Consider the following 53671-nt stretch of genomic DNA (forward strand, 5'->3'; position numbering starts at 1 on the left):
GCCCACCCGGAGGTTTCGAGCGTTTTCCTCGAAATCGAATCTCTGCGCGGCACGCAGCCCGAAAACGCGGCGGCCTGAGGCCGCGCGCGTCGCCCCTGACGCGATGCCGCTTTTCACCGCAACGCCGTCGCTTTCTCCCGCGCCCTTCCCCGGACTCGGGGTGATTGTGTCCCCACCCCCGGCGCGCTAGGAAACCGGGCGAAAGATTAAAAGGGATGCGACATGACCCAGACTGCCGACGCTTACGTTCTCACCGTTGCCTGCCCCTCGACGCGGGGGATCGTCGCGGGGATCGCGAACGTGTTGGCCGATCAGGGCTGCAACATCACCGACTCGCATCAGTATGACGACCCGAAGACGGGCCAGTTCTTCATGCGCGTCAGCTTCGTCTCCGAGAAAGGCAAGGATGCCGAGGCGATCCGCGCCGCCTTCGAGCCGGTCGCCAAGGATTTCGAGATGGACTGGGCGGTCCGCGACTCCCGCGAGAAGATGAAGGTTCTGGTGATGGTGTCGAACTTCGGCCACTGCCTGAACGACCTTCTCTACCGCTGGCGCATCGGTGCGCTGCCGATCGAGATCGTGGGCGTGGTGTCGAACCACATGACCTATCAGAAGGTCGTCGTGAACCATGACCTGCCCTTCCACCACATCAAGGTGACGAAAGAGAACAAGCCCGAGGCAGAGAAGCGTCTTCTGGACGTGGTCGATGAATCGGGCGCGGAACTGATCGTGCTGGCGCGCTACATGCAAATCCTGTCGGACGCGCTGTGCCAGAAGATGTCGGGCCGGATCATCAACATCCACCACTCCTTCCTGCCGAGCTTCAAGGGTGCGAACCCCTACAAGCAGGCCTATGAGCGTGGTGTGAAGCTGATCGGGGCGACCTCGCATTACGTGACCGCCGATCTCGACGAAGGCCCGATCATCGAGCAGGACACCGTGCGCGTCACCCATGCGCAAAGCCCGTCGGATTACGTCTCGCTGGGCCGCGATGTCGAGGCGCAGGTGCTGTCGCGCGCAATCCACGCCCATGTGCAGCACCGGGTCTTCCTGAACGACAGCAAGACGGTGGTCTTCCCGGCTTCGCCCGGTGCCTACGCCTCCGAGCGGATGGGCTGATCAAAGATGTAGGATGCCCGCCTCGGTCACGATCGTGTCGAGAGGCTGATCGGTCGGCTCGGTGGGCACTTCCGGCACTTCCTGCGCCGCGAAAGCAAAGCCGATCGCCGTGACGGGGCCGCGTGCGCGCAGCCCCTCCAGCGTGCGGTCGTAAAAGCCGCCACCATAGCCCAGCCGATAGCCCTGCGCGTCGAAAGCCAGCAGCGGCACAATCAGCACCTCGGGCGTGACCTCCTCGCCCTCCGCCGGGATATGCGCCCCGAAAGCGCCCGCGACCATCTCGGTCTCGGGCGTCCAGCGGTGAAAGACCAGAGGCTGCGCCTCCGCGACCACCACCGGCAGACAGAGCGGCCCGCCATGCGCGACCATCGCCGGGCGCGGATCGGGCTCGGTCCGGATCGGCCAATAGCCCGCCAGCACCTTGCCCGCGAAGGGCTCCAGCGCCGCCGTCAGCGCCCGCGTCGCAGATCCGTCATCGGCCGCATGGGCCGCCTTACGCGCAGCGAAAGCGTCCTTGCGCGCGAGATCCTTGCTCATAGCAGCACGACGGAGGCGAGCCCGAGGAAGGCGAAGAAGCCCACCACATCGGTCATCGTCGTCACGAACGTGCCCGAGGCCAGCGCTGGGTCCGCGCCGAGCTTCTCCAGCGCCAGCGGGATCAGGATGCCCGACAAGGCAGCCACCACGAGGTTGATCACCATCGCCAGCCCGATCACGATGCCAAGCTGTGCGCCCGAGAACCAGAAGGCGGCCACCGCGCCCATCACGACTGCGAAGGCGAGACCGTTCAGCAGCCCCACGATGGCTTCCCGTCGCACGACCCGCCAGACGTTGCTGTCCGTCAGATCGCGGGTCGCCAGCGCACGCACCGCAACTGTCAGCGTCTGCGTGCCCGCATTGCCGCCCATCGAGGCCACGATGGGCATCAGCACGGCGAGCGCCACGAGCTGCTGGATCGTTCCCTCGAAGATCGAGATAACCGCCGAGGCGAGGATCGCCGTCAGCAGGTTCACGAAGAGCCACGGCAGGCGCTGACGCACGGTTTCCAGAACGGTATCCGAGATCGCGGATTCGTCACCCACACCGGCGAGGCGAAGGATGTCTTCCTCGTGTTCCTCGTCGAGGACCGACATCGCGTCGTCGATGGTGATGACGCCGACCAAGCGGTCGTCTTCATCCACGACCGGGGCCGAGATCAGGTGATACTGGTTGAACGCATAGGCCACGTCGCCCTCGTCCTGATAGGCCGAGATCTTGCGGAACTCTTCCTCACAAATCTCGATCAGCTTCGAGGCGCGCGGGGCGGACAGGATGCGTCCCAGAGTGACATTGCCGACCGGGTGATGGCCCGGATCGACGAGAGTCACGTGATAGAACTGGTCGGGCAGCCATTTGGCTTTCCGCAGAAAGTCGATCGTCTCGCCCACCGTCCAATGCTCGGGCGCGGTCACGACCTCGCGCTGCATCAAACGACCGGCGGAATATTCGGGATAGCCCAGCGATTTCTCGACCGCGGCCCGATCGGTCTCGTCGAGCGCGCCGAGGATCGCTTCCTGCTGCGGCTCCTCGAGGTCTTCGATCAGGTCGACGACGTCATCGGAATCGAGCTCGCGGACCGCATCGGCCAGAACTTCCGGCGGCAGGCTCGCGAGAACCTCCTCGCGGATACCCTCATCGATCTCGGTCAGGATCTCGCCGTCGATCTGGCGGCCCCAGAGGCGCAGAATCTCGCGCCGCTCATGGCCGGAGACCTGTTCGATAAGGTCGGCGATATCGGCGGCGTGCAAGGGCTCGAGCAGCTCGCTCAGGCGATCTGCATCTTCCTGCTCGACGGCATCGAGAATTTCCTCGACCAGCTCTCCGCTCAGCCGATAATCCTCTTCCTCGCGCTCTGTCTCTTCGGCAAGTGCTTCGGCCATGTCGCCCCCATTCCGATCGCGCGTGAAACATAGCTGTTTTCTCGCAGATGGACAGGGGGGCGAGGGCGAAAAAGAAGCGCCGCGACGGCAGAGATTTACCTTCGCCGCGCCCCGCCCTAGCATGGCGCGTCGGACAGGAGAGAATGATGGCTGAGCTGCACCTTGGGCAGGTTCTGGAATACCGCGGCGACGCGCTTGTCGAAGGGCCGGAGGCGGTCACGCACCGGCGCCGCGGCGGTATGCTGATCGACGGCGGTATGATCGCCGCCGTGGGCGAGGCCGACGATCTGCGCGAGGCCCATCCGCAGGCCGAGATCGTCGATCATGGCGACCACCTCCTGTCGCCCGGGTTCGTCGATGCGCATGTGCATTACCCGCAGACCGCGATCGTCGCGAGCTGGGGCAAGCGGCTGATCGACTGGCTCAACACCTATACTTTCCCCGAAGAGATTTCCTTCGCCGATCCCGCCCATGCGGAAGAGATCGCGACCCGCTATCTCGATCTGGCGCTGATGAACGGCACGACGTCGATGTGCAGCTATTGCACGATCCATCCCGCCAGCGTCGAAGCCTTCTTCACCGCCGCCAAGGCCCGCGGGATGCGCGCCGCGGCGGGCAAGACCTGCATGGATCGCCACGCCCCCGAGGCTTTGCGCGACACCCCGCAATCGGCCTATGACGACAGCCGCATCCTCTTGCAGAAGTGGCACGGGACTGGCCGGCTGAGCTATGTCATCACGCCGCGCTTCTCGCCCACCTCGTCGGCGGATCAGCTTTGCGCTCTGGGCGCGCTCTGGGCGGAGCATCCCGATTGCCTGATGCAGACCCATCTGAGCGAGCAGGTGGACGAGATCGCATGGGTGCGCGAGCTATATCCCACCGCACGCGACTATCTCGACACTTACGAGACTTATGGCCTGCTGGGCGAGAACGCGCTTTACGGCCACGCGATCCATCTGGAGCCGCGCGAGGCAGACCGGATCAAGGAGGTCGGCGCGGCGCTGATTCATTGCCCGACCTCGAACACGTTCATCGGGTCGGGGCTCTTCGACTGGCCGACGCGTCTGGCCGAGGGGCAGCAAATCGGTCTGGCCACCGATACCGGCGGCGGGTCGAGCTTTTCGATGCTGCGCACGATGGCCGCCGCCTATGAGATCGGGCAGCTCACGCATAAGCCGCTGCACCCCGCGCAGCTTTGGTGGCTGGCCACGCAAGGCTCGGCCAAGTCGATGCGGATGGGTGACAAGATCGGCGCGCTGGCCCCGGGGATGGAGGCGGATTTCATCGCGGTCGACCTCGCCTCGACGCTTGCCATTACGCAGCGTGCCGACCGTGCGGAGGATATCTGGGAGGCGATCTTCCCGACGATCATGATGGGCGACGACCGCGCGATCGCGGGCACCTGGGTCGCGGGCAAGCGGCTGCATTGAGCGATCCGGCCTTCGAGAGGATTTACGCCCGCGCGCCTTTCACCATTGATTTTCTCGACGGCGGCGGCGGCGATCTGGTGATCTCCTTCGCCTCGATCGGCCATGACCCAAGCCGCCCGCCCGCACCGGAATTCGTCGCCACCGCCACGGGGCGTGGCACGCCCGGTTTCCCGCGCCGGGCGCTGTTCATCAGCGACGAAAGCCGCAGCTGGGCGAATGACCCGGGCTTCGCCCCTGCCCTGCGCGCCGCCTTGGCAGAGGTGACGCGCCGCCGCCCCGTCACCCGCATCGCCGCCATTGGACTTTCGATGGGCGCGGTCTCGGCGCTGGTCGCGGCTGAGGTGATCCCGGTCGATGTGGTGCTCGCGCTGTCGCCGCAGGCTTCAGTCAAACCCGGCGTCGTGCCGGGCGAGACGCGCTGGAGCGAGTGGACCTCTCGGATCGACCATTTCGCCCGCGAGACCACGCCGCTCCCGCCCGCGCCTTGCTGGGCGATCCTGTTCCACGGCGCGCATGACGATCTGGACCAGGCGATGCCCTTCCCGCCCGCGCCAAATGTCGACCACCTGATCTTCCCCGATCTCGGCCATTCCGACCTCGGGCCGCATCTGAAGGCGCGCGGTGGGCTATCGGGGCTGATGGAGGCCGCCCTTGCAGGCGACCGACGCCGCCTGCTGCGGATCGCCAGCGCCGCCGGTGCCGTGCGGCGCGAGAAATTCAGCCCATAAGCCGTGCCGCGAGACGGTTTTGCGTCTCGATCACCCGCGGCAGGTCGATCGTCACCACCTGCCCATCGCGCACCACCTGACGACCCTCGACGAAGAGATGCTTCACCTTGGGCGGCCCGCACAGCACCAGCGCCGCGACCGGATCCCATGCGCCTGCCGCCTCCAGCCCCGAGACATCCCAGATCGCCACATCCGCGCGTTTTCCCGGTGCGAGCACCCCGCAATCGGGACGGCCCAGAACCTGCGCCCCGCCCAAAGTCGCGATCTCCAGCGCCTCGCGCGCGGCCATCGCGTCGGCACCGTTTTGCACCCGCTGCAGCAGCATCGCCATGCGCGCCTCGCCGATGAGGCTCCCTGCATCGTTCGAGGCCGAGCCATCGACGCCAAGCGCGACCTTCACCCCCGCATCGCGCATCTGCCGCATCGGCGCGATGCCCGAGCCCAGACGGCAATTCGAGCACGGACAATGCGCAACCCCCGTCTTCGTGCGCGCGAACAGGTCGATCTCGCCCGCATCCAGCTTCACGCAATGCGCGTGCCAGACATCCTCGCCGGTCCAGCCCAGATCTTCCGCATACTGCCCCGGCCGACAGCCGAACTGCTCCAAGCTGTAGGAAATATCCTCGTCATTCTCCGCCAGATGGGTGTGCAGCATCACGCCCTTGTCGCGCGCCAGCAGCGCGGCGTCGCGCATCAGTTCGCGCGACACTGAAAACGGCGAGCACGGCGCGATCCCCACCCGGCACATCGAGCCCTCGCCCGCATCGTGGAACACGTCGACGACCCGGATGCAGTCGTTCAGGATCGCGGCCTCGCGCTCCACCAGACTATCGGGCGGCAGCCCCCCATCGCTCTCACCGATGCTCATCGCGCCGCGCGTGGGATGGAAGCGCAGGCCCAGCTCGGCGGCGGCGTGGATCGTGTCCTCCAGCCGCGCGCCATTCGGATACATATACAGATGATCGGAACTGGTGGTGCAGCCGGTCAGCGCCAGCTCCGCGAGCCCCACCTGCGCCGAGACGCGGATTTCCTCGGGCCCCATCTTCGCCCAGATCGGATAGAGCGTCTGCAGCCAGCCAAATAGCAGCGCATCTTGGCCCCCCGGCACCGCGCGCGTCAGCGTCTGGTAAAGATGGTGATGGGTATTCACGAGCCCCGGCGTGACGACACAGCCCTTGGCCTCGACCACCTCGCCCGTGCTTTCCAGCCCCGGCCCGACGGCGGCGATCTGCCCGTCGCGCAGCAGCAGATCCGCGCCCTTCAGCTCGCGCCGGGTGCCGTCCATCGTGACGATCACCTCGGCGCCCCGGATCAAGATCTCGCCCATCGCGCGCTCCCACTGGCTGGTTTCGCCAGAGCCTAGACCGCGCGGATGGGCGAAGACCAGAGGCGCTCAGCGCCCCATCGCGTAGAACTCGGGGTTCGGCGGGATCGCGGCCATGTTCACCAAGCGGTTCGACAGGCCGAAAAACGCGGTGATCGCGCCGATATCCCAGATATCGTCATCGGTGAAGCCATGGGCGCGCAGCGCTTCGTAGTCGGCCTCCTCGACCTCCTGCGCGCGCAGGCTCACCTTCATCGCGAAGTCGAGCATCGCGCGCTGGCGCGGCGTGATCTCGGACTTGCGGTAATTCACCGCGACCTGATCGGCGATCAGCGGGTTCTTGGCGCGGATGCGCAGAATCGCCCCATGGGCGATCACGCAATACTGGCACTCATTGGCCGCCGAGGTCGCTACCACGATCATCTCGCGCTCGGCAATGGTCAGGTTGCCGGGCTTCTCCATCAGCGCGTCATGATAGGCGAAGAAGGCGCGGCACTCGTCGGGGCGGTGCGCCAGCGCGAGGAAGATGTTCGGGATGAACCCGGCCTTCTCGTGAACCGCCTCGATCCGCGTGCGGATATCCTCGGGCATGTCGGCGAGTTTCGGCACAGGATGCCGGCTGATCTTGTCTTGCATGTGGGGTCTCCTCTCTTCCGCCGCCACTATGCACAGCTGCGACGGGGCCGAGGAAATGACGTTGCGGCAATCGCGCTCAGAGGTCGAGCGTGATCCAGACCGGCACGTGATCCGAGGGTTTGTCGCGACCACGGATTTCCTTGTCGATCCCGACATCGCGCAGCAGATCCGCCGCCTGCGGCGACAGCAGCAGATGGTCGATCCGGATGCCGTTATTCTTCTGCCAGGCGCCCGCCTGATAGTCCCAGAACGAGTAATGCCCCGGCCCTTGCACGCGGGCGCGGAACGCCTCGGTGAAGCCGAGATTGAGGATACGGCGGAAGGCTTCGCGGCTTTGCGGCAACGCCAGCGCATCACCGCGCCACGCCTCGGGTTTCGCGGCATCCTCGTCCTGGGGAATGATGTTGTAATCGCCCGCCATCACGAAGGGCTCTTCCAGCGCGAGCAGTTCTTCCGCCCGCGCCTTCATCCGCGCCATCCATGACAGCTTGTAGGCGTATTTGCCGCCCTCGACGGGCTGGCCTGCGTCGTCCATCTCCACCGGGTTGCCATTGGGCAGATAGAGGCCACAGAGCCGCACCGCGCCCTTGTCGCCGACCACCGTGGCCTCGATCCAGCGCGCCTGTTCGTCGCTCTCATCGCCGGGCAGGCCGCGCGTTACATCCTCCAGAGGCAGCTTCGAGAGGATCGCGACGCCGTTGAAGCTTTTCTGACCGTGCGTCTCGACGGAATAGCCCAACTCCTCGAATATCTCGCGCGGGAAACCCTCGTCGACCGACTTGATCTCCTGCAGCAAAGCCACGTCGGGCTCGGCTTCCTTCAGCCAATCGACCAGCGCCTGATGGCGCGCCTTGATGCCGTTGATATTGAAGGTGGCGATTTTCATGAGCGGCTCCGGGTTTGGCAGTCGCGAAAGGTGTAACGGATCGCGGCGGGCGCGGACAGGGCGGAGTTAGCCCTCTTCGCTTTCCTCCGTATCGATCCCGTGACGCTCGAACAGCTTCGCCTGCGACATGATGAAGGCGATCATGATGATCGGCAGACCGAAAGTCTTGAAATCGACCCAATGCGCGTCCGACATCGTGCGCCAGACGATCTCATTGGCGACGGCAAGGCCCAGAAACAGCCAGACGAAGCGCTTGGTCAGGATCATCCAGCCCTCATGCGCCATCGGCATCGCCTCGTTCATCACCAGTTGCAGCCACGCCTTACCGCGCAGCAATCCGGCCCCGAGAATGCCCGCGAACAGCAGGTAGATGATCGTGGGCTTCATCTTGAAGAAGGTCGGATCGTTCAGCCAGACCGACAGCCCGCCGAAGATCGCCACCAGCACGAGCGTCGCGATCTGCATCGCCGAGAGCTTGCCGGTCAACAGCCACAGAATCAGCGTCGTCGCCGCGATCAGCGGGATGAAAAGCGCGGTGGCCACGACGAAGCCCGAATAATCGGTGCCGAGAATCGTGTAGGTGCCGTCCTTCAGCCGGTTGAAGGCGACGAAGAACACGATGAGCGGCCCCCAGTCGAGCGCCGCTTTCACCCAGGGGGAAATCTTTTTCTCTGCCATCTGCCTTTACCTGCCTGCTATCTCAACGATCACGGCCCCTGCCGCGATCAGCGCCATCAGGGCCGTGCGCCGCGGCCCCACTTTCTCGCCCAGCACGAGCCAGCCGATGAGCGCTGCGAAGACCGTGGACGTCTCGCGCAGCACCGCCGCCTCGCCCACCTTGTCGAGCCGTGTCGCCAACATGATCGAGCCAAAGGAGAAATAAGCAACAATCGCGCCGATAACACCCCTCTTGATGAGCGGCACCATTTCCGAACTCGGCAGTTTCGTCCAGCGCCGCGCGGTGAAGATCGGCATGAACCAGCCGTCGATGAAGAAGAACCACGCAAGGAAGGTGAACGGATCGGCGGTCGCGCGGATGCCATAGGCGTCATAGGTCGTGTAGAGCGCGACGAAGGCGCCGGTCGCAACGGCCAGCATCAGGGCGGGCACCATCGTCTCGCGATCGACCGTCACGTTGCGCAGGTTGTAGAGCGCAAGCCCGTAGATGCCCGCCAGAAGCGTGCCGACCCCGGCCCATTGGCCGATCGTGAAATGCTCGCCGAAGATGAACCCCGCCCCGATGACCGCGAAAAGCGGTCCAGTGCCGCGCACGACCGGATAGACCACCGTATAGGCCCCGCGCTGGTAGCAGGCCGCCTGCAGCAGCTTGTAGGCGACATGGATGAAGAACACGCCCACGAAGATCGGCCACATGAAGGGCTCGGGCCACGGCACCACGAAAAGCGCGAAGGGGGCTGCGATGATCCCGTAGCTCGCATCGATCGCGGCGCGGCTGAGCCAAGGATCGTGCCGCCCCTTCTGCAACGCCCCGAACAGCGCGTGAAGAAAGGCCGCGAGCAGAGCTAGGCTCAGCGCGAGGTGCTTGCCGGTCTCGGTGCCCGAGACGGAGATGATCCAGTCGCTCAAGGGGAAGTCCTTCGTGATGTCGGCGGCAAGGGGGCGCTGCCCCCTCTGGCCTCAGGGGCCATTCACCCCCGGGATATTTCGACCAAGGGGAAGAGGAAAGGCGCATCCCTCTCTTCGCTCTTGCACAAATATCCAGGGGGGGGCGCGCAAGCGCTGGGGGCGGCGCCCCCCTTCGCCAGCTCAGTCTTCGAGACCGACGAGGGCCTGCGCGAATTCTTCCGGATCGAACGGCGCCAGATCGTCGAGTTGCTCGCCCACCCCGATCGCGTGGATCGGCAGGCCGAACTTGTCGGCCAGCGCCACCAGAACGCCGCCCTTCGCGGTGCCGTCGAGCTTGGTCATCACCAGCCCCGACACGTTCGAGATCTTGCGGAAGACATCGACCTGCTGCAGCGCGTTCTGGCCCGTCGTCGCATCGAGCACGAGAAGCGTATTATGCGGCGCGGTCTCGTCGACCTTGCGGATCACGCGGACGATCTTGGCGAGTTCTTCCATTAGGTCGGCGCGGTTCTGCAGCCGGCCTGCCGTGTCAATCATCAGAAGGTCCGCGCCCTCGGCCTCGGCCTTCTTCATCGCATCATAGGCGAGCGAGGCCGGGTCCGAGCCTTCGGGCGCGGTCAGGACCGGCACGCCGGCGCGATCGCCCCAGACCTGAAGCTGCTCGACCGCAGCCGCGCGGAACGTGTCGCCCGCCGCGATCACGACCTGCTTGCCGGCGGCGCGGAATTGCGAGGCGAGCTTGCCGATCGTCGTGGTCTTGCCCGAGCCGTTGACGCCAACCACCAGAACGACCTGCGGTTTTTTCGGATAGAGCGGCAGCGGTTTCGCGACCGGTTCCATGATCCGGGCGACCTCTTGGGCCAGCAGCCCCTTGATCTCGGAGACCGAGAGCTTGCGGCCCATCCGCCCCTCCGCGAGGTTCGCCGAGACGCGCAGCGCGGTATCGACGCCCATGTCGGAGGCGATCAGCAGCTCTTCGAGGCTCTCTAACATCTCGTCATCGAGGACGCGGCGCGGCTCGGCGGGTTTCGCCTCGCCACCGCCAAAGATGCGGCCCAGAAGGCCGGGCTTCTTCGGCTCGGGGCTGGGACGCTCGGGCGCGGGCTCGACGTCGAGCGGTGCCTTGGCGATCTGCGCGTGTTCCTCCTCGACCGGTTCGGTCACCGGCGCGGGCACGTAGCCGGGCGCGGGCGGTGTCGGATCGGGGAGGTTGATCGTCTCGCTGTGCCGCGGTTCGGGCTCAGGCTCTGCCTCGGGCTCCGGTTCCGGCGCGGGTTCAGCGCGGGTCTGCGGCGCCGCCTCGGGGGAGGTCTCTGCGGGCGTCGCGGGCGCGGAAGGTTCCGGCGTCTCCGCGACCTCGTCTTCACGGGCCGCATTCTCGGCGACGATATCCTCGAGGCCCTGCTCGAGCTTCGAGGAGGAACGCGTCAGACGCGATTTGAGCTTTTTGAAAAACGACATGGATCAGGCCTTTCCTTACGCTCCACCTAGTTCATCGCAGGCCCGGATGGAAGGCTTATCCCCCGGCAAAACCCGATCCCGCGCCCCAGCCTATCAAGGCCTGACCGCCCCAGTAGAGCACCCAGAGCGCGCGCGCCGCCAGCTGTTTGCGGCCCGCGTCGCGCAGCACGAACATCTCCAGCGCGAGGATCAGGTCGGAGAGGACGAAGGCAAGGCTGCCCGCGATCACCATCAGATAGCCCGCGGGCAGGCCCATCGCCACCGCCGCCATCGCCACGATGATCCAGATATAGATCCGCACCGGCCAGCACAGCCCGCCCGTGCGCGGCAGCAGCCAGAACTCCGCCGACAGTCCCAAGGCGATGAGCGGGATGGTCCAGGCGGAGGGCTGCGCGCCCATATCGAGGAACCCCAGAAGATAGGCCAGATGCCCCGCCGCAAAGGCCGCCATGCCGATCAGGAAGGCCCGTTGACCGGGGCGTGACAGGGCGAAATCGCCCGCCGCCCCGAGCGCGAGACCTGCGAGTATCGCAACCGGCGCGCCCATAGCCGCCGCCATCGGAATCAGCGCCACGACGGAGGCGGTCTTCACAAGGGTTTTCGCACCGCTTTCCCCTGCGCCTGCATGGCGCGCGAGGTAAATCAGCGCGAAGACGGCGGCGATAAGGAGACTGATCGGGGCTGCGGACATCATCGCCACATCTCGCGCAGAAAAGCCCGGCCGCCGCAAGCGGGGTCATAAAAGGGTCGAAATTGGCGAAAGAATAGCGCAAAACCATTGCACTATTGAGAGTGAGCGAAGCGGACCCGCAGCACGTGACCCAAGGCAACGACCCTTCACGCAAGCGCCGCCTGAGCGGAGCAATTGCAAATCTGCTGCGGCGGTCGCGCGAGATCCCCGGGGTCGACAGTTTCGCGGTCGTGACGCTTCTGCCGGTGCCGCTTCTGCTGGTGGCGGGCGTCTTCGGCGGGGTCGCGGCCTGGGCGGCGCTGGTCTGGATCGGGCTGTGCATGTTCATCCTGGATGAGGCGCTGAAGCATCCCTCCCCCGATGCGCCGGAAGGCTCGGAATTCCCGGCAGCGGACGCGCTGTCGAGGACGCTGGCGGTGGTGCATTTCGTGCTGCTCGTGCTCGGCGTGGCGGCGATGTCGGGGCATACGCTGCTGGAGGGGCCAAGCTGGATCGCGGTCTGGCTGGCCTTCGGGCTGTTCTTCGGGCAGGTGTCGAATTCGAACGCGCATGAGCTGATCCACCGCTCGGACAAACGGCTGTTTCTGCTGGGGAAATGGGTCTATATCTCGCTGCTCTTCGGGCATCACACCTCGGCGCATCGGCTCGTCCATCACCGTTTCGTCGCGACGCCGGACGATCCGAATTCCGCGCAGCTTGGCGAGGGGTTCTGGTCCTTTGCGCCGCGCGCCTGGATCGGCAGCTTCATCGGCGGCTACGAGATGGAGCGCAACCGCTTCGCCCGTCTGCCCGCGATCGACCCGAAAGCGCCGCTGAGCGCGCGGATCAAGGCGAGGATCGCGCGGCTCGGCCCCTACCCGTCCTATCTGCTGGGCGGGCTGTGGTTCGCGGTGCTGTTCGGGATGCTCTTCGGGGCCGAGGGCGTGGTGGCTTACCTGATGCTCTGCGCCTATGCGCAGGTGCAGATCCTGCTCGCCGATTACGTCCAGCACTACGGATTGTCACGCAAGCGTCGAGGCGATGGCAGTTTCGATCCGGTGGATGCGCATCACAGCTGGGACGCGCCCGCGCCGATCACCTCGCTGTGGATGCTCAACGCGCCGCGCCATTCGGATCACCACGCACATCCGGCCCGAGAATATCCGGCGCTGCGGCTTGGCGATCTGACCGAGACGCAGCGGCCCGTCCTGCCGCGCAGCCTGCCCGCGATGGCGGCGCTGGCGCTGTTCCCGCCGCTGTGGCGCCGGGTCATGGACAAGCGCGTGAAGGCCTTGGGCAAAGCGCAGCCAGTCGGCTCCGACGCGCCCAGCGCGCGCTAGGCAAGCGGGCCGCGATCTGGCAGGTTGGGTGAAAGACCTTGCCGGAGCCTTCCCCCCATGCGCCCGAACCCGATCCTGACATTGTCCCTCGCGGCCTTGGCCCTGATACCGACGCTTGCGCGTGCCGCCGACCCGCTCGGCCCACCGCTCAATGCGGAGCAATTCGATCAGCGCACCGTCGGGCGCACCATCACCTATTCGGTCTTCGGCCAACCCTACGGCTCCGAGCAATACAAGCCCGGCCACAAGGTGATCTGGGCCTTCACCGAAAGCGAGTGCAAGGAAGGCGACTGGTATCAGGACGGGCAGTATATCTGCTTCGATTACGGCGAATACGCGCCGCTGCAATGCTGGACCTTCTACGACACGGCGCAGGGGCTGCTCGCACAGTTCAAGGGTGATCCCTCGCAGGAACCGCTGGTGAGCCTGTCCGAAAGTCAGGATCCGCTGGTCTGTCAGGGCCCGGATGTGGGCGTGTAAGCCTCAGAACAGGCTACCCTGAGACGGACCGGGATCGGGCTTTTTCTTCTTCGCCTTCGGCGGGGCCACGCTGCCGCCCCCGCCCGGGATGACCGCAAGCTTGCCATCGGCGAACTCGATCTCGAGACCGGGCTGCTTCTCTGCCACCGCTTGCGAGGTCACCACGCCATCGGGGCCGCGCACCACCGCATAGCCGCGCTTGAGCGTTTCGGTATAGCCCAGCGTCTGGCGCATCCGGTCGAGCCGCTCAAGCCGTTCGCGCTGCGCCTCGAGCCGCGCGGGCAAGGAGCGCTCCAGCCGGGCTTCCAGCCCCGCCAGCCGCTCGGCGCCGTCGCGGTTGCGCCGTTGCGCATCGCCGATCATCCGCACCCGCGCTGCATCCAGCCGCCGCGCAAGCTGCGTATGATCCTGGGTCGCGCGCCGCATCCGCGCCGCCGGTGCCGGCGCCAACCGCGCCGACAAGCCGTCGATCTCACGCGAGCGGTCCCGGATGAAGCGCCGCAGCAGGTTCGGCGAGATTTGCGCAGCCAGCGGCGCGAAACGGGTATTCTTGCGCAGGACCAGCGTGCGCAGCGCAGGGCCCAGCCGCTCGGCCCAGAGATCGAAGCTTTGCCGCGCCGGTTGCGTCAGCGCCTCGGGACGGCCCAGCCCACGCGCCAGATCGCGCAGCCGCTGGCCGCGCTGATCGAGCCGCCCGCGCGCCGCCCGCATCATCCGCGTCTGTGCCTCCGACAGCCAAGCGGCCAGTTCGGCGCGCACCGGCACCGCCATTTCCGCCGCCGCCGTGGGCGTGGGGGCACGCCGGTCGGCGGCGTGATCGACCAACGTCGTGTCCGTCTCGTGGCCCACCGCCGAGATCACCGGGATGTCGCTTTCGGCCACGGCGCGGACCACGGCTTCTTCGTTGAACCCCCAAAGGTCTTCGATCGAGCCGCCGCCGCGCGCGACGATGATCAGATCGGGACGCGGAATATCCCCGCCCGGCGCCAGCGCGTTGAAGCCCCGCACCGCGCGCGCCACTTCCGGCGCACAGGCCTGCCCCTGCACCGCCACCGGCCAGATCAGCACATGGCGCGGGAAACGGTCGGCGAGCCTGTGCAGGATGTCGCGGATCACCGCGCCCGAGGGCGAGGTCACCACGCCGATCACCTGCGGCAGCCACGGAATCGGCTTCTTGCGGCCCGCGTCGAACAGCCCCTCGGCGGCCAGCGCCTTGCGCCGCGCCTCCAGCATCGCCATCAGCGCACCCGCGCCCGCCGGTTCGACATTGTCGACGATCAGCTGGTATTTCGACTGGCCCGCGAAAGTCGTCATCCGACCCGTGGCGATGACCTCCATCCCCTCCTCGGGGCGGACCTGCATCTTCGCCACCTGCCCCTTCCAGCTGACAGCGGCGATCACCGAGCGGTCGTCCTTGAGGTCGAAATACATATGCCCCGAGCGCGGCATAGACACACGGCCCACTTCGCCGCGCACCCGGACGCGGCCGAATTCTCCCTCGATCACGCGTTTCACCGCCCCCGAAATCTCGGAGACCGTGTAATCATGCGCGTTCGAGCCGCTTTCGTCGTCGAGAAGGTCCATATGCCTGCCTGCTTGAGCGTTGGTCCGGGGCGCCTTGCCTCAGGGTTTCGCGCAGCTTAGAAGGCGGGAAAGCGAAGGCCAAGGGGGCGAGCGATGAACATTCTGGTTCTGGGCGGCGGCGGGCGCGAACATGCGCTGGCTTGGGCGATCAAGCAAAATCCGAAATGCGACCGGCTGATCGTGGCCCCGGGCAATGCCGGGATCGCGCAGATCGCCGATTGCGCGGCGATCGATCCGAACGATGCGGCGGCGGTGCTGGAACTCTGCGAAGCCAATGCGGTCGATTTCGTGGTTATCGGGCCGGAAGCCCCGCTCGCCGCGGGCGTGGCCGATGCGCTGCGCGCGCAGAACATCCTCACCTTCGGCCCTTCGGCGGAGGCCGCGAAGCTCGAGGCCTCCAAAGCCTTCACCAAAGAGATTTGCGACGCCTGTGGCGCGCCCACCGCCGCCTATGCCCGCTTCACCAGCGCGGAAGGCGCGAAGGGCTATGTCCGCGAACAGGGCGCCCCGATCGTGGTCAAGGCAGACGGTCTCGCCGCCGGCAAGGGCGTGATCGTCGCGATGACGCTGGACGAGGCGTTCAATGGCATCGACGAGATTTTCGGCGGCGCATTCGGAAGCGCGGGTGCGGAAGTCGTGATCGAGGAATTCATGGAGGGCGAGGAAGCCTCGCTCTTCGTCCTGTGCGATGGCGAGAACGTGCTCGCCGTGGGCGGTGCGCAGGATCACAAGCGCGTCGGCGAAGGCGATACCGGCCCGAACACCGGCGGCATGGGCGCCTATTCCCCCGCCCCGATCCTGAGCCCCGAGATCGAGGCGAAGGCGATGGACGAGATCGTCCGCCCCACCGTGGCCGAGATGGCCAAGCGCGGCACCCCCTTCCAGGGCGTGCTCTATGCCGGGCTGATGATCAAGGATGGCCAGCCGCGGCTCGTGGAATACAACGTGCGCTTCGGCGACCCCGAATGTCAGGTGCTGATGCTGCGGCTGGGCGCGCAGGCGCTCGACTTGCTGCTGGCCTGCGCCGAAGGGCGGCTGGGCGAGGTGCAGGCGCAATGGGCCCCCGATCACGCTATGACGGTGGTCATGGCCGCGCAGGGCTATCCCGGCGCTTATGAGAAAGGCTCGGTGATCGGCGGGCTCGACGCGCTACCCGAAGACGGCTCGCGCATGGTCTTCCACGCGGGCACCTCTGAGAAAGACGGACACGTCGTCGCGACGGGCGGCCGCGTGCTCAACGTCACCGCCCGCGGCGAGAGCCTGCAGGAAGCGCGCGATCGGGCCTATGAAATGGTCGATGCGATCGACTGGCCCGAGGGCTTCTGTCGCCGCGATATCGGCTGGCGCGCGCTGAGCTGAGGCGTGACAGGGGGCGCTGCCCCCGCTCGCGTTCCGCGCGCCCCCCGGGATATTTCCACCAAGCCGAACGGGCGTAACGGAACATTAACTACGCTCACGCTATCAAGGATTCGCGGAACAGGCGGGGACGCCGATGACCGCCCAAGACGAACGTGCCCGGCTCGCCCGCCCTTCTGCGGATCGAGTCGGGCATTTTTCGGTTTCGGCTTGGCTCAAATATCCCGGGGGGCTGGCGCAGCCAGCGGGGGCAGAGCCCCCTCGCGTGGCGCAGGAAAACTCCTTCATGGTGAAGATGTGCCAGCCCCGGCTTGCAGCATTTGCCGCTCCCACTGAGGCAAAGCACCACCTGCCGAAACGTCAGGCAGGAATTTTCCCCTTCGCGCAAAATTTCCTCTTGCAGCCTACGCCGCTATCCCCTAAATCCGCCTCCACCGAACCGGCGCGGGCGTAGCTCAGGGGTAGAGCATAACCTTGCCAAGGTTAGGGTCGGGCGTTCGAATCGCCTCGCCCGCTCCAGTTCGGTCAAATACCCAAGGATGCGGGCGTAGCTCAGGGGTAGAGCATAACCTTGCCAAGGTTAGGGTCGGGCGTTCGAATCGCCTCGCCCGCTCCAATACAAAAAAGCCTCCCTTCGGGGAGGCTTTTGTTTTTCCGCCCCACTGCCCGTCAATCGACATGCCCCCGCTTGAGCGCGCCCCCTGCCCCGGCCTATAAGGCGGTGAGTTTCAAGGAGGCGCCCCATGCGCAAAGCCACGATCAGCCGCAAGACCGTCGAGACCGAGATCAACGTCGAGATCAATCTCGATGGCACCGGTCAATTCGATAACAAGACGGGCGTGGGCTTCTTCGACCACATGCTCGACCAGCTCGCGCGGCATTCGCTGATCGACATGACCGTGCGCGCGAAGGGCGATCTGCATATCGACGATCACCACACGGTCGAAGATACCGGGATCGCACTGGGTCAGGCGCTGGTGCAGGCGCTTGGCGACAAGCGGGGCATCCGCCGCTACGGCCATTTCGCACTGGCAATGGACGACACGCAGGTGCAATGCGCGCTGGATCTCTCTGCGCGCCCCTTCTTCGTGTGGAATTGCGACATGCCCTCCCCGAAGATCGGCACGTTCGACACCGAACTGGTGCGCGAGTTCTTCCAGGCGCTCTCGACCCATGGCGGGATCACGCTGCATATCGACCGCGTGCATGGCTTCAACAGCCACCACATCGCCGAGGCCGCATTCAAATCGGTCGCCCGGGCCCTGCGCATGGCGGTCGAGCCCGACCCGCGCATGGACGGCGTGCTGCCTTCGACCAAAGGGGCGCTTTGATGCTCACGGCACTGGTCGATTACGATTCGGGCAACCTGCACTCGGCCGAGAAGGCGTTTCAGCGCATGGCGAATGAGACGGGTCACGGCACGATCGTCGTGACTTCCGAGCCCGACGTCGTCGCGCGCGCCGATCGGATCGTGCTGCCGGGAGACGGAGCGTTTCCGTCCTGCAGCGCGGCGCTCTATCGCTTCGAGGGGCTGGCGCAGGCGATCGAAGAGGCGGTGACCGTGAAGGGCCGCCCCTTCCTCGGGATCTGCATCGGCATGCAGATGCTGGCGACGCGCGGCCTCGAGTTCCGCGAGACCGAGGGTTTCGGCTGGATCCCCGGAGAAGTGGTGAAGATCGAGCCTTCCGATCCGTCGATGAAGGTCCCGCATATGGGCTGGAACGATCTGGTGATCGACAACGATCACGCCGTGCTCGACGGGATTTCGACCGGCGATCACGCCTATTTCGTGCATAGCTACCACTTCAAGGTGGCCGAGCCGCAGCACCGTCTGGCTTACGCCGAATATGGGACGGAGATCACCGCGATTGTGGGCCGCGACAATATCGTGGGCACGCAGTTCCACCCCGAGAAATCTCAGGCCACCGGTCTGCGACTGATCGCGAATTTCCTCGGCTGGAAACCCTGATGGCGCCCAAGGCGGTTCTCTCGTGGTCCTCGGGCAAGGATTGCGCGATGGCGCTTCATGCCTGCCGGACCGAAGGTCACGCGGATGTCGTGGCGCTGCTGTCCACGACCAACGAGGCTTTCGACCGGGTCGCGATGCACGGCACGCGCAATGAGTTGCTGCGCCGTCAGGCGGAGGCTGCGGGCCTGCCGCTGATCGAGGTGCCGCTGCCCTGGCCCTGCTCGAACGAGGATTACGAGGCGCGGATGGCCTCTGCCATGGATCAGGTGAAGGCGCTTGGCGTCGAGACGATGGTCTTCGGCGATCTCTTCCTCGAAGACGTGCGCGATTACCGGATCGAGAAGCTGAAACCGCTCGGTGTCGAGGCGCTCTTCCCGCTCTGGCAGCGCCCCACGGATCAGCTGGCGCGCGAGATGATCGCGGCGGGGTTCGTCACGCATCTGGTGACGGTGGATCCGAACAAGCTCGATCCCAGCTTCGCGGGGCGGCGTTTCGATGAAAGCCTGCTGGCCGATCTGCCCGAAGGCGTCGATCCCTGCGGCGAGAATGGCGAGTTTCACACCGCCGTCAGCGCGGGCCCGATCTTCGACGCGCCGATCCCGGTGCGTGTGGGCGAAACGGTGATGCGCGACGGCTTCGCCTATGCCGATCTGATCCCGGAGTAAGTCCGGCGAGAAATCCCGGCCCACCGCGTCCTCGCAGGGGCCGGGGAATACATCATTTCACGCGCTGCCAGTCCTGCGACTTGCAGAACAGACCGCCCGCCACGCAACCAGCCAGCGCCATCGCGTTGCCGTTCACGGTGACCTTGCCGAGGTAGATCTTGTTGTTGGACGGACGCCAGACCTTGCCCTGGTATTTGTTGTTGCCCTTCGGCTCCATCCCGATCACGAGCTGCTTGCCGAGGTTTTCCGACTTGTACTCGCTGCCGCCCTTGAAGGTCCGCACAATGGTGCCGCAGAACTTCGACCCGCAGGGTGCGATGTCCACATAGGCATAGGCGCCGTCATCGGGCTGCGTCTTCCAGGTGCCCTCGATCGGGTCGGCAAGCGCCGCGCCTGCGCCCAGTGCCAGGGTCGCTGCGGCGATCATCAAAGTCTTCATGGCAAATCTCCTCCCTTTTGCCTGCTGGCCGCATCAGGCCATGCAGAAGCGATTCCCGGCAAGACTGACGTGACGTCCGCGTCAGGCTTGGAAAATCCGCGAACCCGTGGCAAGAGGCATCGCGACAGTTCAGGAGTGCCCACAGATGATCCTCTACCCCGCAATCGACCTCAAGGATGGCCAATGCGTGCGTCTGCTGCATGGCGAGATGGACAAGGCCACGGTCTTCGGTGACGACCCGGCGGCGCAGGCGGCCAAGTTCGAGGCGGCAGGCTGCGAATGGGTGCATCTGGTGGACCTCAACGGCGCCTTCGCGGGCGAGCCGGTGAACGCCGCCGCCGTCGAGGCGATCCTGTCGCGCATCAAGGTCCCCGCGCAGCTGGGCGGCGGCATCCGCGACATGGCGACGATCGAGCGGTGGCTGGATAAAGGGCTGGCGCGGGTCATCCTCGGCACCGTCGCGGTCGAGAACCCCGATCTGGTGCGCGAGGCAGCGAAAGCCTTCCCCGGTCAGGTGGCTGTCGGGATCGACGCGCGTAACGGCAAAGTGGCGACCAAGGGCTGGGCGGAAGAGACCGATGTGATGGTCACCGATCTGGCGAAGTCCTTCGAGGACGCGGGCGTCGCCGCGATCATCTACACCGATATCATGCGCGACGGCGCGATGGGCGGGCCGAATATCGCCGCGACCGAGGCATTGGCCCGCGCGGTCGAAATCCCGGTGATCGCGAGCGGTGGCGTGTCGTCCCTGCCCGACCTGATCGCCCTGCGCGACACGGGCGTGATCGCGGGCGCGATCTCGGGGCGCGCGATCTATGACGGGGCGCTCGATCTGACCGAGGCGTTGGCCGCGCTGCGCGCCTGACACAGCGCTGAGGAAATCCACCGCAAGTGACACAAATCATTGCGCCATGTGAATTTCCGCGTGAGGGTTAACCCAGCGTTAACACCAAGTGTGGAGGGTGCCATGAAACGCATGATGACGATTGCCGCGGTGACCGCTTGCCTCGCAAGCGCGGCCATGGCGAATGATACCAAAGGCTTTGTGGGTCTGAACTGGACCTTCGGCCCGGGCGCGAGCGGCCTTGAAGGGGTGTTCGGCGCGATGAATTACGACCTCGATCCGGATGGCGACATCAACGGGGCGAAGCTGTCATTGCATCTCGGCATCGGTCCGGGGCCGGTGCAGGGCAAGATCAAGCTGACGGGGGTCGCGGGTCAAGACAACGCCATGGCGGAACTGGGCATGGGCTATGGCAGCCGCGGCTGGTTCGGCACGGGCGGGCTGATGGGCGAGCATTGGAACGTCGGCGGCGATCTCTTCTTCCAGGGCGGCTGGGAAGGCTTCGGCGGCATTCACAGCCTGCAATTCGATCGGCCGAAAGCGCCCACAGCACCGGTTCTGGAGCCGCCGCCGCAGGAGGCTCAGCCCGGCTAAGTCGTGTTAAGCAATTCATCACAGAGGTACAGGGCGGCTCAAGCCGCCCTTTTCCTTAGCTCAAGCGCCCACCGATTTGCGCACCATATCCCAGTAGATATCGGCGACGGTAGCACGGCTCAGACGTCCGCCTTCGCGGAACCACGTATTGACGCCGGTCAGCATCGCGATGATCGCCATGGTCGCGAGCTTGGTATCTGGGATCAGGAACACGCCCTCGTCCTGCCCCGCCTTCAGGATCGCTTCCAGCTCGGTCTCGTAGGTCTTGCGCAGCCCTTCGATCACCGCGAAATTCTCCGGGCTGAGGTTGCGCAGCTCCATGTAGCTGAGGAACACCGCCTCCGCCCGCTCGAGGTTGAAGCGAATGTGGAAGCGCACGAAACGCTCCAGCCGCGCATGGGCATCGCCGCCGCCGGGCTCGGCGTGCCACGCGGCGATCAGCTCGTCCATGTGGGTCTTGAGCAGATCGAACAGCAGCGCCTCTTTGTCGGGCGTATAGAGGTAGAGCGCGCCCGCCTGGACCCCCACCGCACCGGCGATCTGGCGCATCGAGACAGCGGCAAAGCCGTGCCGCGCAAAGAGCCTTTGCGCCTCGGCGCGGATCTTCGGGCCGGTAATCTCGGAATGGGAGCCAGTCTTGCGTGCCATGATACCGACGCTAACTGAACGGGCGTTCATTATCAAACCCGATTTGCGGCGCAATCGGCACTGGCAATGGGGCCGCGCGCGCAATAGTTTGCCCCTGTCCCGAGAGGAGAAACCATGCGCGCCCCTGCCCTGATCGCCCTGTTTGCCTTGCTGGCCTCGCTCGCCGCCTGTTCGAAACAGTCGATGGAGGGCTATCCGACGCTGCTGCCGATGGACGAGATCCTGACCGATCAGCCCCTCACCCCCGATCCGGCCCCCGAGCTGGAGGCCCGCGCCGATGCGTTGCGCACCCGCGCAGACGCGATGCGCAGCCAATAAAATCTCGCCATAGAGCGGTTGAAGCCGCACGCCGCGTTGCCCTGCCTGCGCTTTCCCGCTAACAGGGCGCAAACCACCCAGTTTCTCTCATGAGGTCCCTATGTCCGCCGTCTCAGATACCGCACCCTTGCGTCTTGGCATCGCGGGTCTCGGCACCGTGGGCATCGGTGTGGTGAAGATCGTGCAACGCCATGCCGATCTGCTGGCAGCCCGCGCGGGCCGTCCGGTCGAAATCACCGCCATCACCGCTCGCGATCGCACGAAGAACCGCGATGCGGACCTGTCGAGCTACGCATGGGCAGACGATGCGGTGACGCTCGCACAGCGCGACGATATCGACGTCTTCGTCGAACTGATGGGCGGCCATGAAGGCCCCGCGAAAGACGCCACCGAAGCCGCGCTGAAAGCGGGCAAGGACGTGGTGACCGCGAACAAGGCGCTGCTCGCACATCACGGTCAGGCGCTTGCGGAACTCGCCGAGAGCCTCGGTCGCACGATCCGCTACGAGGCTGCCGTCGCGGGCGGCATCCCGGTGATCAAGACGCTGACCGAAGGGCTCGCGGGCAACGGCATCCGCCGCGTGATGGGCGTGATGAACGGCACCTGCAACTACATCCTGACGCGGATGGAAGATGCGGGCCTGCCCTATGACACGGTGTTCGAAGAGGCGCGCGCGCTTGGCTATCTCGAGGCCGATCCGAACCTCGACGTGGGCGGGATCGACGCGGGCCACAAGCTCGCCATCCTCGCCGCAATCGCTTTCGGCACGCAGGTTGCTTTCGACGACGTGACGCTGGAAGGGATCGGGCGCATCTCGATCGACGATATCCGCCGCGCGGGCGATATGGGCTACAAGATCAAGCTTCTGGGCGTCGCGCAGATGACTGGTCGTGGGCTAGAGCAGCGGATGACGCCCTGCCTTGTGCCCGCCACCTCGCCGCTGGGGCAACTGACCGGCGGGACCAACATGACCGTGCTGGAAGGCGACTCGGTCGGCCAGATCGTGCTGCGTGGCGCAGGCGCGGGCGAAGGCCCGACCGCGAGCGCTGTGATGGGCGATGTGATGGACCTCGCACGCGGGTTGCGGCTGCCGGTCTTCGGCCAGCCCGCAGACAAGCTCGAGGCCCCCACCCCCGCCGTCACCGCGATCCCCGCGCCCTATTACCTGCGCCTGCAGCTGTCGGACAAACCCGGCGCGCTGGCGAAGGTCGCGACCGTTCTGGGCGAGGCGGGCGTCTCGATCAGCCGGATGCGCCAATACGGCCATGCCGACACCTCAGCCCCGGTGCTGATCGTCACTCACAAGACCACGCGCGACGCGGTCGACGCCGCGATCGACGCCCTGCCCGCGACCCGCGTGGTCGAGGGCGAGCCGATCGCGATCCGCATCGAAGAGGTCTGATAGGGCCGCAAGTCTCGGCCCTTTCCCGCCGGACGCCGTCAACCCGACCGCGAGGTTCCGCCGGGCGGCCTGACGACGCGCGCCCGGCCCACTCACACCGGTTATTCGGTCGCCTATTTTCGCGACCGCAGGCTGCCCAAACCCCGCATTGCGTGCCATTTTTCACCGCAATAGCGGCTGGCCTCTCCTGTTAGCGTTCACGGGGTTGCCCTTCGCGCCCCCACAGGCTTTACCTATGCCCGGCCCACAACGCCTAGGCAGACAGGAAGACCCAAATGACCCCTCCGAGTGATTTCAACGACCGCATGCTTTCGCTGGGCCTCGCCCGCGTGTCGGAAGCGGCTGCTCATGCCTCCGCCGACCTGATCGGTCGCGGCGACGAGAAGGCTGCCGATCAGGCGGCGGTGAACGCGATGCGCGATCAGCTCAACAAGCTGGAAATCCGCGGCACCGTGGTCATCGGGGAAGGCGAGCGCGACGAGGCTCCGATGCTCTTTATCGGCGAGGAAGTCGGTCAGGGCGTCGGCCCGGAAGTGGATATCGCGCTCGACCCGCTGGAAGGCACCACGCTGACCGCGAAGGACATGCCCAACGCGCTGACCGTGATCGCGATGGCGCCGCGCGGCACGATGCTGCACGCGCCCGACGTCTACATGGACAAGCTGGCCATCGGCCCGGGCTACGAGAAAGACGTGGTCTCGCTCGACATGACCCCGACCGAGCGCGTTCAGGCGCTGGCCAAGGCCCAAGGCGTGGAGACCAAGGACATCGCGGTCTGCATCCTCGACCGTCCGCGCCACGAGGACATGATCGCCGAGGTCCGCGAGACCGGTGCGAAGATCCGCCTGATCACCGATGGCGACGTGGCGGGCGTCATTCACTGCGCCGAGCCCGATTTCACCGGCATCGACATGTATATGGGCTCGGGTGGCGCACCTGAGGGTGTGCTGGCGGCCTCGGCACTGAAATGCATGGGCGGTCAGATGTGGGGCAAGCTGTTGTTCCGCAACGACGACGAGCGTGGCCGTGCGAAGAAGGCCGGGATCACCGATCTCGACAAGGTCTATACGCGCGACGAGATGGTGCGTTCGGACGTGATCTTCGCCGCGACCGGTGTGACCAACGGGTCCATCGTGAAGGGCGTGAAGCGCGAGCCGACCTATATCGAATCCGAGACGATGCTGATGCGGTCGAAAACCGGCTCGCTGCGCCGCGTGATCTACCGCAACCCGGTGAAGTAACCGGCGCGTCTGGATATTTTTTTCGAGAAGAAGAGAAAGGCCGGAGCGCGATGCTCCGGCCTTTCTTCATTCTGGCTGGCGGTTACTCCGCCGCGTCGGCATAGCTCTCGACCGGCGGACAGGTGCAGATCAGGTTGCGGTCGCCGAAGACGTTGTCGACCCGGCCCACGGGCGGCCAGTATTTGTCGACGCGGAAGGCGCCTGCCGGGAAACAGCCCTGTTCGCGGGTGTATTTCCGGTCCCAATCGGCCACGAGGTCTTCCACCGTATGCGGCGCATGGCGCAGCGGGCTGTCCTCGGGGGTGATCTCGCCCGCCTCGATCTCACGGATCTCGTCACGGATCGAAAGCATCGCGGTGATGAAGCGGTCGATCTCGGCCTTGGTCTCGGATTCCGTGGGCTCCACCATCAGCGTGCCGGCGACCGGCCAGCTCATCGTGGGCGCATGGAAGCCGTTATCCATCAGGCGCTTGGCGATGTCGTCCACCGTCACGCCCACCTCCGCGAAGGGCCGCGTGTCGATGATACATTCATGCGCGACACGTCCGCGGTTGCCCATGAAGAGGATCGGGTAGCCCTCTTTCAGCTTCGCGGCGATGTAGTTCGCAGCGAGGATCGCGACGCGGGTCGCCTGCGTCAGACCCGGCCCGCCCATCATCAGGATATAAGCCCAAGAGATCAGCAGGATCGAGGCCGAGCCGTAGGGCGCGGCACTCACCGGCCCCTCCTCGCCGCCCGTCTCCGGGTGGCCCGGAAGGAAGGGCGCGAGGTGCGACTTCACCCCGATCGGCCCCATGCCGGGACCGCCGCCGCCATGCGGGATCGCGAAGGTCTTGTGCAGGTTGAGGTGGCTGACGTCCGAGCCGATCTCGCCCGGCTTCACCAGCCCCACCAGCGCGTTGAGGTTGGCGCCGTCGAGATAGACCTGACCGCCATATTCGTGCGTGATGTCGCAGATGCGCTTCACGGTCTCCTCGAACACGCCGTGGGTCGAGGGATAGGTGATCATGCAGGCCGCGAGCTTGTCGCCCGCCTCTGCCGCTTTCGCCTCGAAATCTTCCAGATCCACATCGCCATTGGGCGCGGAATTCACGACGACGACCTTCATCCCCGCCATATGCGCCGAGGCCGGGTTCGTGCCATGCGCCGACATCGGGATCAGGCAGACATCGCGCTGATCGTCGCCATTGGCGCGGTGATAGGCAGCGATTGTCAACAGCCCCGCATATTCCCCCTGCGCGCCCGAATTGGGTTGCATCGAGAACGCGTCATAGCCGGTGATCTCGCACAGCTTCGCAGTCAGATCGTCGATCATCTCCGCATAGCCCTGCGCCTGATCGAGCGGCACGAACGGGTGCAGCGAGCCGAATTCCGGCCAGGTCAGCGGCATCATTTCGGCGGCTGCGTTGAGCTTCATCGTGCAGGACCCGAGCGGGATCATCGCGCGATCCAGCGCGAGGTCACGATCCGAGAGACGACGCATGTAGCGCATCATCTCGGATTCGGCGCGGTTCATGTGGAAAACCGGATGGGTGAGGTAATCGCTCTCGCGCAGCAGCGCATCCGGCACCGCCGGTTGCGTGGCCTTGGGCGCCGCTTCGGTGATCCCGAAGGCGTCGAGCACCTTGGCCACCACGCCCGGATCGCTGGTCTCGTCGAGCGAAATCCCGACCCGGTCGCGGCCCACCTTGCGCAGGTTGATCCCGCGATGACGGGCGGCGGCGAGGATGCCCTGCTGGCCCACGCCCACCTCAACGGTGATCGTATCGTAGAAATTCGCGGGCTCCACCAAGGCGCCTGCCGCTTTCAACGCATCGGCCAGCTGCACGGTCAGAAGGTGCACGCGTTCCGAGATCGCACGCAGCCCGACGGGGCCGTGGAAGACCGCGTAGAAGCTGGCCATCACAGCGAGAAGCGCCTGTGCGGTACAGACATTCGACGTCGCCTTCTCGCGGCGGATATGCTGCTCGCGGGTCTGCAGACTCAGGCGATAGGCGCGGTTGCCGTGGCTGTCGATGGAGACACCGACGATCCGGCCGGGCATCGCGCGCTTCATCTTGTCGGTGGAGGACATGAAGGCCGCATGCGGGCCGCCATAGCCCATCGGCACGCCAAATCGCTGCGCGGAGCCCACGGCGATATCAGCGCCCATCGCGCCCGGCTCTTTGAGCAGGCACAGCGCCAGAAGATCGGTCGCGACCACGGCCACGGCTTTCGCGGCATGGAGCGCCTCGCATTCGGCGGTGAAGTCGCGCACGTGGCCATAGGTGCCCGGATATTGGAAGATCGCGCCGAAGACCTTCTCGGCCTCCAGCGTCTCGGGCGCGCCCACGATCACTTCGATCCCGAGCGGCTCGGCGCGGGTCTGAATCACGCCGATCGTCTGCGGGTGGCAGTTCTCGTCGACGAAGAAGGCGGTGGCCTTCGATTTCGACACGCGCTGCGCCATCGCCATGGCTTCCGCCGCTGCCGTCGCCTCGTCCAGCAGCGACGCATTGGCGACCGGCAGGCCGGTCAGGTCCGACACCATCGTCTGGAAGTTCAGAAGCGCCTCAAGACGCCCCTGCGCAATCTCGGGCTGGTAGGGCGTGTAGGCGGTATACCAGGCCGGGTTCTCGAGGATATTGCGCTGGATCGCGGGCGGCGTGACCGTGCCGTAATAGCCCTGCCCGATCAGGCTGGTCATCACGCGGTTCTTCTTCGCGACGCCTTCCATCTTCTGCAGGAGGCCATATTCGGTCAGCGGCGCCCAGCCCAGCGGCTCGCCCTGACGGATGCTTTTCGGCACCGTCTCGGCGATAAGCGCGTCGAGGTCCGGCGCCCCCACGGCTTTGAGCATCTCCTCCATCTCGGCCGGTGAGGGGCCGATATGGCGGCGATTGGCGAAATCGTAACTGTCGTAAGTCGTGGGGGTGAAGGTCATGGATATTACCCGATGAAGTCTTTGTAAGCGGCCTCGTCCATGAAGCCGTCGAGCGCGGAGGCGTCGGTGAGTTTCATCTTGAAGAACCACGCCTTGCCCAGCGGGTCTTCGTTCACGAGGCCCGGATTGTCTGCCAGATCCTCGTTGATCTCGACGATCTCGCCACCCAGCGGCGCTAAGATGTCGGAGGCGGCCTTGACCGACTCGATCACGCAGATCTCGTCGCCCTTCTCGACCGTGTCGCCGACATCGGGCAGCTCGACGAAAACGACATCGCCCAGTTGCTCGGAAGCGTGCTCGGTGATGCCGACGATCACAACGTCGCCTTCAGTTTTGAGCCATTCGTGGTCTTCGGTGAATTTCATGTAACGTCTCCCGATTGGTTATTCAGCGTTTGTAAGTGGCAGGGCGGAAGGGCATCGGCACGACCTTGGCGGGCAGACGCTTGCCGCGCACTTCGCCATAGACGGTGGTGCCTTCCTCGGTGCCTGCGGGCAGATAGGCCATCGCCATCGGCGCTTCGATCGAGGGGCCGAAACCGCCCGAGGTCACGCGGCCGATCGGTTCGCCACCCTCGGCCTCGGCGAAAATCTCGACGTCTTCGCGCATCGGCGCGCGGCCTTCGGGGCGCAGGCCGAGGCGCAGGCGGCTCGGGCCGTTTTCCAGTTCGCTCAGGATGCGATCCGCGCCGGGGAAGCCGCCTTCGCGCTCCCCGCCCTTGCGGCGCACCTTCTGGATCGCCCAGGCGATGTTGCCCTCGACCGGGGTCGTGGTGGTGTCGATATCGTGGCCGTAGAGGCAAAGCCCCGCTTCGAGCCGAAGGCTGTCGCGCGCGCCCAGACCGATCGGCTCCACCGCCTCATCGGCAAGCAGCTTGCGGGCAAATTCCACCGCGCGGTCTGCGGGCACGGAAATCTCGTAGCCATCCTCGCCGGTATAGCCCGAGCGCGAAATCCAAAGCTCCGCCCCGTTCCAGTGATAGACGCCCACATCCATGAAGCGCATCTTGGCCGTGCCGGGCACCAGAGCCTCGAGCACGCCCTCCGCGGCGGGCCCTTGCAGCGCCAAGAGCGCGCGGTCGGTGAGTTCCTCGACCGATTCCAGATGCGCCCGCATATGGGCGATGTCGTCTTCCTTGCAGGCCGCGTTCACCACGACGAAGAGATGATCGCCACGGTTCGCCACCATCAGGTCATCGAGAATGCCGCCATTCTCATCGGTAAACATCGCATAGCGCTGGCGACCCTCTTTCAGGCCCATCAGGCTCACCGGCACCAGCGCCTCGAACGCCTCGGCAGCGCCTTCGCCCGGCACGATCACCTGCCCCATGTGGCTGACATCGAACAGCCCCGCCTTGGCGCGGGTGTGCAGGTGTTCCTTCATCACGCCCAGCGGGAATTGCACGGGCATCTCGTAGCCCGCGAAAGGCACCATCTTGGCGCCCAGCTCCACATGCAGATCGTATAGCGGTGTGCGTTTCAACTCGCTCATCGCGGCCTCCCCTTCAGCCGGATGATCCGGCATCGATTCATGAGCCTTCCGGCTCGCCCGATGCCCCCTCTGTCCGTGCCTGCCATGCAGACGCCTGAGATCGTTATCCCTTCGGCGGATGCCGCGATTGCACGCCGCATCACTCTCCAGAGTCCTTCGTCGGGCACGGTCCTTTTGCCTGAGAGTTTACCGGGGCGGTTGCTCCTTCGGCACCGAGGTTTCCCCCGGATTCTCCCGTATCCGACTTCTCCCGATTACCTGAGGCCCCGCGCGACTGACAAGCCCCAATCGCCAAAAGCGCCGCTTTACCGCCGAAAACGACCTCACGAGGTCGCGAATTGCCCAAACAAAAAGCGCGAGGGGCTCTCCCCTCGCGCTTTTGGAATTGGTTTTGCGAGCCTGCGGCGGAGCCGTCAGCCGCGCGCCGGAACCTTGTGCAGAAGCGGCATCAGCTCGCCCATATCGGGCCCGTGCGCCATGCCGGTCACGGCCTTGCGCAGCGGCATGAACAGCCCCTTACCCTTGCGCCCGGTCGCCTCTTTCACCTCCGAGGTCCAGTCCTTCCACGTGGTGTCGGAATAGGGCGGCGCGGGCAGCATCGTCATGGCCTGCGCGATGAAGTCGCGATCTTCCTCGTCGATCGAAGGCTCCGCGCCGTTCAGACACAGATCGGCCCAGCCCTTCAGATCGTCGAGCTTGTCGATATTTTGCGAGGCGACCTTCCAGAAGCGCTCGCGCTGATCCTCGGGGATGCCGAGTTCCGCGATACGATCCGCCACGGCCTCGAACGGCAGGTGCTGGTTGCGCGCACGGGTCAGCGGGATCAGGTCCGCCGGGTCGAATTTCGTCGGCGCCGAGCCGAAATGGTTCAGCTCGAACCCGTCGGCCAGCTCGTCGATCGACATTTTCAGCTCGATCGGCTGGCTCGAGCCCAGACGCGCCATCATCGACAAGAGCGCCTCGGGGGCGATCCCTTCGGCGCGCAGATCGCGGATCGAGAGCGCGCCAAGACGCTTCGACAGTTCCTCGCCCTGCGGGCCGGTCAGCAGCGAATGGTGCGCGAAGCTCGGAACCTTGCCGCCGATCGCCTCGATGATCTGGATCTGCGTCGCGGTGTTGGTGACGTGGTCGCCGCCGCGCACGATATGGGTGATGCCCATATCCGCGTCGTCCACCGGCGAGGCGAAGGTGTAAAGCACCTGCCCCGAGGCCTTGATCAGCACCGGATCGGACACGGAGGCCGCGTCGATCGACAGATCACCGAGGATGCCGTCTTTCCACTCGATCCGCTCGAGCTCGAGCTTGAAGCGCCAGTAACCTTCCTTACCCTCGGCACGCATCGCGTCTTTTTCGGCATCCGACAGATGCATCGACGCGCGGTCATAGACCGGCGGCTTGCCCATGTTGAGCTGCTTCTTGCGCTTGAGGTCCAGCTCGGTCGGGCTCTCGAAACATTCATAAAGCTTACCGTCGGCCTTCAGCTGCTCGGCCACTTCGGCATAGCGGTCCAGACGCAGCGACTGACGTTCTTCCCGGTCCCATTCGATGCCGAGCCATTCGAGGTCCTGCTTCAGCGCGTCGATATATTCCTGCTTCGAACGCTCCTGATCGGTATCGTCGAGGCGCAGGATGAATTGACCGCCGGTCTTACGGGCGATCAGGTAGTTCATCAGCGCGGTGCGCAGGTTGCCGACATGGATATAGCCGGTGGGCGACGGGGCGAAACGGGTAACGGTGGTCATCTGGGCAAACTCCTGTTGGCGCCTGCTCTTTCACAAGGCGGCCCGTTTGTCCATATGAGGGGCCATGCGGCGCGTACAGAGCGGCTTGGAGGGGGCGATGAGCGAGGGTTACGACTGGGCGGAGGTCATGGCGCCGGGCGTCGAGGAAATCGAGGCGCTGGCCGAGGCCGCACGCGCGGCGCTTCCGCCGGAATTTGCCCGCGCCGCGCAAGGCGTCGCGATCCGGGTGGAAGACTTTGCCTCCGAGGCGATGCTCGCCGAGCTGGGCATCGAGGACCCTTTCGAGCTGACCGGGCTTTATGACGGGATCCCGCTGACCGAGAAATCCGTGATGGACCCCGGCGGCCACACGGATGTGATCTGGCTCTTCCGCCGGCCTATCCTCGACGAGTGGGTGTCGCGCGGCAACGAGCCTCTCGGCGCCCTCATTACCCATATTTTCGTGCATGAACTGGCGCATCATCTGGGGTGGTCGGATGGCGATATTTCGTCGATCGATCGCTGGTGGGAGTGAACCGAAGCGGCTCACGCAACGTTCACGACTCTGTGGAAGCGGCGCGATGCGCTAGACTTCGACCTGCGAAGACCAACCATCGAGAGGGAGAGACCCGATGACCAGGACCTTCATGACCCGCCGTGCAGCATTGAAAACCGCCGCTTTCCTGCCCGCCGCCCCCGCGCTTCTGACCGGGACCGGCGCCGCCGCGCAAAGCTCGAACGAAGCCCCGCCCGCGATCCCGCGTTATCGCCGGATGCAGATGGGCGATCTGACGATCACCACGCTGCTCGCCGGATCGCGCGAGCTGGAAAACCCGCAAACGATCTTCGGCATGAATGCCAGCCCCGAGGATTTCGCGGCCGTCTCGGAAGCCGCCTATATCCCCGCCGACAAGTCGTTGAATTTCTTTACTCCGACGCTGATCGAGACCGGCTCGGAGAAGATCCTCTTCGACACCGGCCTGTCGCCGGAGGGGATCACCTCCGCGCTTTCCGCCGCCGGACACGCGCCCGAGGACATCACCCATGTCGTGATCACCCATATGCATGGCGACCATATCGGCGGGCTGATGGGCGATGGCGGCGAGACGTTCGCCAATGCCGCCTATATCACCGGCCAGAAAGAATTCGACCATTGGTCGAATGCGGGCAACGACACGTTCGAAGCCAAGGTCCGTCCGCTGGCCGAGAAGATGAGCTATCTTAAGGGTGGCGATTCGGTCGTCTCCGGCATCTCGGCGGTCGAGGCGTTCGGCCACACGCCGGGCCATATGGCCTTCATGGTGGAGTCGGGCGGCAAGGGGCTGATGCTCGCCGCCGATACGTCGAACCACTATGTCTGGTCGCTTCAGCGTCCCGATTGGGAAGTGAAATACGACATGGACAAGGAGATGGCCGCGAAGACCCGCAAGGAGCTTCTCGGCCGTGTCGCCGCCGACAAGCTGGCCTTCATCGGCTATCACATGCCCTTCCCCGGCGTGGGCCATCTCGAGGCGCTGGACACCGGCTTCCACTTCCATCCGATCACCTATCAGCTCAACGTCTGATCCGTGATGCGTGCGGGCCAAGCCTGCGCCGAGATATTTCAGGCGCGCGCCCGATCGGCGCGCGCTTTTCTTATATCAGCTCGCTCTGAGAGGGGCGCGCCTGTCAGGACCACGACTGGCTGCGCCCCGCCCATCAGGCGGCGGCATCGCCCTCATGCAACTCCATGCGCACGATGGTCTGGTTGAGCAGGATATAGGCGATCTCGCCGAACGTGACGGGGCCGGTGAAGCCGCCGGTGCGCTGTCCTTCCAGCTCGCCGTAGAGATAGTTCAGGATACAGTTGCACGAATATTCGTTGGCACCTTTGCCCCCCGCGCTGTCGGCGAAGGCCTGCGCGTAAGAGCCCAGCGCCTGCGCCAGACGGTACTCGACCCCTTCGACGACGGGGGCGTAGAATTTCACCTTGCCGGCCTCGGCATCGACCTCCTGGATCGAGACATTAACGAGCGTGCCTGCGTAATTTGCGACCAGCGGTAGGCGCGTGTCGAGCTCATGCTCGGCGATGTAGCGGGCGAGATTGACCTCCTGCCCCTCGACCGTCGCCACCTCCGCTTCGAACCCCGCCTTCGGGAAGGTGAAGGTCAGCGCCTCGGCCTCGCCTTGGGCGAAGATATTGAGAATGTCGAGATCGGCCGCGACACCATCGGGCAGCTCGACATGCAGCAGCACCGCCCCTTCGTCATGCGCCACCCCCGTCGCGCCGTCGAACACCTTCGGCGCGCGTTTGCCCAGCTCATCGAGATGCACCCCGGTGATCCAGCCCGCCAGCGGCTGATCGAAGAGACCGGGATAGCCCTGCCCCTCCACCGCGAAGTCGGAATGCGCCACCGAGAAGGCGGGGATCATGATCATGGTGAAGCCATTCTCGGCGTAGCCTTCGGAAATTTTCGGCAGATCGCCCACACCGATCCAACGCGGCACCGCGCCCGTCGCCCGCTCGAACCGGGTGCAGAACAGCTTGTCGCGCACCACCGCCCCGCCCGCTTCGGTGACGAAGTAAACGGTGGTGCCGCCGATCCACTTGCCGCGCGGGAGCTGCGCCAGAAGCGCCTCGTCCCCCGCCACGACCATGACGTCGCCCGCCTCGATCCGCGCGGCGGCCTCGGCCACGCTCAACATCTCATTTTTCATCCCGGATCCCCTCTCGAGCCTAGAACGCCGCTACATCGCCGGCGGCAAAAGCATTTTTCGTCACGAACTCACGCAGCTCCGCGATCTTGTCGCCAAGCGAGGCCGGGCGCGCGGCCACCTCGCGACGCAAGCGCGCAATCAAGATCTTCGTCGCCAGCGACGCGGCACTCAAATCGCTCTGACTCGTCAAGACCCGCTTCCATCGCGGATCATCGGCACCCGGAACCATCCTCACACTCCTTTGAAACAGCACGGGAGCAGTCATAGCGCACCGTCCCTTAACACTGCGTTGACAGGCGCGAGCTTCGCGCCGCAAAGTCGGGCTCTGGGCCAAAAGGAGACGCGATGACCTCGATCCTCACGATCACGCTCAACCCGACGGTCGATCTGTCGATCGAGACCCCCGAGGTCGCCCCCGAGCGCAAGCTGCGCTGCACGCGGCCGCTCACGGATCCGGGCGGCGGCGGCCTGAATGTCAGCCGCGCGATCGCCGCTCTGGGGGGCAATTCCACGGCTTTCGTGGCCCTTGGCGGGACCACCGGCGACCGGGTGATGCGGCTTCTGGCCGAGGCCGGAATCGCCGTCTTCCCCTTCCCCGCGCCGGGCGAGACGCGGATGAGCCTGACCGCCACGGATCAAAGCACGGGCGCGCAATATCGCTTCGTGATGCCGGGACCGGACTGGGGCGCACGCGATGTCGCGAAGGCGCTCAGCCGGATCGCGCGGGCCGCGCCCGAAGGCGGGATCGTGGTTCTGTCCGGCTCGCAACCGCCCGGCGTGCCCGAGGATTTCCCCGCGCGTCTGGCGACGAAGATGGCGCGGACCAAGGCGCGGCTCTTCCTCGATACGTCCGGCGAAGCGCTGCACCAACTGATGGAAAGCAAGGCGCAACCCGCCGACGTGCTGCGGATGGACGAGCTGGAGGCCGAGGGGCTGGCAGGTCGCAAACTGCCCGAACGCCGGGATAGCGCCGATTTCGCCCAAGACCTCGTGCGGCGCGGGTTGGCCCATGCGGTGATCGTGGCGCGCGGCGCGGACGGCAACGTGCTGGCCACCAAGGACGCGCGCTGGTTCGCTGTGGCGCCGAAGGTCGACGTCGTGTCGAAAGTGGGCGCGGGCGACAGTTTCGTGGGGGCCTTCACGCTGGCACTTTCCCGCGGCAAGACCTTCCGCGAGGCGTTGCAGCAAGGCGCCGCAGGCGCAGCGGCCGCCGTGACGACACCTGCGACTGATCTGTGTTCCGCCGCGATGGTGCGCCGCCTTCTGCCGCATTGCCCGGTGGAGCCGGTCTGAGCACTCTGCCCCTTTGCCTCGCGGCACCTGCGCGTTATGAAAGCGCCAAAGGAGCGCCGCCCATGCTGAAGACCCGCATCATTCCCTGTCTCGACGTCGCCGACGGTCGCGTCGTGAAAGGCGTCAATTTCGTGAACCTGATCGACGCGGGCGACCCGGTCGAGGCCGCCAAGGCCTATGACGCGGCCGGCGCCGACGAGCTGTGCTTCCTCGACATCCACGCGACGCACGAAAACCGCGGCACCATGTTTGATCTGGTGACCCGCACCGCCGAGCAGTGTTTCATGCCGCTCACCGTGGGCGGCGGTGTGCGCACGCATGAGGACGTGCGCGCGCTGCTGCTGGCCGGGGCCGACAAGGTCTCGTTCAACTCCGCCGCCGTGGCCGATCCGAACGTCATTACCGAGGCCGCCGACCGTTTCGGCAGCCAGTGCATCGTCTGCGCGATCGACGCCAAGACCGTGGAGCCGGGCCGCTGGGAGATCTTCACCCATGGCGGGCGCAAGCCCACCGGGATCGACGCGGTGGAATTCGCGCGCACCGTGACTGCGAAGGGCGCGGGGGAAATCCTGCTGACCTCAATGGATCGCGACGGCACCCGCGCGGGCTTCAATCTGGAGCTGACGAAGGCGATCTCGGACGCGGTCGACGTGCCGGTGATTGCCTCCGGCGGCGTCGGCAATCTCGATCATCTGGTGGAAGGCGTGACCAAGGGCGGGGCTTCGGCCGTTCTCGCCGCCTCGATCTTCCACTTCGGCGAATACACGATCCGCGAGGCCAAGGAATACATGGCCGCCGCGGGCATTCCGATGAGGCTGCAATGAGCATTCTGGACCAACTCGCCGCGACCATCGAGAGCCGCAAGGGCGCCGATCCCGACACGTCGTGGACCGCGAAACTGCTGGCCAAGGGCCCGGAGAAATGCGCCGAGAAATTCGGTGAGGAAGCGGTGGAAGCGATCATCGCCGCAGCGAAGAACGACCGCGAGAACCTGACCTATGAGGCGGCGGATGTGCTCTATCACCTCTTGGTGATGCTGGCGGCGCGCGACGTGAAGCTGGCCGATGTGCTGGCCGAACTGGAGCGCCGCGAAGGGACGTCCGGCATCGCCGAGAAAGCGGCCCGCAGCTAAGGGGCGCTGCCCCTCTGCCTTACGGCATTCACCCCGGGATATTTTCCAAGAGCGAAGGGGCGGCCCGTGCCTGCCTTCGCTCTTGCCGAAATATCCCGGGGGTGAGGGCGAAGCCCGAGGGGGCAGCGCCCCCTTTCCCCGCGCGAACCGCGTGCTAGCTGGCCTCTCAAACAGGAGGCTTTCATGGCACAGACCACCGACACCAACCGCAAGATCATCCTCGCCGAGCGCCCGAAAGGCGCGCCGAACGAGAACACGCTGAAACTCGAGACCGAGGCCGTGCCACAGGCGGGCAAGGGTGAAATGCTGCTGCGCACCGTCTATCTGTCGCTCGACCCCTATATGCGCGGGCGGATGTCGGATGCGAAATCCTACGCAACCCCGGTCGAGATCGGCGGCGTGATGACCGGTCAGGTCGTGGCCGAGGTGATGGAGAGCGATGTCGCGGGCTTCTCGAAGGGCGATTATGTGCTCTCGCCCTCGGGCTGGCAGGACTTCTTCGTCTCGGATGGCACGCAGGTGCTCAATCTCGGGCCGGAGCCGGAGAACCCGAGCTGGGCCTTGGGCATTCTGGGGATGCCGGGCTACACGGCCTATGCGGGCCTGCTGAAGATCGGCGAGCCGAAGCCGGGTGAGACGGTCGTGGTTGCCGCCGCCTCCGGACCGGTGGGCGCGACGGTCGGCCAGATCGCCAAGATCAAGGGCTGCCGCGTCGTCGGCGTCGCAGGCGGGGCAGAGAAATGCGCCCATGTCACCGACACGCTGGGGTTTGACGCCTGCATCGACCACCGCGCCGAGGATTTCGCCGAGCAACTGGCCGCAGCCTGCCCGGACGGGATCGACGTCTATTTCGAGAATGTCGGCGGCAAGGTGCTCTACGGCGTGCTGCCGCTTCTCAACCCCTTCGCGCGGATGCCGGTCTGCGGCATGGTCGCGTGGTATAACCTGCAAGGCCTGCCCGAGGGGCCCGATCACGGCCCGCAGATCCTTTCGACGATCTTGCGCATGAAGGTGAAGGTGCAGGGCTTCATCATCTTCGACAGCTTCCCGATCGAGCTCTATCAGGAATTCTCCGAAGCGATGACCGGCTGGCTGAAAGAGGGCAAGGTTCAGTACAAGGAGCAGGTGGTGGAAGGCCTCGAAGCCGCGCCGCAGGGGCTCTATGACCTGCTGGAAGGCCGCAATTTCGGCAAGATGGTCGTGAAAGTCGGCTAAAAGCGAGGCACGCGCGCAGGGCTTTCGCATCCGTGACTTGCCCTGCGCCGCGCATCGCTTATCTCTATGCCTATGTTTGGACGCCTCTTCGATATGCTCAACGATCCCGCCCCCGATCCGATGGAGGGGGCCGATCGCGAATTGGCGCTGGCGGCACTTCTGGTGCGGCTCGCGCGGTCGGATGAAAACTATACCGAAGAGGAGAAAACCCGGATCGACCGGGTTCTCGCTCAGCGCAACGGGCTCTCGGGCTTCGAGGCGACCGAGATGCGCAAGCGCGCCGAAGAGGTCGAGGCGGGCGCGCCCGACACGGTCCGCTTCACCCGCGCGCTGAAAGACAAGGTCGCCTATGAGGACCGCACCGGCGTGATCGAGGCGCTGTGGGACGTGGCGCTGGCCGATGGCGTGCGCGATGCCCATGAGGATGCGTTGATACGCCTCGCGGCGAAGCTTCTGGGCGTCAACGACGTCGATTCGGCGGTGGCGCGGCAACGCGTCGAGGCCCGCCGCACCTGAATTCGACGGGCAAGGCAGCGCGGGGCGCGACCGCTCCGCGCCCATTTTTTCCTCAGATGCTCGTGATTTCGGCCCCTTCCCCATCGTCAACCGGGCAGACGCAGTTGCATTCACCGGTCAAATCGCGCCAGATTGCGCGGATGGACAAAGAGAAGCTGCCTGCGTGACCCGAAACGAGCCTGCGCCCAAAGACGCGCCCGTCATCGAAATCCGTGACCTTTACAAGAGCTACGGCTCGCTCGAGGTGCTAAAAGGCGTCTCGATCACCGCGCCACGCGGCCATGTGGTGTCGTTGATCGGCTCCTCCGGCTCGGGCAAATCGACGCTCCTGCGATGCTGCAACCTGCTTGAAGACAGCCAGAAGGGCGATGTGATCTTCGAAGGCGAGTCTGTGCATTGGCGTGGCGAGGGGCTCAATCGTCGCCCTGCCGACCGCGCGCAGGTCACCCGGTTCCGCACGAACCTGTCGATGGTGTTCCAGCAGTTCAATCTCTGGGCGCACATGACGATCCTGCAGAACGTGATGGAAGCGCCGGTGACGGTGCTGGGCCGCGACAAGGCAGAGGTCGAACCGCTGGCGCGCCAGTTGCTCGACAAGGTCGGCATCGGCGACAAATGCGACGCCTGGCCCGCGCAGCTCTCGGGCGGCCAGCAGCAGCGCGCGGCGATCGCGCGGGCGCTGTGCATGGAGCCCAAGGCGCTTCTCTTCGACGAGCCCACCTCGGCGCTCGACCCGGAATTGCAGCAAGAGGTGGTGAAGGTCATCAAGGACCTCGCCGCCGAACACCGCACCATGATCCTCGTCACCCACGACATGCGACTGGCGCGTGACGTCTCCGACCACGTCGTCTTCCTGCATCAGGGCAAGATCGAGGAAGAGGGCCCGCCAGAGGCTCTGTTCGGCGCGCCGAAATCGACGCGCCTGCAACAATTCCTGTCGGCCACCGCGCCGGCGTGAACCAACCCAAGAATTAACAACGGGGAACCAAAATGAAAAAACTGATCCTGACCGCTGCCATCCTCGGCCTTTCGGCCGGCGTCGCCGCGGCACAGACCGTCCGCATGGGCACCGAGGGCGCCTACCCTCCCTACAACTTCATCGACGATAACGGTGAAGTCGCGGGCTTCGAGCGCGAACTCGGCGACAAGCTCTGCGAGATGGAGAGCCTCGACTGCACCTGGGTCACCAATGACTGGGATTCGATCATCCCGAACCTGCTCTCGGGCAACTACGACACGATCATGGCTGGCATGTCGATCACCGCTGAGCGTGAGAAGACCATCGATTTCACCCAGGCCTATTACCCGCCGGCGGCCTCGTCCTACATGGCGATGGACCCGGGCGCGGATCTCAAGGGCGGCGTGATCGCGGCACAGACCGGCACCATTCAGGCGGCGCATGTCGCTGAAACCGGCGCGACGCTGGCCGAATACGCGACCCTCGACGACACGATCGCCGCCGTGAAGAACGGTGAGGCCGACGCGGTCTTCGCCGACAAGGACGCGCTCAAGCCCTTCGCGGGCCAGGACAACATGGAATTCGTGGGCGACGACGTGCAGCTCGGCAAAGGCATCGGCATCGGCCTGCGCAAGTCCGACACCGAGCTGAAGGACAAGTTCAACGACGGCATTTCCAAGCTGAAAGCCGATGGCACGCTCAACGAACTGCTTAAGAAGTATTTCGGCGACGACGCCCTGACCTTCAAGAACTGATCCAGAAAACGAGGCCGGGGCGGTATGAGCCGCTCCGGTCCCGACCGAAAGTCCGATGTTCGAAAGCTGTTCCGATCCCTCTGCCCTTCACGGGCTTGGCTGGCTGCTCTGCTACCTGACCACGGGTAAGCAGATCATGTTCTATGGCTCGTTCGGCATCGTGCTGATCCTGCTGGCCGTGACCGCGCCGGTGGCGCTGATCTTCGGCTTCGGCGGGGCACTCGCCGCCCGGTCGAGCGCCGCCCCGCTGCGCCTTCTCGGACGCGGCTACATCGCGATGGTGCGCGGTGTGCCCGATATCATCTTCTTCCTTTTCGTGCCGATCGCGATGGACCAGGGCCTCGAATACCTGAAGTCACGCGCGGTCTGCCCCGATCCCGGCCCGGCCTGGACGGGTAACGAATTCCACGTCTGTGCCTCCGCGAAAATCCCGCTCGGCACGGCCCCGCAATTCTATCACGAGGCCTATGGCTTCGCGCTGGCCGTGGTGGCCTTCTCCATCGTCTATGGCGCCTTCGCCGCCAACGTGCTGTTCGGCGCGATGCAGGCGGTGCCGCGCGCGCAGCTTGAGACCGCCGAGGCTTACGGCATGACCCGCGCGCAGGTGAACCGTCGGGTGCTGATCCCGCAGATGTGGGCCTATGCGATCCCCGGTCTGTCGAACCTCTGGATGATCCTCATCAAGGCAACGCCGCTGCTGTTCCTTCTGGGCATCGAAGACATCGTCTATTGGGCGCGCGAACTGGGCGCGACCAAGTCGAGCATCTACGCCTATCCGCATCCCGACTGGCGCCTCTATTACTTCCTCGTGCTGCTGGTCTTCTATCTGGTGATGACCAAGCTCTCCGAGATCGTGCTGGCCCGCATCAACCGCCGCCTCGCCTTCGGGCAGGCCACGGCTGCTGGTGAAGCGCTGAGAAAGGCGGACGCATGAGCTGCATTCAGACCATCGCGGATTACGGGCTGCGCTCCGTGGGCATCGGCGAGCGACTGCTGCCGCGCTCCGATTTCACGATGTGCCAGCAATTCACCCTGATCGGCTCGGGGATGATCTGGAACCTCTATTTCGGCATTCTCGCGCTGCTGGCCGGGTTCTTCCTCGCCACGACGCTCGCGGTGGCGAAGAACTCCGATCGCGCGATCTTCCGCAAACCGGCCGAATGGTTCATCTTCCTGTTCCGCGGCTCGCCCCTCTTCATCCAGTTCTTCCTCGCCTACGAGGCCTTCGCGATGCTGCCCCGTGCGGGCTTCCCGATCCTCGGCATCACGGTCGCGACGGACTGGATCACGCGGGCCTGGGCAGGCGCGCTGATCGTGCTGTTCTTCAACACCTCTGCCTATGCCGCCGAGATCTTCTACGGCGCGCTGCGCTCCGTGCCGAAAGGCGACATGGAAGCCGCGGACGCATACGGCATGACCGGCTGGACCAAGTTCCGCCGTGTGACATGGCCGACGATGCTCCGGCTCGGCTGGCCCTCCTACACCAACGAGGCGATCTTCCTGTTCCACGCCACCACGCTCGTGTTCTTCTCGGGCTTCCCGGCGTTCCGGCAGGAGGGCGACGCGCTCTATTACGCGAAGTATTTCGCGGACAAGACCTTCAATCCCTTCATCCCCTACCCGATCGCGGCGTTCTACTTCATTCTGCTCACGCTCTGCGTCATCGCGGTCTTCGGGGTGATCAACCGCCGCCTGAACCGCCATCTGCCGCAGGAAAGCCGTAAGCGCTTTCGGTTCAGGCCGCAGATTATCAGGTGACACATGAACTGGCTGCACGACCATCCCGACGTTCGCACGATCCGCGTGGCGGCGGCCGATCTCAACGGGGTGGCGCGCGGCAAGCGCCTGCCAGCCCGCTTCGCCGATAAGGTCTTCACCGAAGGGACGCGCTTTCCCTATTCGGTGATGAATCTCGACATCTGGGGCGAAGATGTCGAAGACAGCCCGCTTGTCTTCGAATCCGGCGATGCCGACGGGCTTCTGATGCCGACCGAGCGGGGCTTCCTGCCGATGCCGTGGCTCTCGGCGCCGACCGCGCTGCTGCCGATCTGGATGTTCCATATGGACGGCAAGCCCTATGCGGGCGACCCCCGGCAGGCGCTGGCGCGCGTGGTGGAACGCTACAAGGCGCTGGGGCTGACCCCGGTGGTCGCAACCGAGCTGGAATTCTTCCTGATCGACGACAGCGGCAAGACGCTGCGCGTGCCGCCCTCGCCCCGCTCGGGCAAACGCCGCACCGGCGGTGAGGTGCTGAGCTTGCGCGCGCTCGACGCGTTCGACATCTTCTTCAGCCAGCTCTACGACGCCTGCGAGGCGATGGATATTCCCGCCGATACCGCGATCTCCGAAGCGGGTCCGGGGCAGTTCGAGATCAACCTTTCGCACCAGCCCGACCCGCTGAAAGCCGCCGATGACAGCTGGCTGTTCAAGATGCTGGTGAAAGGTCTGGCGCGCGCGCATGGCTTCGCCGCGTCCTTCATGGCGAAACCCTACGACGAATGGCCCGGCAACGGGATGCATATGCATTTCTCGGTGCTCGATGCCGAGGGCAACAACATCTTCAACGACGGCACGCCGCAAGGCTCGGACCAGATGCGCCATGCGGTGGCGGGCTGCCTGGCTGCGATGGCGGGCTCGGGCCTGATCTTCGCGCCGCATGAGAACAGCTATGATCGGCTCGTGCCCGACGCCCATGCGCCGACCGGCATCGCCTGGGCCTATGAGAACCGCACCGCGGCACTGCGCATCCCGGCCTCGGGACCGCAGGCGCGGCGGATCGAGCATCGCGTGGCGGGTGGCGACGTAAACCCCTACCTGATGATCGCGGCGATTCTGGGTGCCGCCCTGATCGGGATCGAGGACAAGATGGAAGCGCCCGAGCCGATCAAGGGCAACGCCTATGCGCTCGACCTGCCGCAGATGCCCACCGATTGGGAAGCGGCAATCGACGCCTTCCAGAATTGCGAGATCATGCCGCGCATCTTCGACCGCGACCTGATCACCAATTTCGCCATGACCAAGCGGCAGGAGCTGCATTACATGGCCGAGCTGTCGGATCAGGAGCAGACCGAGCTTTACCTGGATACCGTCTGAAGGGGGCGCTGCCCCCTCGGGCTTCGCCCTCACCCCCGGGATATTTCTCCCAAGGGGAAGGGAGAGGCGGGGCGCAGGCAGAGGGGCAGCGTCCCTACCCGGCTGCCGCTTTCGCCTCGGCCCGGGGATAGAGCCGCGCCATCGTCAAACCGCGCGTGGCGTTGAGGATCATCAGCCCCGCCCAGAGCCCGTGATTGCCGAAAAGCGGGATCAGCACGAAAAGCGCGGCCGTGTAGATCGCGACCGAGATCACCATTGCGTTGCGCATCTCGCGGGTCAGGGTCGCGCCGATGAAGATGCCGTCGAGCATCCAGGCTGGCCCGCCGATCAGCGGCGCGGCGGCGATCCAGATCAGATAGTCGCGCGCCTCGATGCGGACATTCGGGGCGGTGGTCATCAGGTCGATGATCGCAGGGCCTGCAAGCAGGAAAACCGCGCCCAGCACGAGCGCGCCGCCGATCCCCCATTGCGAGGACACGATGCTCGCCCGGCGCAGCCTTGCTGCCGAATGTGCGCCCACCGCTTGGCCCACGAGGCTCTCGGCGGAGAAGGCGAACCCGTCCAGCGCGAAGGCGGTAATCTGCAGGAATTGCAGCAACACCTGATTGGCCGCGAGCGTCACATCGCCCTGCCCCGCGCCGAGGAACAGAAAGCTGGTGAAGCTCGCCTGCAGCAGGATCGAGCGCAGCATGATGTCGGTATTCACCCGCGCCATCGTCGCCAGTTTCACCCGGTCGAAGATTGCGCGCGCCCGCCACAGGCCGTTTACGAAGGCCGCGCGACACAGCCAAAGCGCCAGCACCACACCGCTAATCTCGGAGATCAGCGTGGCACCGGCGACGCCTTGCACGCCCCAGCCAAGGCCCAGCACGAAGAACAGGTCCAGCCCCACGTTCAGCGCGTTCATCGTCACTTGCAGCAAGAGGACACCGCGCGTGCGCTCCAGCGCGATCAACCATCCGGTGAAAGCGTAGAGCGAGATGGTGAGCGGCGCGCCCCAGATGCGGATCTGCAGATAATCGCGGGCAAGGCGCTCAACCTCGTCGCTCGCCGGGGCAAGCTGGAACGCGGCCCAGAACAGCGGAATTTGCAGCACGATCAGGCTCAGTCCGGCGATGCCTGCAATGATCAGCGCGCGCATCAGCCCGGCAGAGACCTCGCCCGTATCGCCCGTCCCATGCGCCTGGCTCACGAGCCCGGTCGTGCCCATCCGCAGGAAACCGAAGATCCAGTAGAGCGAGGACAGGATTACCGCGCCGATCCCCACCGCGCCAATCGGCGCGGGCAGGCCCAATTGCCCGACGACGGCGGTGTCGACCGCGCCGAGGATCGGGATCGTGGCGTTCGAGAGGACGATGGGCAGCGCGATCTTCAGGACCCGCGCATGGGTGATCTCAGCCATTGGCGGAGGTATCGTCCCGCGCGGGCATCAGGAAATGGCCGGTCGCTTGGGCAAAGATCCGGGTCCGGTTGTCCTGCCACGCCTCGACATGGACGCTGGCATAGCGCCGCCCCGAACGATTAACGCGCGCTCGCGCATAGGCGTCGCGCGGCAGGCCGGAGCGCAGGTAATCCACGGTGAAATCAATCGTCTTGGGCAGCCGCGGCAGGCTCTCGGGCGTGAGCGCGTCGAAATCGATCCGCCCCGCCTCGATATCGTCCCACAGGTAAGACCAGCTGAGTTCGATGATCGCGGTGACCTCGAGAAAGGCCGCTGTCACCCCGCCATGGATCGCGGGCAGCATCGGGTTGCCGATCAGCTTGTCGTCATAGGACAGAACGCCGGTCAGCTCATCGCCGCGCCGGTCGAAACCGATGCCGAGGAACTGCGCGTAAGGAATCCCCTCGACGAGCATCTTGAGCGCGCCGTCTCGGCGCTGCTTGACCTGCTGGACGGGTTCGGGCTTGGGACGGCTCATGCTTGCCCCTCCGATTTGGGTTTTTCGGGGCGCGAGACGGTGAAGGCGCCGGTAGCGGTCGCCACGGGCCGTTCAGCATCCTCGTCATGGGTTGTGGCGCGCACGAAGGCGACCGAACGAGTGACGTGATAGCATTCCGCCCGCGCGGTGATCCGCTGGCCGGGCGTCGCGGGGCGCATGTAATCGATGCGCAGATCAAGCGTCGCGGTGGAGGCCCCGGCCTGCGGATGGCTCATTACGGCGGCGCCTGCGCAGGTATCCATCAGCGCCGAGACCGCGCCGCCATGGATCACGCCGGTGCGCGGATCGCCCACGAAGCGCGTGTCATAGGGCATCGACAGGGTCGCGCAGCCGGGGCGGATCTCGTCCATCTGCATCCCCAGCGCGCGGGAATGCGGGATCGCCTCGATGAACTGGCGCGCCTGTTCGAGTATCTTGTCGTTCTGGTCGCTCATGAAATCATCCCCGAATGTCTTGCGCGACTATCCCCGCTGGCCGACGGGGTTACAAGACCCGCGCCTCAGCCCTGACCCTGCGACACAAGGAAATAGCGTGCGATCCCGTAAAGGTAGAAGCCGGTGAACATGATGTTGAGATATTTCAGCTGACGCTCGGTATGCAGCCAGGCGTGATAGGCCCAGATCATGCAGAACGGCAGGCTGAGAAAGAGATTGAGCGGGTACCAGTTCTGCACGATGGCGATGGTCGAGGCGATGCCGAGGGCCAGTGCGACCCATTTCATCTCTTGCTGATAGGCCGCAAGGCCACCTTCGCGCAGACGCAGTGCCGGACGCATGCCCGCTCCTTCTGACTGATACCAATGTCGGGGATCGCGGCCCTTGGGGCCTGCGATGCGATTGATATGCCACAGGAAAGGGGATCCGTCCAGACGGGCGCGGATCTAGCGGCGCGCGGCGAAGAAATCCTTCAGAAGCGCCTCGGCCTCTGCCGCCCCGATACCGTCGTAGATTTCCGGCACGTGGTGGCTTTGCGGATGCGAAAAGACGCGCGGCCCTTGCGCGACGCCGCCCGATTTCGGATCGGCCGCGCCGTAATAAAGCCGCGCGATCCGGGCCTGAGAGATCGCCGAGGCGCACATCGGGCAGGGCTCGAGCGTGACATAGAGATCATAGCCCGGCAGCCGCTCCGAGCCGATCTGCGCACAAGCCTCGCGCATCGCGAGGATCTCCGCATGGGCAGTCGGATCGCCCAGCTCGCGGGTGCGGTTGCCAGCGGCGGCCACCACCCTACCGTCAGGGGAGACGACGACTGCGCCGACGGGCACCTCGCCGCGCTTGGCCGCCTCGCGCGCCTCTGTCAGCGCCTGTTGCATGAAAGACCGGAATTCCATGGCTCTTCATCGCTTGCAAATCCGCGCTTATCAAGACGCTTCCCACGCGCAGCAGAAAGGTGTAGATCGCCATCTTTCGCGCCCGAGTGACTCGCGCGCCCCCTCCCCTAGAAGGAACCGGACATGACCGACACTCCCGACAACTCCCCCGAAAATTCCGTTTCGAAATCCGCCGACAAATCCGGCGCGAAAGAACGCATCGCCAAGGTGATCGCGCGCTCCGGCGTGGCCTCGCGCCGCGACGCCGAGAAGATGATCCTCGCCGGCAAGGTTGCAGTGAACGGCAAGCAGATCGACTCGCCCGCGCTCGACGTGGCGGCGTCCGACAAGATCACCATCGACGGCAAGCCGATCGACGCGCCGCAGGAAACGCGGCTTTGGCTCTATTACAAGCCGCTGGGTCTGGTCACGACCGAGAAAGACGAACAGGGCCGCCGCACGATTTTCGACGAGATGCCCGAGGGCATGCCGCGCGTGCTGAATGTGGGCCGCCTCGACATCAACTCCGAAGGTCTGCTGCTCTTGACCAATGATGGCGGGTTGAAGCGCCGTCTGGAGCTGCCCGAGACCGGCTGGCTGCGCAAATACCGCGTGCGCGTGAATGGCCGACCGACCGAGCAGTCTTTCGAGCCGCTGCGTCAGGGCATCACCATCGACGGCGAGGAATTCCTGCCGATGGAAGTCTCGCTCGACCGTCAGCAGGGCGCGAATGCGTGGCTGACCGTGGGCATCCGCGAAGGCCGCAACCGCGAAATCCGTCGCGCAATGACCGAGATCGGCTTCCAGGTGAACCGCCTGATCCGGATCAGCTACGGTCCCTTCCGCCTGATGGACATGAAGGCGGGCGACGTGATGGAAGTGAAGCGCAGGATGCTGCGCGATCAGCTTGGCGGTTTGCTCGACGACAAGCCGGTAAGCGGCGAGGCCAAGCCCGAGCGCAAAGAGCGTGGAGATCGTCCCGAGCGCGGCGACCGCAAGGATCGGGGCGACAAGCCGCGCTTCAAGCGGGATCGCGACGACGGCGGGCGTGATGACAAGCCGCGCTTCCGCAAGGATCGTGACGAAGGTGGTCGTGAAGATCGTCCGCGCAAGCCGCGTACGGGCGGCTTCAAATCGCATCGTGACGAGGGCGACCGCGGCGATCGTGGCGATCGGGGGCCGCGCTTCTCGAAGGACCGGGGCGACCGTCCGGATCGCGGGCCGCGTGGCGACAAGCCGCGCTTCAACCGCGACCGCGACGAGGGTGGTCGTGACGACAAACCGCGTTTCCGCAAGGATCGCGAAGAGGGCGGCCGCGAGGATCGTCCGTTCCGCGACGGGCCGCGCAAGCCGCGCACCGGTGGGTTCAAGTCGCATCGTGATGAAGGCGAGCGCGGCGACCGGGGTCCGCGTTTCTCGAAAGATCGTGGCGACCGCCCCGATCGTGGGCCGCGCGGCGACAAGCCTAGCTTCAACCGCGACCGCGATGACCGCTCCTCGGGCGGGAAATTCGGCGGCAAGCCCAGCGGGAAGTTCGGCGACAAGGCCCGCTTCAACCGGGATCGCGACGAAGGTGGCCGTGACGACCGTGGCGGCGACAAGCCCCGCTCGGGCGGCTTCAAATCGCATGGCGGAAAGCCGGGCGGCAAGCCGCGCTCGGGCGGGTTCAAATCCCACGGCGACGCGCGCGGCGACCGGCCCGCACGCTCCGGCGGCTTCAAGTCGCATTCGGGCAAACCGGGCGGGAAGCCCGGTGGCAAGCCCTTCGGTGGCAAGCCGCGCGGTGGCAATCGCGACTGACCGGCGAAAACGCGCTTTGAGAGAGGGGAAAACCGCCATGGTTTTCCCCTCTTCTTTTTCCTCGGCGGGTTTACGCGAATTTCACACCGTCTCTCTGGCATAGACCCGCCAGCCTGCTTATAAATTCCCCTGAGGACGTCGAAATTCGCGTCCGATGGCAGGGGCTGGCGATGTCGCGCGAGGCGCAAAAGAGAATCGCTTTCTGGCTGATGATCGCGCTGACGCTGTCGGTCGCGCTCACCGGGAGCGTATGATGGCTCAACGCTATGGCGGAAAATACTCGCCCCAAGGCCCGACCAGCGGGCCCGACCTGCACGATCCCCGCAGCGTGCCGCCCCATCGTCGTCCCGATGCCCGCCACCCCGAGGAAGGCCGTCCGTTCTGGATCGTGGCCGCCGCCCTGCCCTTCCTGCTGGGCGCCTTCGGCGAAGGCCCCTTCGCACTGGCCCGCGCACTTGGCGCCTTCGCCCTGATCGCAGGCGCCGCCTGGACGATCCGCGAGGGGCTGCGGGCCGAATTCGCCTATGTCGCGCGCAGCTCGGCCAAGCGCCCGGCCTTCCCGCGGAAAATTCTGGGTTCCGTCGCCTATGGTCTGGGTCTCGCACTGGGCGCACAGGCCCCCGAACTGGGCGTGATCGGCGCGGCCGGGATCGGGGCTATCGGCACGGTGGTCTCGCTCGTAGCCTTCGGTCTCGATCCGCTGAAAGACAAGGGGATGGAGGGCGTCGACGAATTTCAGCAAGAGCGCGTCGCTCGCGTGGTCAAGGAAGGCGAGGCCTATCTGGCGGAGATGCGCAAGGCCATCGCCCCCTCGGGCGAGCGTGTGCTGATCACCCGCGTCGAGCAATTCGCCACCACCGCGCGCGATCTGTTCCGCGCGGTCGAGGAAGATCCCGGCGATCTGGCTCAAGCGCGGCGCTACATGACCGTTTATCTGGAGGGCGCGCGCGACGCGACGATCAAGTTCGCCGATCTGTGGCGCAACACGCGCGATCACAAGGCGCGCGACGATTACGCGGCGCTGCTCGATGATCTGGAGGCGAATTTCACCGCCCGCACCCGCAAGATGCTGGAAGATGGCCGCGAGGGGCTGGAGATCGAGATCGACGTGCTGCGCGACCGGCTGGCGCGCGAAGGGGTCGTGACGACGACCCGCGAGAATTGACGAAGCGTGAGTTGATGAGTGACACCGGGAACTGCCCCGACAGGCGCAAGGAGGCCCTGAGATGACCGAGACGACCCGCCAAAAGGCAACCGAGCTGATGACCGAAGTGGAAGGTGTCAGCGGTTCGCTGCTGCCCGAGCCGGGCCCGGCAGAGGCGGTGACGCCGCTCGATCAGGCCCCGCCCGAGACCGCCGAGGAAATCCGCAAGCGCATGGCCGAGCTGGACATGGGCGACTCGAATTCGATCGTGCAGTTCGGCTCGCGCGCGCAGGTCGATCTGCAATCGATCAGCCAGGAGATGCTCTCGGGCGTCAAGAACAAGGATGTCGGCCCCGCCGGAGACAGCCTGCGCCAGATCGTCACCACGATCCGCGGCTTCTCGGTCTCGGAACTCGACGTGCGCCGCAAGCGGAGCTGGTGGGAAAAGCTGCTGGGCCGCGCCGCACCTTTCGGCAACTTCATCGCCCGATTCGAAGAGGTGCAGGGTCAGATCGACCGCGTCACCGACGAGTTGCTGAGCCACGAGCACAAGTTGCTCAAGGACATCAAATCGCTCGATATGCTCTACGACAAGACGCTTCATTTCTATGACGAGCTCGCGCTCTACATCGCGGCGGGCGAGGAAAAGCTGGCCCAGCTCGACCGGGAGGAAATCCCCGCGAAAGAGGCGGCGATGGAAGCCGCGTCCGAGGATCAGAAAGTGCTCAAGGCGCAGGAAATCCGCGACCTGCGCGCAGCCCGCGACGATCTGGAGCGCCGAGTGCATGATCTGAAACTGACCCGTCAGGTGACGATGCAGTCGCTGCCCTCGATCCGGCTGGTTCAGGAAAACGACAAGAGCCTCGTGACCAAGATCAACTCGACGCTGGTGAACACCGTGCCGCTGTGGGAGACCCAACTGGCGCAGGCGGTCACGATCCAACGCTCGCGCGAGGCGGCGGGCGCTGTGCGCGAGGCCAATGATCTGACCAACGAGCTTCTGAAATCGAATGCCAAGAACCTGCGCGAAGCCAATGCCGAGATCCGCACCGAGATGGAGCGCGGTGTCTTCGATATCGAGGCGGTGAAGGCGGCGAATGCCGATCTGGTCGCGACGATCGAGGATTCTTTGCGTATCGCGGATGAGGGCAAGCGCAAGCGCGCCGCGGCAGAGCATGATCTGGTGGAGATGGAAGACAAGCTGCGCGACACCCTGTCGGCGGCGAAATCCTCCGCACAGGCTGGCGGAGCTGCGGGATGACACGGATGCGTGCGGCCTTTCCGGTTCTTGCAGGGCTGGCGGCGCTGGCCCTTTCGGCCTGCGCGCCGGGCTTGGGCGGCTCGCCGCTCGCACCGGACAAGACCGCGCGCCCGCCCAGCGCACCGGCCGATCTCGATCGCTCGAACGCCACCAAGCAAAGCGCACTCTCGCGGGAGATGTCAGCCTATTTCGCCAAGACCGCCGCCGAGATGGAAAGCCGCGGGCAGCTGCGCACCGATGTCGCGCCGCGCGATGCGCCGTTCAACCAGCGGCAACTGGTGCAGGACTTCGTCCATATCGCGCTTTACGACGAATACGCGGCGCAGGGCGGCGGGTTCGTCGCGCGTCAGACGCCCTCGCGCCTGCGGCGCTGGGACAAGCCGGTGCGGATGGATATCGACTTCGGCGCCTCGATCCCCAAGGCCGACCGCGCCTCGGATATCGCCGAAGTGCGCGCCTATGCGGGCAAGCTCGCGCGGGCCTCGCGCCATCCGGTCAGCGTGGTGAACCACGGCGGCAATTTCCATGTCCTGTTCCTCAACGAGGACGAGCGCCGGGCGATCGGTCCGCGCCTGCGCCAATTGGTGCCGGGGATCGATGACAGCTCGGTCGAGGCGATCACCAATCTGCCGCTCTCGACCTATTGCGTGGTCTTCGCCTTCTCGCAGGGCGACAGTCCGATCTATACCGACGCCGTCGCGGTGATCCGGGGCGAACACCCGCCCGAACTGCGCACCAGCTGTATCCATGAGGAACTGGCCCAGGGGCTTGGCCTCGCCAATGACTATCCGCGCGCGCGGCCCTCGATCTTCAACGATGACGAGGAATTCTCGCTGCTGACCAAGCATGACGAGTTGCTGCTGCAGATGCTTTACGACCCGCGCCTGACGCCCGGCATGACCGAACGCGAGGCCCGCCCGATCGTCACCACCATCGCCTCCGAATTGCTGGGCGGCGCAAGCTGAGAACCAAGAAGGAACCGCACCCATGGGCATTCTCGATTTCCTCTCCGGCGAATTCATCGACGTCATCGGCTGGACCGACGACACCCGCGACACGATGGTCTGGCGGTTCGAGCGCGAGGGTCACGCGATCAAATACGGCGCGAAGCTGACCGTGCGCGAAGGTCAGGCCGCAGTCTTCGTCCATGAGGGGCAGCTGGCCGATATCTTCGGGCCCGGGCTCTATATGCTCGAAACCAACAACCTTCCCATTCTGACGACGCTTCAGCACTGGGATCACGGGTTCAAATCGCCCTTCCAGTCCGAGATCTATTTCGTCAACACCACCCGGTTCAACGACCTCAAATGGGGCACGAAGAACCCGGTCATGGCGCGCGATCCGGAATTCGGCCCGGTGCGCATCAGAGCCTTCGGCACTTATTCGATGCGCGTCACCGATCCGGGCAAGTTCCTGACCGAGATCGTCGGCACCGATGGCGAGTTCACCTCTGACGAGATCAGCTACCAGCTGCGCAACGTGATCGTGCAGGAGTTCTCGCGCGCTATTGCCAGCTCGGGCATCCCGATCCTGGACATGGCCGCGAACACCGCCGACATGGGCAAGCTGATCACCAAGGCGATCGCGCCCACCATCGCGAATTACGGGCTAGAGCTGCCCGAGTTCTACATCGAGAACGTCTCGCTGCCCGAGGCGGTGGAGGCGGTTCTCGACAAGCGCACCTCGATGGGGATCGTGGGCGACCTGAACAAATACATGCAATACAATGCCGCCGAGGCGATGGGCCAGCCGGGCTCGGGGGCCTCCGCCGGGATGGGCGCCGCGATGGGCGCGGGCATGGGCGCCGGGATGGGCATGGCGATGGGCCAGCAGATGGGTCCGTGGGGGCAGATGGCCCAGCAACCCGCCGCCGCGCCGCCGCCCCCTCCCCCGCCGCCGGTCGAGAAGGTCTGGCATCTCGCGGTCAACGGCCAGACGCAGGGGCCCTTCGGGCGCGGGCACCTGGGGCGTATGGTCTCGGAGGGCTCGCTCACCCGCGACAGCCTCGTCTGGACGCCGGGTCAGAACGGCTGGATGCGCGCCGAGGACGTGACCGAACTGGCGCAGCTCTTCACCATCGCACCGCCGCCGCCCCCGCCTGCTGCGAGCTGATCCAATGCTGGGTTTCCCGAAAGTGGGGCGGAGCGCGGCTGCCGCCCCTGCCGACCCACGCGGCGAGAGCCACTATCACTGCGAAAGCTGCGGCGCCGATCTGCGCTTCGCGCCGGGCCAGACGCGGCTCGTCTGCGATCATTGCGGCCATGTGCAGGACATTCCCTCCGCCACCGGGCGCGGAGAGGCGCGCTTGCGGGAATTGCCGCTCGACGATGCGCTGACCCGTGAATTGCCCGCGCAGGAGATGGAGGAGCACCGCACCGTCTCCTGTCCCAATTGCGGCGCCTCGATCGAGTTGCAAAACGGCGAGCACGCGACCGAATGCCCGTTCTGCGCGACGCCCGTGGTGGTCGATACCGGCACGACGCGGCTGATCAAGCCGCAAGGGGTGCTGCCCTTCCAGCTGACCGAGGATCAGGCGCGCGCGGCGCTCTCGAAATGGCTCGGTTCGCTCTGGTTCGCGCCTAACGGGCTGTCGCAATATGCCCGCAAGGGGCGGCGCATGACCGGCATCTACGCGCCCTTCTGGACCTTCGACGCCGCGACCCGCACGCGCTATTCCGGCCAGCGCGGCGACGCCTATTACGTCACGCGCACGGTGCAGACCGACAAAGGCCCCCGCACCGAGCAGGTCCGCCGCATCCGCTGGACGCCGGTCTCGGGTCAGGTGGCGCGCGATTTCGACGATGTGGTGATCTACGCCGCGCGCTCACTCCCGCCCGATTACGTGCAGGCGCTGCGCCCGTGGGACCTGACGGCGCTCGAACCCTACCGCCGTGATTACCTCGCGGGCTTCACCGCCGAGGGCTACACGGTGCAACTGCAGGAAGGCCACCATGCCGCGCAGGCCGAGATGATCCGCGTCATCCAGACCGACATTCGCCGCGATATCGGCGGCGACGAGCAGCGGATAGGCGCGATGGACCCGCAGTTCTCGGCCGAGACCTTCAAGCACATCCTGCTGCCGATCTGGACCGCCGCCTACAAGTTCCGTGGCCGCTCCTACCGCTTCGTCGTGAACGCCCAGACGGGCCGCGTGCGCGGGGATCGCCCGTGGTCTGCGTGGAAGATCGCGCTGGCGGTGCTCGCTGCGGTGATCGTCGGGGGGACGCTCTTCTACCTGAAGAGCCGCTGAGCGGGTCAGCCCTTCGCTAGGTCATCCACCCCGAAGGCGATGCCCTGCGGGGCGAGCCATTCTGCGAAGCGCGCGATCTTCTCGTCGAGCGAACAGGTATTGGTTTGCCGCGCCATCTCGATGTCATAGGCGGCGCGAAGGTCCATCTGGCGTTCGGGGCTCAGCTCTTTCCAGCGCGTCATGTCGTCTCCTTGCAAAGCCGAAGTGGGTTCCCGATATATCTTGCAACCCAATGTAAAGGAGGGGTGACATGACCCAATCCTCTCAAAGCTACCGTGTGACCTGCCTCGATTGCGGGCAGGCCAACCGCATTCCCGCCGAGAAGCTGGGTGCGAATCCGAAATGCGGCACCTGCGGCGGCTGGCTCGTCTCGCACAAGGTGACCGAAGTCGACTTCGAGACGCTCGCCAAGGCCGAGAAGGACGATCTGCCGCTGCTGGTCGATTTCTGGGCGCCGTGGTGCGGCCCGTGCAAGGCGATGGCGCCGCAGTTCAACATGGCCGCCGAGAAGCTGACACCGCATGTGCGGCTGG

Annotated in this window: 58 protein-coding genes, 2 tRNA genes and 1 riboswitch (2 of these 61 only partly in view); of the genes, 36 read left to right on the forward strand and 24 right to left on the reverse strand. The window is 65.5% G+C overall.

Going from position 1 to position 53671, the window contains the following annotated elements; translation table 11 throughout:
• Both ACZ7GB_RS03015 and purU read left to right on the forward strand, forming a co-directional pair.
• Positions 1-78, forward strand: the 3' portion of a protein-coding gene (locus ACZ7GB_RS03015) for a cation diffusion facilitator family transporter (RefSeq protein WP_472157612.1). Its footprint begins 873 nt before the window's first position; the window shows 78 of its 951 coding nt (coding positions 874-951); the start codon falls outside the window, past its left edge; its stop codon occupies positions 76-78.
• Positions 79-222: 144 nt separating this feature from the next.
• Positions 223-1119, forward strand: a complete 897-nt coding sequence (purU, locus tag ACZ7GB_RS03020) for a formyltetrahydrofolate deformylase (protein WP_078546283.1) — start codon at positions 223-225, stop codon at positions 1117-1119.
• Here purU and ACZ7GB_RS03025 read toward each other — a convergent pair whose 3' ends face one another.
• Both ACZ7GB_RS03025 and mgtE read right to left on the reverse strand, forming a co-directional pair.
• Positions 1120-1656, reverse strand: a complete 537-nt coding sequence (locus tag ACZ7GB_RS03025; protein WP_472157613.1) for a 5-formyltetrahydrofolate cyclo-ligase — start codon at positions 1654-1656, stop codon at positions 1120-1122. It abuts the gene before it with no gap.
• Positions 1653-3038: a magnesium transporter gene (gene mgtE / locus ACZ7GB_RS03030; protein ID WP_078539714.1), complete on the reverse strand. Its 1386-nt coding sequence runs from the start codon at positions 3036-3038 to the stop codon at positions 1653-1655. Before mgtE ends, ACZ7GB_RS03025 begins: the two co-directional genes overlap by 4 nt.
• 146 nt (positions 3039-3184) lie before the next feature.
• Between mgtE and guaD the strand changes: the two genes are divergently transcribed.
• Together guaD and ACZ7GB_RS03040 are read left to right on the forward strand one after the other, a co-directional pair.
• A complete protein-coding gene (gene guaD / locus ACZ7GB_RS03035; RefSeq protein ID WP_472157614.1) occupies positions 3185-4468 on the forward strand; it encodes a guanine deaminase in 1284 nt (427 codons plus the stop codon).
• A complete protein-coding gene (locus tag ACZ7GB_RS03040) occupies positions 4465-5196 on the forward strand; it encodes a hypothetical protein (RefSeq protein WP_472157615.1) in 732 nt (243 codons plus the stop codon). Before guaD ends, ACZ7GB_RS03040 begins: the two co-directional genes overlap by 4 nt.
• Here ACZ7GB_RS03040 and ACZ7GB_RS03045 read toward each other — a convergent pair.
• The 7 genes from ACZ7GB_RS03045 to ACZ7GB_RS03075 all read right to left on the reverse strand — a co-directional run bounded on the left by ACZ7GB_RS03045 (position 5186) and on the right by ACZ7GB_RS03075 (position 11784).
• On the reverse strand, positions 5186-6523 hold the full coding sequence (locus ACZ7GB_RS03045; RefSeq protein ID WP_472157616.1) for an 8-oxoguanine deaminase: 1338 nt from the start codon (positions 6521-6523) through the stop codon (positions 5186-5188). The two genes, ACZ7GB_RS03040 and ACZ7GB_RS03045, sit on opposite strands and share 11 nt — an antisense overlap.
• A gap of 66 nt (positions 6524-6589) precedes the next feature.
• Positions 6590-7156: a peroxidase-related enzyme gene (locus ACZ7GB_RS03050; protein WP_078519650.1), complete on the reverse strand. Its 567-nt coding sequence runs from the start codon at positions 7154-7156 to the stop codon at positions 6590-6592.
• Positions 7157-7232: 76 nt separating this feature from the next.
• Positions 7233-8042, reverse strand: a complete 810-nt coding sequence (xth, locus tag ACZ7GB_RS03055) for an exodeoxyribonuclease III (RefSeq protein WP_472157617.1) — start codon at positions 8040-8042, stop codon at positions 7233-7235.
• A gap of 66 nt (positions 8043-8108) precedes the next feature.
• Positions 8109-8720 (reverse strand): inner membrane-spanning protein YciB, encoded by a 612-nt coding sequence (locus ACZ7GB_RS03060; protein ID WP_078519652.1) that lies wholly within the window; start codon positions 8718-8720, stop codon positions 8109-8111.
• A 6-nt stretch (positions 8721-8726) separates the two neighbouring features.
• Positions 8727-9629 (reverse strand): EamA family transporter, encoded by a 903-nt coding sequence (locus ACZ7GB_RS03065; protein ID WP_472157618.1) that lies wholly within the window; start codon positions 9627-9629, stop codon positions 8727-8729.
• A 180-nt stretch (positions 9630-9809) separates the two neighbouring features.
• Entirely contained in the window at positions 9810-11090 is a 1281-nt protein-coding gene (ftsY, locus tag ACZ7GB_RS03070; RefSeq protein ID WP_472157619.1) for a signal recognition particle-docking protein FtsY, read from the reverse strand.
• Between the two features lie 55 nt (positions 11091-11145).
• The gene (locus tag ACZ7GB_RS03075; RefSeq protein ID WP_472157620.1) at positions 11146-11784 is read right to left on the reverse strand and encodes a lysoplasmalogenase family protein; all 639 of its coding nucleotides are present in this window, start codon (positions 11782-11784) and stop codon (positions 11146-11148) included.
• A gap of 122 nt (positions 11785-11906) precedes the next feature.
• On the opposite strand from ACZ7GB_RS03075, the gene ACZ7GB_RS03080 reads away from it, so the two are divergent.
• Positions 11907-13100, forward strand: a complete 1194-nt coding sequence (locus ACZ7GB_RS03080) for an alkane 1-monooxygenase (protein ID WP_472157621.1) — start codon at positions 11907-11909, stop codon at positions 13098-13100.
• A 57-nt stretch (positions 13101-13157) separates the two neighbouring features.
• The gene (locus ACZ7GB_RS03085; protein ID WP_078603939.1) at positions 13158-13580 is read left to right on the forward strand and encodes a hypothetical protein; all 423 of its coding nucleotides are present in this window, start codon (positions 13158-13160) and stop codon (positions 13578-13580) included.
• Between the two features lie 3 nt (positions 13581-13583).
• Here ACZ7GB_RS03085 and xseA read toward each other — a convergent pair whose 3' ends face one another.
• A complete protein-coding gene (gene xseA / locus ACZ7GB_RS03090; protein ID WP_472157622.1) occupies positions 13584-15164 on the reverse strand; it encodes an exodeoxyribonuclease VII large subunit in 1581 nt (526 codons plus the stop codon).
• A gap of 93 nt (positions 15165-15257) precedes the next feature.
• On the opposite strand from xseA, the gene purD reads away from it, so the two are divergent.
• The 6 genes from purD to ACZ7GB_RS03120 all read left to right on the forward strand — a co-directional run bounded on the left by purD (position 15258) and on the right by ACZ7GB_RS03120 (position 19154).
• Positions 15258-16523 carry a phosphoribosylamine--glycine ligase gene (gene purD, locus ACZ7GB_RS03095; protein WP_472157623.1) on the forward strand — a complete coding sequence of 422 codons (1266 nt, stop codon included), beginning with the start codon at positions 15258-15260 and terminating at the stop codon, positions 16521-16523.
• Between the two features lie 441 nt (positions 16524-16964).
• A tRNA-Gly gene (locus tag ACZ7GB_RS03100) sits at positions 16965-17039 on the forward strand.
• Between the two features lie 22 nt (positions 17040-17061).
• A tRNA-Gly gene (locus ACZ7GB_RS03105) sits at positions 17062-17136 on the forward strand.
• A 127-nt stretch (positions 17137-17263) separates the two neighbouring features.
• On the forward strand, positions 17264-17851 hold the full coding sequence (hisB, locus tag ACZ7GB_RS03110; protein ID WP_472157624.1) for an imidazoleglycerol-phosphate dehydratase HisB: 588 nt from the start codon (positions 17264-17266) through the stop codon (positions 17849-17851).
• Positions 17851-18489: an imidazole glycerol phosphate synthase subunit HisH gene (gene hisH / locus ACZ7GB_RS03115; RefSeq protein ID WP_078599463.1), complete on the forward strand. Its 639-nt coding sequence runs from the start codon at positions 17851-17853 to the stop codon at positions 18487-18489. Before hisB ends, hisH begins: the two co-directional genes overlap by 1 nt.
• Positions 18489-19154, forward strand: coding sequence for a Dph6-related ATP pyrophosphatase (locus tag ACZ7GB_RS03120; protein ID WP_472157625.1), 666 nt, complete (start codon positions 18489-18491; stop codon positions 19152-19154). The genes hisH and ACZ7GB_RS03120 overlap by 1 nt, the downstream gene beginning before the upstream one ends.
• Positions 19155-19206: 52 nt before the next feature.
• Here ACZ7GB_RS03120 and ACZ7GB_RS03125 read toward each other — a convergent pair whose 3' ends face one another.
• A complete protein-coding gene (locus ACZ7GB_RS03125; RefSeq protein ID WP_078519662.1) occupies positions 19207-19593 on the reverse strand; it encodes a DUF2147 domain-containing protein in 387 nt (128 codons plus the stop codon).
• Between the two features lie 145 nt (positions 19594-19738).
• On the opposite strand from ACZ7GB_RS03125, the gene hisA reads away from it, so the two are divergent.
• Positions 19739-20458 (forward strand): 1-(5-phosphoribosyl)-5-[(5-phosphoribosylamino)methylideneamino]imidazole-4-carboxamide isomerase, encoded by a 720-nt coding sequence (gene hisA, locus ACZ7GB_RS03130; RefSeq protein ID WP_075776131.1) that lies wholly within the window; start codon positions 19739-19741, stop codon positions 20456-20458.
• A gap of 102 nt (positions 20459-20560) precedes the next feature.
• Positions 20561-21031: a hypothetical protein gene (locus tag ACZ7GB_RS03135; protein WP_078539729.1), complete on the forward strand. Its 471-nt coding sequence runs from the start codon at positions 20561-20563 to the stop codon at positions 21029-21031.
• Positions 21032-21091: 60 nt separating this feature from the next.
• Here the strand turns inward: ACZ7GB_RS03135 and ACZ7GB_RS03140 are convergent, their stop codons facing one another.
• A complete protein-coding gene (locus ACZ7GB_RS03140; protein WP_078539730.1) occupies positions 21092-21679 on the reverse strand; it encodes a TetR/AcrR family transcriptional regulator in 588 nt (195 codons plus the stop codon).
• Between the two features lie 114 nt (positions 21680-21793).
• Between ACZ7GB_RS03140 and ACZ7GB_RS03145 the strand changes: the two genes are divergently transcribed.
• The 3 genes from ACZ7GB_RS03145 (at position 21794) to glpX (ending at position 24640) form a co-directional block, all read left to right on the forward strand.
• A complete protein-coding gene (locus ACZ7GB_RS03145; protein ID WP_098410351.1) occupies positions 21794-21997 on the forward strand; it encodes a hypothetical protein in 204 nt (67 codons plus the stop codon).
• A gap of 100 nt (positions 21998-22097) precedes the next feature.
• A complete protein-coding gene (locus ACZ7GB_RS03150; RefSeq protein ID WP_472157626.1) occupies positions 22098-23399 on the forward strand; it encodes a homoserine dehydrogenase in 1302 nt (433 codons plus the stop codon).
• A gap of 275 nt (positions 23400-23674) precedes the next feature.
• Positions 23675-24640 (forward strand): class II fructose-bisphosphatase, encoded by a 966-nt coding sequence (glpX, locus tag ACZ7GB_RS03155; RefSeq protein WP_078599468.1) that lies wholly within the window; start codon positions 23675-23677, stop codon positions 24638-24640.
• An 82-nt stretch (positions 24641-24722) separates the two neighbouring features.
• On the opposite strand, the gene gcvP is transcribed toward glpX, so the two are convergent.
• The 4 genes from gcvP to gltX all read right to left on the reverse strand — a co-directional run bounded on the left by gcvP (position 24723) and on the right by gltX (position 30796).
• Positions 24723-27563 (reverse strand): aminomethyl-transferring glycine dehydrogenase, encoded by a 2841-nt coding sequence (gcvP, locus tag ACZ7GB_RS03160; RefSeq protein WP_472157627.1) that lies wholly within the window; start codon positions 27561-27563, stop codon positions 24723-24725.
• A 5-nt stretch (positions 27564-27568) separates the two neighbouring features.
• Entirely contained in the window at positions 27569-27928 is a 360-nt protein-coding gene (gene gcvH, locus ACZ7GB_RS03165; RefSeq protein WP_078546225.1) for a glycine cleavage system protein GcvH, read from the reverse strand.
• Between the two features lie 22 nt (positions 27929-27950).
• On the reverse strand, positions 27951-29054 hold the full coding sequence (gene gcvT / locus ACZ7GB_RS03170) for a glycine cleavage system aminomethyltransferase GcvT (RefSeq protein WP_472157628.1): 1104 nt from the start codon (positions 29052-29054) through the stop codon (positions 27951-27953).
• Positions 29055-29210: 156 nt separating this feature from the next.
• A riboswitch (glycine riboswitch) is annotated at positions 29211-29301 on the reverse strand.
• A 166-nt stretch (positions 29302-29467) separates the two neighbouring features.
• On the reverse strand, positions 29468-30796 hold the full coding sequence (gltX, locus tag ACZ7GB_RS03175; protein WP_472157629.1) for a glutamate--tRNA ligase: 1329 nt from the start codon (positions 30794-30796) through the stop codon (positions 29468-29470).
• A 97-nt stretch (positions 30797-30893) separates the two neighbouring features.
• Here gltX and ACZ7GB_RS03180 point away from each other — a divergent pair, with 97 nt between their 5' ends.
• Both ACZ7GB_RS03180 and ACZ7GB_RS03185 read left to right on the forward strand, forming a co-directional pair.
• Positions 30894-31310 carry a metallopeptidase family protein gene (locus ACZ7GB_RS03180; protein WP_472157630.1) on the forward strand — a complete coding sequence of 139 codons (417 nt, stop codon included), beginning with the start codon at positions 30894-30896 and terminating at the stop codon, positions 31308-31310.
• Between the two features lie 97 nt (positions 31311-31407).
• Complete coding sequence (locus tag ACZ7GB_RS03185; protein WP_274963070.1) at positions 31408-32340, forward strand: MBL fold metallo-hydrolase; 933 nt, start codon at positions 31408-31410, stop codon at positions 32338-32340.
• 133 nt (positions 32341-32473) lie between these two features.
• Here ACZ7GB_RS03185 and ACZ7GB_RS03190 read toward each other — a convergent pair whose 3' ends face one another.
• Together ACZ7GB_RS03190 and ACZ7GB_RS03195 are read right to left on the reverse strand one after the other, a co-directional pair.
• Entirely contained in the window at positions 32474-33472 is a 999-nt protein-coding gene (locus tag ACZ7GB_RS03190) for a DUF6976 family protein (protein WP_472157631.1), read from the reverse strand.
• Between the two features lie 19 nt (positions 33473-33491).
• Positions 33492-33701 carry a hypothetical protein gene (locus tag ACZ7GB_RS03195; RefSeq protein WP_078519673.1) on the reverse strand — a complete coding sequence of 70 codons (210 nt, stop codon included), beginning with the start codon at positions 33699-33701 and terminating at the stop codon, positions 33492-33494.
• A gap of 116 nt (positions 33702-33817) precedes the next feature.
• Between ACZ7GB_RS03195 and ACZ7GB_RS03200 the strand changes: the two genes are divergently transcribed.
• The 10 genes from ACZ7GB_RS03200 (at position 33818) to ACZ7GB_RS03245 (ending at position 42434) form a co-directional block, all read left to right on the forward strand.
• Entirely contained in the window at positions 33818-34765 is a 948-nt protein-coding gene (locus tag ACZ7GB_RS03200; protein ID WP_472157632.1) for a 1-phosphofructokinase family hexose kinase, read from the forward strand.
• A gap of 62 nt (positions 34766-34827) precedes the next feature.
• A complete protein-coding gene (gene hisF, locus ACZ7GB_RS03205; RefSeq protein WP_078603953.1) occupies positions 34828-35589 on the forward strand; it encodes an imidazole glycerol phosphate synthase subunit HisF in 762 nt (253 codons plus the stop codon).
• Complete coding sequence (locus ACZ7GB_RS03210; RefSeq protein ID WP_078519676.1) at positions 35586-35897, forward strand: phosphoribosyl-ATP diphosphatase; 312 nt, start codon at positions 35586-35588, stop codon at positions 35895-35897. Before hisF ends, ACZ7GB_RS03210 begins: the two co-directional genes overlap by 4 nt.
• Before the next feature lie 183 nt (positions 35898-36080).
• Complete coding sequence (locus tag ACZ7GB_RS03215; RefSeq protein ID WP_083079170.1) at positions 36081-37112, forward strand: NADP-dependent oxidoreductase; 1032 nt, start codon at positions 36081-36083, stop codon at positions 37110-37112.
• A gap of 72 nt (positions 37113-37184) precedes the next feature.
• Positions 37185-37628 carry a tellurite resistance TerB family protein gene (locus ACZ7GB_RS03220; RefSeq protein ID WP_472157904.1) on the forward strand — a complete coding sequence of 148 codons (444 nt, stop codon included), beginning with the start codon at positions 37185-37187 and terminating at the stop codon, positions 37626-37628.
• 163 nt (positions 37629-37791) lie between these two features.
• Entirely contained in the window at positions 37792-38586 is a 795-nt protein-coding gene (locus ACZ7GB_RS03225; RefSeq protein WP_078519679.1) for an ABC transporter ATP-binding protein, read from the forward strand.
• A gap of 32 nt (positions 38587-38618) precedes the next feature.
• A complete protein-coding gene (locus tag ACZ7GB_RS03230) occupies positions 38619-39341 on the forward strand; it encodes a transporter substrate-binding domain-containing protein (protein ID WP_078569472.1) in 723 nt (240 codons plus the stop codon).
• Between the two features lie 55 nt (positions 39342-39396).
• Positions 39397-40275 (forward strand): ABC transporter permease subunit, encoded by an 879-nt coding sequence (locus tag ACZ7GB_RS03235; protein WP_134331838.1) that lies wholly within the window; start codon positions 39397-39399, stop codon positions 40273-40275.
• The gene (locus ACZ7GB_RS03240; protein WP_078519682.1) at positions 40272-41099 is read left to right on the forward strand and encodes an ABC transporter permease; all 828 of its coding nucleotides are present in this window, start codon (positions 40272-40274) and stop codon (positions 41097-41099) included. The genes ACZ7GB_RS03235 and ACZ7GB_RS03240 overlap by 4 nt, the downstream gene beginning before the upstream one ends.
• A gap of 3 nt (positions 41100-41102) precedes the next feature.
• Positions 41103-42434 (forward strand): glutamine synthetase family protein, encoded by a 1332-nt coding sequence (locus ACZ7GB_RS03245; protein WP_098410336.1) that lies wholly within the window; start codon positions 41103-41105, stop codon positions 42432-42434.
• A 94-nt stretch (positions 42435-42528) separates the two neighbouring features.
• Here ACZ7GB_RS03245 and ACZ7GB_RS03250 read toward each other — a convergent pair whose 3' ends face one another.
• The 5 genes from ACZ7GB_RS03250 to ACZ7GB_RS03270 all read right to left on the reverse strand — a co-directional run bounded on the left by ACZ7GB_RS03250 (position 42529) and on the right by ACZ7GB_RS03270 (position 45704).
• Complete coding sequence (locus tag ACZ7GB_RS03250; protein ID WP_472157633.1) at positions 42529-43836, reverse strand: MATE family efflux transporter; 1308 nt, start codon at positions 43834-43836, stop codon at positions 42529-42531.
• Positions 43829-44353 carry a PaaI family thioesterase gene (locus ACZ7GB_RS03255; RefSeq protein ID WP_075776152.1) on the reverse strand — a complete coding sequence of 175 codons (525 nt, stop codon included), beginning with the start codon at positions 44351-44353 and terminating at the stop codon, positions 43829-43831. The genes ACZ7GB_RS03250 and ACZ7GB_RS03255 overlap by 8 nt, the downstream gene beginning before the upstream one ends.
• A complete protein-coding gene (locus tag ACZ7GB_RS03260; RefSeq protein WP_078599480.1) occupies positions 44350-44808 on the reverse strand; it encodes a PaaI family thioesterase in 459 nt (152 codons plus the stop codon). Before ACZ7GB_RS03260 ends, ACZ7GB_RS03255 begins: the two co-directional genes overlap by 4 nt.
• Before the next feature lie 65 nt (positions 44809-44873).
• On the reverse strand, positions 44874-45149 hold the full coding sequence (locus tag ACZ7GB_RS03265; RefSeq protein WP_078599481.1) for a peptidase: 276 nt from the start codon (positions 45147-45149) through the stop codon (positions 44874-44876).
• A 105-nt stretch (positions 45150-45254) separates the two neighbouring features.
• Positions 45255-45704, reverse strand: coding sequence for a nucleoside deaminase (locus ACZ7GB_RS03270; RefSeq protein ID WP_472157634.1), 450 nt, complete (start codon positions 45702-45704; stop codon positions 45255-45257).
• Between the two features lie 123 nt (positions 45705-45827).
• On the opposite strand from ACZ7GB_RS03270, the gene ACZ7GB_RS03275 reads away from it, so the two are divergent.
• The 6 genes from ACZ7GB_RS03275 to ACZ7GB_RS03300 all read left to right on the forward strand — a co-directional run bounded on the left by ACZ7GB_RS03275 (position 45828) and on the right by ACZ7GB_RS03300 (position 53138).
• Positions 45828-47483, forward strand: coding sequence for a pseudouridine synthase (locus ACZ7GB_RS03275; RefSeq protein ID WP_472157635.1), 1656 nt, complete (start codon positions 45828-45830; stop codon positions 47481-47483).
• 253 nt (positions 47484-47736) lie between these two features.
• Positions 47737-48648, forward strand: a complete 912-nt coding sequence (locus ACZ7GB_RS03280) for a 5-bromo-4-chloroindolyl phosphate hydrolysis family protein (RefSeq protein WP_472157636.1) — start codon at positions 47737-47739, stop codon at positions 48646-48648.
• 61 nt (positions 48649-48709) lie between these two features.
• Entirely contained in the window at positions 48710-49888 is a 1179-nt protein-coding gene (locus tag ACZ7GB_RS03285) for a toxic anion resistance protein (protein WP_078519690.1), read from the forward strand.
• 5 nt (positions 49889-49893) lie between these two features.
• On the forward strand, positions 49894-50853 hold the full coding sequence (locus ACZ7GB_RS03290; protein WP_472157905.1) for a DUF2927 domain-containing protein: 960 nt from the start codon (positions 49894-49896) through the stop codon (positions 50851-50853).
• A gap of 22 nt (positions 50854-50875) precedes the next feature.
• Positions 50876-52000, forward strand: coding sequence for an SPFH domain-containing protein (locus tag ACZ7GB_RS03295; protein WP_472157637.1), 1125 nt, complete (start codon positions 50876-50878; stop codon positions 51998-52000).
• 4 nt (positions 52001-52004) lie between these two features.
• Complete coding sequence (locus ACZ7GB_RS03300; protein ID WP_244176542.1) at positions 52005-53138, forward strand: TFIIB-type zinc ribbon-containing protein; 1134 nt, start codon at positions 52005-52007, stop codon at positions 53136-53138.
• Between the two features lie 5 nt (positions 53139-53143).
• Here ACZ7GB_RS03300 and ACZ7GB_RS03305 read toward each other — a convergent pair whose 3' ends face one another.
• Entirely contained in the window at positions 53144-53320 is a 177-nt protein-coding gene (locus tag ACZ7GB_RS03305; protein WP_472157638.1) for a hypothetical protein, read from the reverse strand.
• A 68-nt stretch (positions 53321-53388) separates the two neighbouring features.
• Here ACZ7GB_RS03305 and ACZ7GB_RS03310 point away from each other — a divergent pair, with 68 nt between their 5' ends.
• On the forward strand, positions 53389-53671 hold the 5' portion of the coding sequence (locus ACZ7GB_RS03310) for a thioredoxin domain-containing protein (RefSeq protein ID WP_472157639.1). It continues 170 nt past the right edge of the window; 283 of the gene's 453 nt are visible here — the first part of the coding sequence; its start codon is at positions 53389-53391; its stop codon lies beyond the right edge, outside the window.

Source organism: Thioclava sp. PTB-PU3-1 (assembly GCF_055666785.1).

What these genes read in the sequence shown, in the direction of transcription:
- purU (WP_078546283.1), top strand. Translation starts at nt 223, where the DNA reads ATGACCCAGACTGCCGACGCTTACGTTCTCACCGTTGCCTGCCCCTCG.
- ACZ7GB_RS03025 (WP_472157613.1), bottom strand. Translation starts at nt 1,656, where the DNA reads ATGAGCAAGGATCTCGCGCGCAAGGACGCTTTCGCTGCGCGTAAGGCG.
- mgtE (WP_078539714.1), bottom strand. Translation starts at nt 3,038, where the DNA reads ATGGCCGAAGCACTTGCCGAAGAGACAGAGCGCGAGGAAGAGGATTAT.
- guaD (WP_472157614.1), top strand. Translation starts at nt 3,185, where the DNA reads ATGGCTGAGCTGCACCTTGGGCAGGTTCTGGAATACCGCGGCGACGCG.
- ACZ7GB_RS03045 (WP_472157616.1), bottom strand. Translation starts at nt 6,523, where the DNA reads ATGGGCGAGATCTTGATCCGGGGCGCCGAGGTGATCGTCACGATGGAC.
- ACZ7GB_RS03050 (WP_078519650.1), bottom strand. Translation starts at nt 7,156, where the DNA reads ATGCAAGACAAGATCAGCCGGCATCCTGTGCCGAAACTCGCCGACATG.
- xth (WP_472157617.1), bottom strand. Translation starts at nt 8,042, where the DNA reads ATGAAAATCGCCACCTTCAATATCAACGGCATCAAGGCGCGCCATCAG.
- ACZ7GB_RS03060 (WP_078519652.1), bottom strand. Translation starts at nt 8,720, where the DNA reads ATGGCAGAGAAAAAGATTTCCCCCTGGGTGAAAGCGGCGCTCGACTGG.
- ftsY (WP_472157619.1), bottom strand. Translation starts at nt 11,090, where the DNA reads ATGTCGTTTTTCAAAAAGCTCAAATCGCGTCTGACGCGTTCCTCCTCG.
- ACZ7GB_RS03075 (WP_472157620.1), bottom strand. Translation starts at nt 11,784, where the DNA reads ATGATGTCCGCAGCCCCGATCAGTCTCCTTATCGCCGCCGTCTTCGCG.
- ACZ7GB_RS03085 (WP_078603939.1), top strand. Translation starts at nt 13,158, where the DNA reads ATGCGCCCGAACCCGATCCTGACATTGTCCCTCGCGGCCTTGGCCCTG.
- xseA (WP_472157622.1), bottom strand. Translation starts at nt 15,164, where the DNA reads ATGGACCTTCTCGACGACGAAAGCGGCTCGAACGCGCATGATTACACG.
- purD (WP_472157623.1), top strand. Translation starts at nt 15,258, where the DNA reads ATGAACATTCTGGTTCTGGGCGGCGGCGGGCGCGAACATGCGCTGGCT.
- hisB (WP_472157624.1), top strand. Translation starts at nt 17,264, where the DNA reads ATGCGCAAAGCCACGATCAGCCGCAAGACCGTCGAGACCGAGATCAAC.
- hisH (WP_078599463.1), top strand. Translation starts at nt 17,851, where the DNA reads ATGCTCACGGCACTGGTCGATTACGATTCGGGCAACCTGCACTCGGCC.
- ACZ7GB_RS03120 (WP_472157625.1), top strand. Translation starts at nt 18,489, where the DNA reads ATGGCGCCCAAGGCGGTTCTCTCGTGGTCCTCGGGCAAGGATTGCGCG.
- ACZ7GB_RS03125 (WP_078519662.1), bottom strand. Translation starts at nt 19,593, where the DNA reads ATGAAGACTTTGATGATCGCCGCAGCGACCCTGGCACTGGGCGCAGGC.
- hisA (WP_075776131.1), top strand. Translation starts at nt 19,739, where the DNA reads ATGATCCTCTACCCCGCAATCGACCTCAAGGATGGCCAATGCGTGCGT.
- ACZ7GB_RS03135 (WP_078539729.1), top strand. Translation starts at nt 20,561, where the DNA reads ATGAAACGCATGATGACGATTGCCGCGGTGACCGCTTGCCTCGCAAGC.
- ACZ7GB_RS03140 (WP_078539730.1), bottom strand. Translation starts at nt 21,679, where the DNA reads ATGGCACGCAAGACTGGCTCCCATTCCGAGATTACCGGCCCGAAGATC.
- ACZ7GB_RS03145 (WP_098410351.1), top strand. Translation starts at nt 21,794, where the DNA reads ATGCGCGCCCCTGCCCTGATCGCCCTGTTTGCCTTGCTGGCCTCGCTC.
- ACZ7GB_RS03150 (WP_472157626.1), top strand. Translation starts at nt 22,098, where the DNA reads ATGTCCGCCGTCTCAGATACCGCACCCTTGCGTCTTGGCATCGCGGGT.
- glpX (WP_078599468.1), top strand. Translation starts at nt 23,675, where the DNA reads ATGACCCCTCCGAGTGATTTCAACGACCGCATGCTTTCGCTGGGCCTC.
- gcvP (WP_472157627.1), bottom strand. Translation starts at nt 27,563, where the DNA reads ATGACCTTCACCCCCACGACTTACGACAGTTACGATTTCGCCAATCGC.
- gcvH (WP_078546225.1), bottom strand. Translation starts at nt 27,928, where the DNA reads ATGAAATTCACCGAAGACCACGAATGGCTCAAAACTGAAGGCGACGTT.
- gcvT (WP_472157628.1), bottom strand. Translation starts at nt 29,054, where the DNA reads ATGAGCGAGTTGAAACGCACACCGCTATACGATCTGCATGTGGAGCTG.
- gltX (WP_472157629.1), bottom strand. Translation starts at nt 30,796, where the DNA reads ATGACCACCGTTACCCGTTTCGCCCCGTCGCCCACCGGCTATATCCAT.
- ACZ7GB_RS03180 (WP_472157630.1), top strand. Translation starts at nt 30,894, where the DNA reads ATGAGCGAGGGTTACGACTGGGCGGAGGTCATGGCGCCGGGCGTCGAG.
- ACZ7GB_RS03185 (WP_274963070.1), top strand. Translation starts at nt 31,408, where the DNA reads ATGACCAGGACCTTCATGACCCGCCGTGCAGCATTGAAAACCGCCGCT.
- ACZ7GB_RS03190 (WP_472157631.1), bottom strand. Translation starts at nt 33,472, where the DNA reads ATGAAAAATGAGATGTTGAGCGTGGCCGAGGCCGCCGCGCGGATCGAG.
- ACZ7GB_RS03195 (WP_078519673.1), bottom strand. Translation starts at nt 33,701, where the DNA reads ATGGTTCCGGGTGCCGATGATCCGCGATGGAAGCGGGTCTTGACGAGT.
- ACZ7GB_RS03200 (WP_472157632.1), top strand. Translation starts at nt 33,818, where the DNA reads ATGACCTCGATCCTCACGATCACGCTCAACCCGACGGTCGATCTGTCG.
- hisF (WP_078603953.1), top strand. Translation starts at nt 34,828, where the DNA reads ATGCTGAAGACCCGCATCATTCCCTGTCTCGACGTCGCCGACGGTCGC.
- ACZ7GB_RS03210 (WP_078519676.1), top strand. Translation starts at nt 35,586, where the DNA reads ATGAGCATTCTGGACCAACTCGCCGCGACCATCGAGAGCCGCAAGGGC.
- ACZ7GB_RS03215 (WP_083079170.1), top strand. Translation starts at nt 36,081, where the DNA reads ATGGCACAGACCACCGACACCAACCGCAAGATCATCCTCGCCGAGCGC.
- ACZ7GB_RS03220 (WP_472157904.1), top strand. Translation starts at nt 37,185, where the DNA reads ATGTTTGGACGCCTCTTCGATATGCTCAACGATCCCGCCCCCGATCCG.
- ACZ7GB_RS03230 (WP_078569472.1), top strand. Translation starts at nt 38,619, where the DNA reads ATGAAAAAACTGATCCTGACCGCTGCCATCCTCGGCCTTTCGGCCGGC.
- ACZ7GB_RS03235 (WP_134331838.1), top strand. Translation starts at nt 39,397, where the DNA reads ATGTTCGAAAGCTGTTCCGATCCCTCTGCCCTTCACGGGCTTGGCTGG.
- ACZ7GB_RS03240 (WP_078519682.1), top strand. Translation starts at nt 40,272, where the DNA reads ATGAGCTGCATTCAGACCATCGCGGATTACGGGCTGCGCTCCGTGGGC.
- ACZ7GB_RS03245 (WP_098410336.1), top strand. Translation starts at nt 41,103, where the DNA reads ATGAACTGGCTGCACGACCATCCCGACGTTCGCACGATCCGCGTGGCG.
- ACZ7GB_RS03250 (WP_472157633.1), bottom strand. Translation starts at nt 43,836, where the DNA reads ATGGCTGAGATCACCCATGCGCGGGTCCTGAAGATCGCGCTGCCCATC.
- ACZ7GB_RS03255 (WP_075776152.1), bottom strand. Translation starts at nt 44,353, where the DNA reads ATGAGCCGTCCCAAGCCCGAACCCGTCCAGCAGGTCAAGCAGCGCCGA.
- ACZ7GB_RS03260 (WP_078599480.1), bottom strand. Translation starts at nt 44,808, where the DNA reads ATGAGCGACCAGAACGACAAGATACTCGAACAGGCGCGCCAGTTCATC.
- ACZ7GB_RS03265 (WP_078599481.1), bottom strand. Translation starts at nt 45,149, where the DNA reads ATGCGTCCGGCACTGCGTCTGCGCGAAGGTGGCCTTGCGGCCTATCAG.
- ACZ7GB_RS03270 (WP_472157634.1), bottom strand. Translation starts at nt 45,704, where the DNA reads ATGGAATTCCGGTCTTTCATGCAACAGGCGCTGACAGAGGCGCGCGAG.
- ACZ7GB_RS03275 (WP_472157635.1), top strand. Translation starts at nt 45,828, where the DNA reads ATGACCGACACTCCCGACAACTCCCCCGAAAATTCCGTTTCGAAATCC.
- ACZ7GB_RS03280 (WP_472157636.1), top strand. Translation starts at nt 47,737, where the DNA reads ATGGCTCAACGCTATGGCGGAAAATACTCGCCCCAAGGCCCGACCAGC.
- ACZ7GB_RS03285 (WP_078519690.1), top strand. Translation starts at nt 48,710, where the DNA reads ATGACCGAGACGACCCGCCAAAAGGCAACCGAGCTGATGACCGAAGTG.
- ACZ7GB_RS03290 (WP_472157905.1), top strand. Translation starts at nt 49,894, where the DNA reads ATGCGTGCGGCCTTTCCGGTTCTTGCAGGGCTGGCGGCGCTGGCCCTT.
- ACZ7GB_RS03295 (WP_472157637.1), top strand. Translation starts at nt 50,876, where the DNA reads ATGGGCATTCTCGATTTCCTCTCCGGCGAATTCATCGACGTCATCGGC.
- ACZ7GB_RS03300 (WP_244176542.1), top strand. Translation starts at nt 52,005, where the DNA reads ATGCTGGGTTTCCCGAAAGTGGGGCGGAGCGCGGCTGCCGCCCCTGCC.
- ACZ7GB_RS03305 (WP_472157638.1), bottom strand. Translation starts at nt 53,320, where the DNA reads ATGACGCGCTGGAAAGAGCTGAGCCCCGAACGCCAGATGGACCTTCGC.